Origin of the sequence: Massilia rhizosphaerae (assembly GCF_016093545.1) — a bacterium.
Classification (GTDB): Bacteria; Pseudomonadota; Gammaproteobacteria; order Burkholderiales; family Burkholderiaceae_D; genus Telluria; species Telluria rhizosphaerae.
The window spans coordinates 115344-173014 of sequence record NZ_JADKYX010000018.1 but is presented as its reverse complement, the minus strand read 5'-3'; the positions used below and the strand labels follow the sequence as shown (position 1 = coordinate 173014).

General features: G+C 61.0%; 42 protein-coding genes and 2 pseudogenes (1 of these 44 only partly in view). 30 read left to right on the top strand and 14 right to left on the bottom strand.

Features of this window, described 5'->3' with window-relative positions; all coding sequences use genetic code 11:
* Positions 1 to 104: 104 nt before the first annotated feature.
* From ISF28_RS23110 to ISF28_RS23100, 3 genes are all read right to left on the bottom strand, one after another.
* Positions 105 to 2513: a cellulase family glycosylhydrolase gene (locus tag ISF28_RS23110; protein ID WP_198119523.1), complete on the bottom strand. Its 2409-nt coding sequence runs from the start codon at positions 2511 to 2513 to the stop codon at positions 105 to 107.
* 518 nt (positions 2514 to 3031) lie between these two features.
* Entirely contained in the window at positions 3032 to 5161 is a 2130-nt protein-coding gene (locus tag ISF28_RS23105; protein ID WP_198119522.1) for a discoidin domain-containing protein, read from the bottom strand.
* Positions 5162 to 5442: 281 nt separating this feature from the next.
* Positions 5443 to 5760, bottom strand: coding sequence for a hypothetical protein (locus tag ISF28_RS23100; RefSeq protein WP_198119521.1), 318 nt, complete (start codon positions 5758 to 5760; stop codon positions 5443 to 5445).
* A gap of 571 nt (positions 5761 to 6331) precedes the next feature.
* Between ISF28_RS23100 and ISF28_RS23095 the strand changes: the two genes are divergently transcribed.
* From ISF28_RS23095 to ISF28_RS23075, 5 genes are all read left to right on the top strand, one after another.
* A complete protein-coding gene (locus ISF28_RS23095) occupies positions 6332 to 6745 on the top strand; it encodes an H-NS histone family protein (RefSeq protein ID WP_229519311.1) in 414 nt (137 codons plus the stop codon).
* A 434-nt stretch (positions 6746 to 7179) separates the two neighbouring features.
* Entirely contained in the window at positions 7180 to 8721 is a 1542-nt protein-coding gene (locus ISF28_RS23090) for a tryptophan halogenase family protein (protein ID WP_198119520.1), read from the top strand.
* A gap of 13 nt (positions 8722 to 8734) precedes the next feature.
* Positions 8735 to 9763, top strand: coding sequence for a LacI family DNA-binding transcriptional regulator (locus ISF28_RS23085; RefSeq protein ID WP_198119519.1), 1029 nt, complete (start codon positions 8735 to 8737; stop codon positions 9761 to 9763).
* 579 nt (positions 9764 to 10342) lie between these two features.
* Positions 10343 to 13219, top strand: coding sequence for a TonB-dependent receptor (locus ISF28_RS23080; protein ID WP_229519310.1), 2877 nt, complete (start codon positions 10343 to 10345; stop codon positions 13217 to 13219).
* Between the two features lie 75 nt (positions 13220 to 13294).
* Positions 13295 to 14842: a tryptophan halogenase family protein gene (locus ISF28_RS23075; protein WP_198119518.1), complete on the top strand. Its 1548-nt coding sequence runs from the start codon at positions 13295 to 13297 to the stop codon at positions 14840 to 14842.
* Here the strand turns inward: ISF28_RS23075 and ISF28_RS30685 are convergent.
* Positions 14821 to 15126, bottom strand: a complete 306-nt coding sequence (locus ISF28_RS30685; RefSeq protein ID WP_229519309.1) for a hypothetical protein — start codon at positions 15124 to 15126, stop codon at positions 14821 to 14823. The genes ISF28_RS23075 and ISF28_RS30685 overlap by 22 nt on opposite strands.
* Here ISF28_RS30685 and ISF28_RS23070 point away from each other — a divergent pair.
* The 7 genes from ISF28_RS23070 (at position 15125) to ISF28_RS23040 (ending at position 25195) form a co-directional block, all read left to right on the top strand.
* A complete protein-coding gene (locus tag ISF28_RS23070; protein WP_229519308.1) occupies positions 15125 to 17485 on the top strand; it encodes a glycoside hydrolase family 3 protein in 2361 nt (786 codons plus the stop codon). The genes ISF28_RS30685 and ISF28_RS23070 overlap by 2 nt on opposite strands.
* Positions 17482 to 18456 (top strand): glucokinase, encoded by a 975-nt coding sequence (locus ISF28_RS23065; protein WP_198119516.1) that lies wholly within the window; start codon positions 17482 to 17484, stop codon positions 18454 to 18456. The genes ISF28_RS23070 and ISF28_RS23065 overlap by 4 nt, the downstream gene beginning before the upstream one ends.
* Before the next feature lie 15 nt (positions 18457 to 18471).
* Positions 18472 to 19776, top strand: coding sequence for a sugar MFS transporter (locus ISF28_RS23060; protein WP_198119515.1), 1305 nt, complete (start codon positions 18472 to 18474; stop codon positions 19774 to 19776).
* Positions 19777 to 19803: 27 nt separating this feature from the next.
* Positions 19804 to 22056, top strand: coding sequence for a beta-glucosidase BglX (bglX, locus tag ISF28_RS23055; RefSeq protein ID WP_229519307.1), 2253 nt, complete (start codon positions 19804 to 19806; stop codon positions 22054 to 22056).
* A gap of 141 nt (positions 22057 to 22197) precedes the next feature.
* Entirely contained in the window at positions 22198 to 23490 is a 1293-nt protein-coding gene (locus ISF28_RS23050) for a sugar ABC transporter substrate-binding protein (protein WP_198119514.1), read from the top strand.
* Positions 23487 to 24365, top strand: a complete 879-nt coding sequence (locus tag ISF28_RS23045; RefSeq protein ID WP_198119513.1) for a carbohydrate ABC transporter permease — start codon at positions 23487 to 23489, stop codon at positions 24363 to 24365. The genes ISF28_RS23050 and ISF28_RS23045 overlap by 4 nt, the downstream gene beginning before the upstream one ends.
* Positions 24362 to 25195: a carbohydrate ABC transporter permease gene (locus ISF28_RS23040; protein WP_198119512.1), complete on the top strand. Its 834-nt coding sequence runs from the start codon at positions 24362 to 24364 to the stop codon at positions 25193 to 25195. The genes ISF28_RS23045 and ISF28_RS23040 overlap by 4 nt, the downstream gene beginning before the upstream one ends.
* An 878-nt stretch (positions 25196 to 26073) precedes the next feature.
* Here the strand turns inward: ISF28_RS23040 and ISF28_RS23035 are convergent.
* From ISF28_RS23035 to ISF28_RS23010, 6 genes are read right to left on the bottom strand one after another with little or no spacing between them, the layout of a single operon-like run.
* A complete protein-coding gene (locus ISF28_RS23035; RefSeq protein WP_198119511.1) occupies positions 26074 to 26706 on the bottom strand; it encodes a hypothetical protein in 633 nt (210 codons plus the stop codon).
* 4 nt (positions 26707 to 26710) lie between these two features.
* Positions 26711 to 26971 (bottom strand): PAAR domain-containing protein, encoded by a 261-nt coding sequence (locus tag ISF28_RS23030; RefSeq protein ID WP_198119510.1) that lies wholly within the window; start codon positions 26969 to 26971, stop codon positions 26711 to 26713.
* Positions 26968 to 27453 carry a hypothetical protein gene (locus ISF28_RS23025; protein ID WP_198119509.1) on the bottom strand — a complete coding sequence of 162 codons (486 nt, stop codon included), beginning with the start codon at positions 27451 to 27453 and terminating at the stop codon, positions 26968 to 26970. The genes ISF28_RS23030 and ISF28_RS23025 overlap by 4 nt, the downstream gene beginning before the upstream one ends.
* A 1-nt stretch (position 27454) precedes the next feature.
* The gene (locus tag ISF28_RS23020; RefSeq protein ID WP_198119508.1) at positions 27455 to 29038 is read right to left on the bottom strand and encodes a LysM peptidoglycan-binding domain-containing protein; all 1584 of its coding nucleotides are present in this window, start codon (positions 29036 to 29038) and stop codon (positions 27455 to 27457) included.
* Positions 29038 to 29586 (bottom strand): hypothetical protein, encoded by a 549-nt coding sequence (locus tag ISF28_RS23015; RefSeq protein ID WP_198119507.1) that lies wholly within the window; start codon positions 29584 to 29586, stop codon positions 29038 to 29040. Before ISF28_RS23015 ends, ISF28_RS23020 begins: the two co-directional genes overlap by 1 nt.
* A gap of 28 nt (positions 29587 to 29614) precedes the next feature.
* Positions 29615 to 32800, bottom strand: coding sequence for a type VI secretion system Vgr family protein (locus tag ISF28_RS23010; RefSeq protein WP_198119506.1), 3186 nt, complete (start codon positions 32798 to 32800; stop codon positions 29615 to 29617).
* Between the two features lie 824 nt (positions 32801 to 33624).
* Between ISF28_RS23010 and ISF28_RS23005 the strand changes: the two genes are divergently transcribed.
* The 3 genes from ISF28_RS23005 to ISF28_RS23000 are packed head-to-tail and all read left to right on the top strand — an operon-like array spanning position 33625 to position 35440.
* Positions 33625 to 34575, top strand: a complete 951-nt coding sequence (locus ISF28_RS23005; protein ID WP_198119505.1) for a tyrosine-type recombinase/integrase — start codon at positions 33625 to 33627, stop codon at positions 34573 to 34575.
* A gap of 60 nt (positions 34576 to 34635) precedes the next feature.
* On the top strand, positions 34636 to 34911 hold the full coding sequence (locus ISF28_RS30680; RefSeq protein ID WP_229519306.1) for a hypothetical protein: 276 nt from the start codon (positions 34636 to 34638) through the stop codon (positions 34909 to 34911).
* 4 nt (positions 34912 to 34915) lie between these two features.
* Entirely contained in the window at positions 34916 to 35440 is a 525-nt protein-coding gene (locus ISF28_RS23000) for a helix-turn-helix transcriptional regulator (RefSeq protein WP_198119504.1), read from the top strand.
* Between the two features lie 148 nt (positions 35441 to 35588).
* Here ISF28_RS23000 and ISF28_RS22995 read toward each other — a convergent pair whose 3' ends face one another.
* Positions 35589 to 36476, bottom strand: coding sequence for a LysR family transcriptional regulator (locus ISF28_RS22995; protein WP_307727464.1), 888 nt, complete (start codon positions 36474 to 36476; stop codon positions 35589 to 35591).
* A 228-nt stretch (positions 36477 to 36704) separates the two neighbouring features.
* On the opposite strand from ISF28_RS22995, the gene ISF28_RS22990 reads away from it, so the two are divergent.
* The 6 genes from ISF28_RS22990 to ISF28_RS22965 all read left to right on the top strand — a co-directional run bounded on the left by ISF28_RS22990 (position 36705) and on the right by ISF28_RS22965 (position 43267).
* A complete protein-coding gene (locus ISF28_RS22990) occupies positions 36705 to 38117 on the top strand; it encodes a KamA family radical SAM protein (RefSeq protein ID WP_229519305.1) in 1413 nt (470 codons plus the stop codon).
* 1 nt (position 38118) lies between these two features.
* A complete protein-coding gene (locus ISF28_RS22985) occupies positions 38119 to 39462 on the top strand; it encodes an aspartate aminotransferase family protein (protein WP_198119502.1) in 1344 nt (447 codons plus the stop codon).
* Positions 39463 to 39496: 34 nt separating this feature from the next.
* The gene (locus tag ISF28_RS22980; protein WP_198119501.1) at positions 39497 to 40042 is read left to right on the top strand and encodes a carboxymuconolactone decarboxylase family protein; all 546 of its coding nucleotides are present in this window, start codon (positions 39497 to 39499) and stop codon (positions 40040 to 40042) included.
* A gap of 27 nt (positions 40043 to 40069) precedes the next feature.
* A complete protein-coding gene (gene fdxA, locus ISF28_RS22975; RefSeq protein WP_198119500.1) occupies positions 40070 to 40408 on the top strand; it encodes a ferredoxin FdxA in 339 nt (112 codons plus the stop codon).
* Positions 40409 to 40627: 219 nt separating this feature from the next.
* Positions 40628 to 41842 carry an efflux RND transporter periplasmic adaptor subunit gene (locus tag ISF28_RS22970; RefSeq protein WP_229519304.1) on the top strand — a complete coding sequence of 405 codons (1215 nt, stop codon included), beginning with the start codon at positions 40628 to 40630 and terminating at the stop codon, positions 41840 to 41842.
* A 9-nt stretch (positions 41843 to 41851) separates the two neighbouring features.
* Positions 41852 to 43267 carry an efflux transporter outer membrane subunit gene (locus ISF28_RS22965; protein WP_229519303.1) on the top strand — a complete coding sequence of 472 codons (1416 nt, stop codon included), beginning with the start codon at positions 41852 to 41854 and terminating at the stop codon, positions 43265 to 43267.
* 115 nt (positions 43268 to 43382) lie between these two features.
* On the opposite strand, the gene ISF28_RS22960 is transcribed toward ISF28_RS22965, so the two are convergent.
* A complete protein-coding gene (locus ISF28_RS22960) occupies positions 43383 to 44648 on the bottom strand; it encodes a DUF2272 domain-containing protein (protein WP_267876974.1) in 1266 nt (421 codons plus the stop codon).
* A gap of 238 nt (positions 44649 to 44886) precedes the next feature.
* Here ISF28_RS22960 and ISF28_RS22955 point away from each other — a divergent pair, with 238 nt between their 5' ends.
* The 6 genes and pseudogenes from ISF28_RS22955 to ISF28_RS31275 all read left to right on the top strand — a co-directional run.
* Positions 44887 to 45504: a hypothetical protein gene (locus tag ISF28_RS22955; RefSeq protein ID WP_198119496.1), complete on the top strand. Its 618-nt coding sequence runs from the start codon at positions 44887 to 44889 to the stop codon at positions 45502 to 45504.
* Between the two features lie 139 nt (positions 45505 to 45643).
* On the top strand, positions 45644 to 47122 hold the full coding sequence (locus ISF28_RS31085) for an amidohydrolase family protein (RefSeq protein ID WP_198119495.1): 1479 nt from the start codon (positions 45644 to 45646) through the stop codon (positions 47120 to 47122).
* A gap of 175 nt (positions 47123 to 47297) precedes the next feature.
* Positions 47298 to 47516 (top strand): annotated as a pseudogene (locus tag ISF28_RS31280) (peptidoglycan-binding domain-containing protein); the annotation flags it as partial.
* A gap of 56 nt (positions 47517 to 47572) precedes the next feature.
* Positions 47573 to 48355 carry a hypothetical protein gene (locus ISF28_RS22940; RefSeq protein ID WP_229519302.1) on the top strand — a complete coding sequence of 261 codons (783 nt, stop codon included), beginning with the start codon at positions 47573 to 47575 and terminating at the stop codon, positions 48353 to 48355.
* 327 nt (positions 48356 to 48682) lie between these two features.
* A complete protein-coding gene (locus tag ISF28_RS22935) occupies positions 48683 to 49057 on the top strand; it encodes a CNNM metal transporter family protein (RefSeq protein ID WP_198119492.1) in 375 nt (124 codons plus the stop codon).
* A pseudogene (locus tag ISF28_RS31275) lies at positions 49054 to 49110 on the top strand (hypothetical protein); the annotation flags it as partial. The gene ISF28_RS22935 and the pseudogene ISF28_RS31275, both read left to right, overlap by 4 nt.
* A gap of 29 nt (positions 49111 to 49139) precedes the next feature.
* Here the strand turns inward: ISF28_RS31275 and ISF28_RS22930 are convergent.
* Positions 49140 to 50156 (bottom strand): sulfurtransferase, encoded by a 1017-nt coding sequence (locus ISF28_RS22930; protein ID WP_198119491.1) that lies wholly within the window; start codon positions 50154 to 50156, stop codon positions 49140 to 49142.
* 370 nt (positions 50157 to 50526) lie between these two features.
* Here ISF28_RS22930 and ISF28_RS22925 point away from each other — a divergent pair, with 370 nt between their 5' ends.
* Together ISF28_RS22925 and ISF28_RS22920 are read left to right on the top strand one after the other, a co-directional pair.
* A complete protein-coding gene (locus ISF28_RS22925) occupies positions 50527 to 51591 on the top strand; it encodes a glycoside hydrolase family 62 protein (protein ID WP_198119490.1) in 1065 nt (354 codons plus the stop codon).
* A gap of 295 nt (positions 51592 to 51886) precedes the next feature.
* The gene (locus ISF28_RS22920) at positions 51887 to 54076 is read left to right on the top strand and encodes an OsmC domain/YcaO domain-containing protein (RefSeq protein WP_198119489.1); all 2190 of its coding nucleotides are present in this window, start codon (positions 51887 to 51889) and stop codon (positions 54074 to 54076) included.
* Between the two features lie 398 nt (positions 54077 to 54474).
* Here ISF28_RS22920 and ISF28_RS22915 read toward each other — a convergent pair whose 3' ends face one another.
* Entirely contained in the window at positions 54475 to 55911 is a 1437-nt protein-coding gene (locus tag ISF28_RS22915; protein WP_198119488.1) for a sugar porter family MFS transporter, read from the bottom strand.
* Positions 55912 to 56416: 505 nt separating this feature from the next.
* Between ISF28_RS22915 and ISF28_RS22910 the strand changes: the two genes are divergently transcribed.
* Positions 56417 to 57671 carry the 5' portion of a glycosyltransferase gene (locus tag ISF28_RS22910; RefSeq protein ID WP_198119487.1) on the top strand. The gene runs 98 nt beyond the window's last position, so 1255 of the gene's 1353 nt are visible here — the first part of the coding sequence; the start codon lies at positions 56417 to 56419; the stop codon falls past the right edge of the window.

Here is a 57671-nt window from a genome sequence, read left to right as displayed (position 1 = left end):
CCCTTGACGCCCATAAGGCCTCTTGAGCCTTGCTTCGTCGCGAGATCGGTCGCCCCTATTGTCAGAGGCGCCGGGTCGACTGGCCGGACGACGGGGCGAATTGGCTATCGCGCGTTCACTTTGAACCAGTTCAGGTTCCAGTCCTTGCCGATGGACTTGAAGCGGATGGTGTGATTGCCGGCCGTCATGACGAAGGGCGCGCTGGTTCGGGTGACCCAGGTCTGCCAGCCGCCGGTATTGGGCACGGCCATCACGTCAAGGGCCTTCGCGCCGTCCAGCCAGACTTCGAAGCCGGTGCTGCCGTTGGCGCTCGCCAGGCGGTAGTCGATGGTGAAGTTGCCGGCGGTGGCGACGTTGACCTTGAACTCGATGTAGTCGTCGGGATCGAAATAGCCGACGTCCTGTCCGCCACCGGCGTCGGAGCAGGCTTCGAGCTGCACGCCGCTCATGGCGGTGAGGGTTTCGGCCTCGATGAGACCGGGCACCGGCACGTACTTGAACGTAGTGGCGGCCGAGTCGCTGTAGTAGCTCTCGTTTACTGCGGTGACGGCGGAGACCACGTAGAAGTAGGTGGTGCCCGGCACGGCCGTGGTGTCGTTGTAGCTGGCGGTGGCGACCTTGTCGGCAAGCAGCGTGTAGTTGCCCGCGGCGCCGCTGGCACGGTAGACCTTGTAGCCCGTGACCTTGGCGTCGGTGCTGGCCGTCCAGGTCAGCGCATTGCCGCTGGCGCCCTCGACGAGCTTGAGGCCGGTCGGCACCGCCGGCAACTGGAAGACTTCGGGCGCGGTGGTACTCACCAGCCACTGGGCGAGGCCCGAGTGGACTTCGTAGGCCTGGGTGGCATAGCCCTTGAATAGATTCTCGATGGCGACCTCGGAGGCGGTGGTGAAGTCGACCATGCCGGTCGTGTCGACGATGTCTTGACCGGCCACGGGAGCCTTGTCGGCGAGATACATCTCGGCCCAGGTGTTGGCGCTGCCGTTGTCCTTGAACACGCCACTGAGCGTGTAGGTCTTGCCGCCCTGGAGGGTGATGGCCTGGTAGACGCCGCCGTTGATTGCGCCGATGACGCCGTTCGGGCGCGTCATACGCAGCACGCTGCCGTCGCTGCCGGTGGGGGTCTTGCCGGCGCTGGCGTAGTTGAAGTCGAGGTTCAGGTTGCCGCTGATGGCGAGGGTCGTCCAGCCGGTGTCGGAGCCGAAGTTGCCGTTGGTGATGAGCTCGGCGTTGGTGGCTGTGTCGACGATGCTGATCTTGTCGAAAGTGACGTCGGGGTTGCTGTCGCTGTTGGCGCCGCTTTTAATGACGAAGTAGTAGGTCTTTGGGCCGGTGCCGCCAACCTTGAAGGTGGCCGCCTTGACGGCGCAGGCGTTGGCGAAGCTGGAGTCCCAGCCGGCGCAGTCCCACGTGCTTGCCTTCGCGACCAGGCGGGCCCCAGTGTCGAGGTTGTCGTTCTCCGCGTTGGTGACCATGCCCCACGTGCCCTTGCCCGAGCCGCCCCGCGCGCTGACGAGCTTGTAGGCCCACGAGGTGGCCGCCCAGCCGTAGCTGGCATAGGTGTCGTAGCTGGCACGGGCGATCTGGCCGCCCAGGTCCAGGCCGGCGCCCTGCCAGGGCTGGAATTCGCCCACGAACAGAGGAATCTTGAGGTCGCTCACCTGCTTGTTGTAGGCGCACACGCCGGTGGTGCCGGTTTGGCCGCAGCGCAGCCAGTCGCGGTGGATCATGTAGGGCGTGTCGCCGGGGCGGTCGCCAAACAATCCCGGATAGGGGTGGATCTCGAAGGCGACGTTGGTGAAGCCCTTGGCGGTCGGGTTGCCGTAGGCATCGATGCTGCCGTCGGAATAGCTGGGGAACAGCACGATGTGCTTGGTGTCCACCCCGCGGACGGTCTGGTAAAGCTCTTGCACGCGGGTGACCATGTCGGCCGCGGTGGAGCCCCAGGGCTCGTTGAGCAGGTCGTAGGCGGCCACGGCGGGCTCGTCCTTGTACCTGCTGGCAATTTGCTGCCACAGCCAGCGGGTGCGGTCCTGGGCAACCGTATCCGTCCAATACTTGTTCTGACCGGCGCAGCCGGTGGGGTTATATAACGTCTGGCCGCCCACGGCGCCGTGCAGGTCGAGGACGACGTACATGCCGCGCTTCTTGGCCTGGGCAATGGCCCAGTCCAGGTAAGTCCAGGCATCGGCACGCAGGGTCTTGGGGTTCTTCTCGTCTTCGATGACGCTCCACAGGATGGGCAGGCGCACGAGGTTGAGGCCGAAGGCCTTCATCTGATCCCAGTCGCGCTCGGTGATCCAGCTGTCGCGGTAGAGCTTGATGAGGCGCTCCTTCTCCTGGTATCCGAAGCGCTCGGTCAGCTTGGCCTCCAGCGTGCACTGGTCGGTCACGCCGTTGCCGCCCTGGCCCATCATCCAAAACTCCTGCACCAGCCAGTTGCCGAGGTTCGTGCCCTTTAGCAACATCTGCTTGCCGTTGGCATCCACCCACTGGGTGCCGTCGGTTTTCAGCATTGTCTGGGCGTCAGAGGTGGGCGTCGGGGTGGGCGTCGGGGTGGGGGAGCCGGGCGGTGCCGCAGCGGCAACGCTCGAGCCACCACCACCACCGCCACAGCCACTCAGCAAGGCCACTAGAGCGGTTAGCGCAAGTACGCGATGAATGATTGTCGCGGGGCGACTGTTGATTCGCATTGTGATTGTCCTTATCAATTCAGTTAAAAGGTCGCCACCGATTGCGGCGATATTTCATAAGAAAAAATGCGGCCGCGGACGGAACCCGCGAACGCTAGGGGTCTCGTTGGTCTGATTCGACATCAGAAGAACGAGCGAACTGTTGCAGCTTTGGCGGAAGGCCGCGGTAAGCCGGTCGGGCGCGGCTGTTCGATAAAGATCCCGGTCCAGGATGCGGGCTCTTCGCCGACACCGGTCGTGCCAGTCACGTCGGATTCGATCAGGCGGACTCGATGGCTCGCCGGTGCAAGTTTGGACGGTGTGGCCGCTGATAGCTGGCGCCACTGGTCGGGTGCATTCGGTTAATCTGAGTACGCGTTAAATTCCGCGATAGACCACCAGTCGCCTGTGCTTCCGGTTTGCATCACTTTGATGTATTGGGAATTTTGAGTTGGGAAGGTTACAATCTCAGGAGAACTAATTGCAGATCCGGAGGCGACGTTCGTCCAGGATTTCCCGTTTTGGGAAACATAAATGGTATAGCTCTTGGCATAGTCTCCCGTGCTTGGTCCCGAATCCATACTGATTTCGTTGACCGTCTGTACAGAGCCCATATTAACAATGAACGATTGTCCGTTTTTTTGTGCGGCTCCAGAACTCCAGCGAGTGTTGATATTCCCGTCAAGGGTATTTGCGGGCACATCGGTCGAACTTGATGAAGAAGCGGTAGCGACCCAACTCGTTCTCGGTAACGCGTGCTCGGTTGCGAATGGAGCGGAATTGCTTGTTTGGCCATTTACGTTCACTGTTACATTGACTGTGCCAGTAATGCCACTTGGCACTGATACGGTGATGAGTCCATTGGACCAATCGGTGACCGCTGCCGCAACGGAGCCAAAGTAGACTTTCGACGTACCTTGGCTCGCTCCAAAGCCGGATCCGGCCAGTTGTACCGTATCACCGGGTACGGCTTGCGGGAGGTCGACGGCGCCGAGAACAAGTCCTGAGGAGGGGGTGCCAGGCCAAGTAAACGTCACTCCTGCATTTGCAGGCAATGTGTAACTGAACGACTCAGCGCCCCACATGACTTTGAAGGTAAGGCTCGCGCCGCTCGAATTGTACGCAATTAGCACCTTGGAGCCGTCCGGATTTTGCAGTGCTACATTTTCGATGCTGCCGTTGCCGAAAGAGTTGGATCCAATGCGGTATGCGCCTTGCTTCACAAACTTGCTGGCCTGGCCGAGAATGTAGTAATCCAAATTGTAGGTGACGGCGCCGGTATTTTGATTCACTGTCACAACCCCACGACAGGTTGTGCAGCCTCCATTGGTCGGTCCATTATTCGTGTCGAGCGCCAGGTTCCAGAAGTTGACGCCGCGGGCCCAGTTTCTCAGACCGTTAATGATCAGAGTATCGAGTTCACCGTGCATAATCTCCGTGTTGTTCGCTTGCCACGTTCCACCAGAACATTCGGTGATGAACTGATCCTTGTTCGGATATTGGTTATGCAAGTCGGTTTGTGCGGAAACCACTCCGCCATAGCAATGCCATGCTGTTCCCGAAATATAAGGCGAAGCGGTCGAGTCTGCGTATAATGCCTGCGGATAGTTGGGCTGATCCCAGTTGTGGTCATACCCGAGAATCTGCGTATTGACGTTATTCGCCGCTAATGTCGGCCCAAGATAATTGCCGATGAAATATGCCTCGCTCGCTGTTGTAGTAGGGGCGCTGGACGTGGCCGGCAAAATCATCCCGGGATATCCGGATGGCGAAAAAAGAGGTTCATTCTGTACTGCCAGATATTGAATGGGGATGCCGTAGTTCTGGTAGGATTGAATAAACTTCGTGAAATAGTTGGAATACGCTCGATAATAGGATGGGATAAGGGATCCGCCAATCATGCTGCCGCTGGTCTTCATCCAGGCGGGCGGGCTCCAAGGTGTGGCGACAATCTTGATGTTAGGGTTGATACCTAACATTTGCTGCAATTCGGGAATGATGTACGAGGTGTCGTGTGCGATGGAAAAGTTGGCCAGATTCGGGTCTGTTTGACCCGCCGGCATGTCATCGTAAGAATAATTTCCGGATGCTGACAAGTCAGTTGCCCCCATCGGCAATCTCATGAAGCTTAAGCCGATTCCTTGCGTCGTGCTGAACAGATTATTGAACAGGGCGGTTTTTGCCGATGAGGATAAGTACCGATTAATGACATAAGCTGAAGAATCGGAAAGGGCGGCTCCGAATCCTACAATTTGTTGGTATTTTCGGCTTTCGTCTACTGAGATAGTCAAAGGGTTGTACGAATTGCCTGAATCCGGAGAAAAATCGATGTTGGCTTGTTGTGCCAGATACGTGTTGCTCGATGGATTGGTCAACCAAACGTTGACCGTTTCATTTGCAGCGAAGGAAGATGATGATCCCCAAAACATGGCTGCACCCATCATCCAAATAGCTGTAGGGAAACTTGGCGCTTTCTTGTGATTTAATTTCATGAATCGTCTCCAATATTTTTTGATAAGGTCCATTTTTCCGAACGGCACGTCATCGTAAGTAAAGATGGAAACGATGAATCCGACGGTTGCTATGCACCAATGCCGCAATCAGCGACACTAATGTTAGTGTTTTTTCTCAATGCAACATGTGCAGCTCAGAATGCGTGAGGCTAAATACAATATTCGTCTGGCGGTAAATCAAAATTTCAATGATTGGAATGCATTCCAATTTTGTTCGTCAAAAGCATATTTACATCGTGATTCGGTTGTGAATATGAAAATTACAGATCTGGCGCTAGCCTCGACGCGCAGAACATCTGTTGGAGGGGAGCAGCGCGCTGCTCCTTGGACATTTGCTTGCGCGGTGCCCGCGCAGAAGCATCAGTCAGCGCGGCGCCAAAGCCGAACATTTCTTGGAAGTGCAGGTCGGGCTCGATCCGTATCAGCGACTTCGCGCCGATCGAGACATCCGAGGTGGCCCAATCGACGTCGGACGCCCATTCGAGCAACTCAACCCGGTCGTCTGTGGTGATCCATACGCTGATTGGGGCGCATGTCATGGCCACTGTGCGGTGGAACATGGCAGTCACGATATTCATTTAAGCGGCCTTTCCGGCCGATGCGCCAGACATAACGGCGCAATGCCGGCCGATGAAATGGGCGTGGGACGCCGTGACCTCCGCGCATATGTGGATGACCGCCGCGACATCGGCGACGAATCGCCGTATCTCTTCCCGCTCGTACTGACGGGCGGATGGTGGCCCAAGGCCAGCAGGCTTTGACCGTGCATGACTTGCAGCCAGCATACTTCGGCGACCAATTTTCCCCCTCGCGAACGATCCTGCCGCGGCTGAGGAATAACTCGATCTTGGCTAGTGGCGACGCGGGACTGAGCGGCAGCGACAAGGACCGCCTGTGCGAAGGCGATCGCGATGGGCCAGGTTGTCGCGGACATGCTGTCTCCTTGCGTGCAACTTCATCGATCGTATTGTTCTAAATTGGAATCGTTCCCAATATTGTGATCGATTGTAACTACGGGATTTTGTCAAGTCAACTGGAAAACGTTTCCGCTGTTTCGTGCAGCAATTCGTTCGACGACCCGGAGCGGGTCGCGCCCGTGATGTTGTGGATGAGCCGGCAGTCCCCGCACGGATGATGCCTCGGACCAAGATGGCGGTGTCCGGCGCGAGAGCAGAGAGTAAAATTCACATTGCACGCAAGCTTGTGATTCATATTGAAAGGGAATTGAAAATGGCAAAGTTCGATCTGTCGGCCTACGGCCTGAACGAACTCAGGAGACTGGGGTCCGATGTCGAAAATGAAATCACCGTGCGTCACCAGCAGGAGCTGGGAAAGGCGCGCGACCAAATCCTTTCGATGGCGCAGGACTTGGGTCTGTCGGTGGAAGAGCTGCTCGGCACTACCCGGAAGAAAGCAAAGGGTGGTAAGCCAGGCGCGGTTCAGCCGCGTTATCGTAATCCCGCTGACAGCCAGCAAACCTGGACTGGCCGCGGTCGGCAGCCGAAGTGGGTCGGTGAGGCGCTGGCGAACGGCCGCAACCTCGACGACTTCAGGATTCTTTGACGCATGCCCCCGTACCCGGTCGTGCCGTCTCGTCGCCCCGTGTCATATTGCATCCGGGTCGGGATGTGTCCTCCGACCCTTAACGGTACGGCTCTGGCTGCGCCTCTGATGGTCGGAATGTGGCCGCGGCCGCTCCGAGAGTGAAAAATTGACACAAAAAAGGCGCTGCTCACATTTTGCATAAAAAATTGAGAACGATTCCAATTTTCCGCTTACAATGTGCGTTTTGAATGATGCGCGCACTGGGTGCGGCTGAAACGGAGCCTCGACGCGGGCCATGTGGTTCGTTCCATCCTCTTGATGGTCACCGTCGGTTCTTCATGTCGTCATGCCCTTGCGATTGAAACATGGGAGAGCTTCCGGATGGAGACGGCCGTGCTTCACCAGTCAATCGCGTCAGAAAGCAATCGTTGTAGCGGATCGAAAGGATGCACATGAACGCTAATCGCGTGCGCGATGTCGTGATTGTCGGCGGCGGTACGGCCGGTTGGATGACGGCGGCCGCCTTGTCGCGCCTGCTGCCAGAGGGATATCGTCTGCGCCTGATCGAATCCGACGAAATATCGACGATCGGCGTCGGTGAGGCCACCATCCCGAATATTCGCAATTACAATGATGCGCTCGGCATCGATGAGGATGATTTCGTCCGCAACACGCAAGGCACGTTCAAGCTCGGAATCGAATTCGTCGACTGGAAAAATATCGGGGAGTCATATGTTCATGGCTTCGGCAAGATCGGGCGAGATCTCGGTCTACTCAAATTTTATCAATATTGGCTGAAGTTGCATCAGGCTGGCGAGGCGCCCGATCTCGGCGAATTCTCGATCAATACGCTGGCGCCGCGCCATGCCAAGTTCATGCGCGACGTCCAGAGCGTTCCAGACTCGCCGGTGGCGGACATCGGCTACGCTTTCCATTTCGACGCCGGCTTGTATGCCCGATATCTGCGCCGCTTTAGCGAAGCACGCGGCGTTGTCCGTATCGAAGGAAAGATCGTCGATACGCGCCTGCGTGCCGAGGACGGCTTCATTGAAGCTGTCGTCATGGAGAATGGCGAGCAAATCGCCGGGGATTTGTTCGTGGATTGTTCCGGTATGGCGGGACTGTTGATCGAAAAGGCTTTGCACACGGGCTTCGAGGACTGGAGCCAATGGTTGCCGTGCAATCACGCGATTGCCGTGCCCTGCGAGTCGGTCGATCCATTGTTGCCATACACGCGGTCAACCGCGCGTGCGGCTGGTTGGCAATGGCGCATTCCCTTGCAACATCGGATCGGAAACGGCCACGTCTTTTCGAGCGATTTCATGGATCCCGGGACGGCCGAAGAGATTCTGATGCGCAATCTCGACGGCAAGCCGCTCGCCGCGCCGCGCCATATTCGCTTTACCACAGGAAAGCGGAAAAAGGGATGGAATAAGAATTGCGTAGCAATCGGATTGTCGGGCGGTTTTCTCGAGCCGCTCGAGTCTACCAGTATTCACCTGATCCAGACGGCAATCGCTCGCCTGGTCGAATTCTTCCCGGATAAAACGTTCGATAGTTCCGATATCGATGCTTTCAACGCTCAGGTCGATTTTGAATACGAGAACATCCGCGACTTCCTTATCCTGCATTACAAGTTGAATGAGCGGACGGATTCAGCGTTCTGGGCTTATTGCCGCGACATGGCGATTCCGGTAACATTGCGGGACAAGATTGACCTGTTTCAAAGTCACGGCCGAATCGTGCGCGCGAGCGAGGAATTGTTTACCGACGTCAGCTGGGTGCAGGTGATGCATGGCCAAGGGCTCCGGCCGCGCAGCTATCATCCGCTGGTCGATCAGCGCTCGAACGATGAGGTCCGCAAATTCGTCACCGACATTCAGGCAGTCATCCGGAAATGCGTGGATGTCATGCCCACGCATGCGGAATTCATTCGCAACCACTGTGCCGCTCCGGCGGCGAATCCGGCCTGGTATTCCGGATTAGTTAGTTAATTTCGAGGGAATCGTGGCCACGATCAAGGATGTTGCCCGACTCGCGAACGTTGGTGCGGCAACAGCGTCGCGTGTCGTTAGCGGGAAAGGTTCGGTGTCGCCGGCGACGCTCGAACGCGTCAAGAAGGCGATCGAACAATTGGATTATCGTCCGTCGCATGCGGCACGATCACTGCTGTCCGGATCGTCGAAGATGATCGGTGTCTACATTCCGGCGTTGAAGGGGACGTTTTTCGCGCCCATCCTTTCAGCGATCGACATGGTGTTGCGGGAGGTCGGCCTGAACACGGTCGTTGCGTTCGGCTCAGGGGCTGGCGATGGGCGACGCCAGGCAATTGACGGCATCGAATTCCTGTTGGCGCGCGGCTGCGACGGCATCATCGTGATGACCGGTGCGCTCTCCGACGAGGATATCCTGGCGTTCGTCAAGAAAGAGTCGCGCATGGTCGTCATGAATCAACATTTGAACGGCATCCCCGATCAGTGTTTTGCAATTGACCACCGGCACGGGGGCGTACTCGCGGCGCGTGCGTTCCTGGAGCATGGCCATCGTCGGATCGCCATTATCAAAGGCCCGTCGACTTCTCCCGACAACGTCGAGCGCGTCGACGGATTTCTTTCGGAGTTGGCGGCGAATGGCATCGACGTGTCGGGCATATGGATGACTGAGCGCGACTTCGCGATCGAGGGCGGCCTGGATGGGGCGAGGGAGCTGCTGGCGTCCGGATACAAGTTTACCGCGCTTTTTTGTGCCAACGATGAAATGGCGGCCGGCGCGATATCGCATTTCCATGTATCGGGTATCGCGGTGCCGCGCGACGTCTCGGTCGTCGGTTACGACGACACGCCGCTCGCGGAGTTCTTGGCGCCGCCGCTGACGACCGTACATATTCCCTGGCGCGAAGTCGTCATTAGCGCGGTCAACGCGTTGCTCAACCATTGTTATCAGTTGAGGCGGCCGGTCGAACGGCGATTCCCGATCAGCATGACGTATCGCGATTCGCTGGCAAAAGCGCCGGATCTTGGGCCGGCAGAGGCTTAACCGCCGAACTGGCGTGGGTGAATTCTCTAGAAAACGACAGGCAGCATCGCTGGTATTGACATTGAGCAGAATGTGTATCTATACTGCTTACTAAGATTGGAATCGATTCCAATCACATTCGGATCGACCGCTTCGCACAGGCGATCCCAGGTGATATTTCGATTCTTTCGATTTTCGTGACGGTTGGGATGCATCCGGAAACTGAGATGAAAGGGCAGTCTCAGGTTGCATGACGTGAGACCGTCCTATGCATTCGATCAAAAGTGGAATGCATTCCATTTGCCGTCGCCCCCGATGGCAAGGCGGAGAGGGCAACGACGGGACCGATCGCTCCAGCCAGTTGCTTTTCGAATATTTGGCACGCTGCTTTGATAATCGTTATCTCGATGGATCGAAAGCAGTTAATCTCAAAAGAAATTGGAATCGATTCCAATTTCGTGTTGTAAAACGTGAACACGGTGCCGGAATGCAGATGTCCGGTGCCGCAAGCGATTTGCCGACCGGACGAACGGTCGGCCTGAACGCCGCGATTCTGGTCATCTGCCGCAACATTAATATCAATACCGAAGGAGACAGGGTATGCCTACCACTGAGGGCCGTTTGTCCAAACGCGCCGAGATGTATCAAACAAACAAGAAATCCGCTGGGCCCGCTTGCTTTCGCTTGCGGCCGATTGCAGCGGTGTGCGCAGGTCTGCTCGGCGGAACCCTGACCCTGGCCCAAGCCCCAGCGCTGGCGCAACAGGCGGACAATACGAGCTCAGGTCAATCGCAGGGCGCACCGGAGGTGCAGTCCGTGGTCGTGACGGGCATTCGTGCCGGTATCGAAGGCTCGATCAATAAAAAGAAGAACTCTGACTCGATCATTGAAGCGATCACGTCGGAAGACATCGGCAAACTTCCGGATGTCAGTATCGCTGAAGCCATGGCACGTATGCCGGGCCTGGCGGCGCAACAAGTCAACGGCCGTGCACAAGTCATCGCCATTCGCGGCCTCGCTCCGGATTTCGCGGGTACCGTTCTGAACGGTCGCGAGCAGGCATCGGTCGGCACCAATCGCGGCGTGGAATTCGACCAGTATCCCGCCGAGTTGGTGTCGGCAGTCGTCGTCTACAAGACGCCGGACGCGGCCTTGCTTGGACAGGGTTTGTCGGGTACGGTGGATCTGGACACGGTGCGGCCGCTGGCGTTCCGTCAGCGCAATGTCGTTGTGAACGTCCGTGGTGAACATAATTCCCTCGGTGATCAAAATCATGGTTACGGAGGAACGTCGGCGAATGGCAAGCGCTATAGCCTTTCGTATATCGACCAGTTCGCGGACCGGACCATCGGTCTCGCCATCGGTTATGCACACCTGGACGCGCCGGGGCAGCAGCACGAGTACCAGACATGGGGCTGGCAGACGGATAGTAACTGTATCGCGCACCAGACCGATTGGGGCTGCCGTCCCGTTTCCGGTACGAGCCCGGGCGACGCTTATTACCTGTCCGGCTTCCAGACCGAGGCCCTTTCGCGCAACGACAAACGCGATGGTCTCATGGCCTCTCTCGAGTACCGGCCGAACAGCGATCTGCACAGCACCCTGGATCTGTATTACTCGAAGTTCAAGCAAGTCGAGGTCATGCGCGGCTTAATGGGAAGTATCGGCGACGGTTGGGGCGCGCCAAGCAGTACGTTCAGCAATGTCGGCACCACGGACGTCGGTGGCCAGTCGGTCGTCACGTCGGTGACCTCCGGCTTCGTCCCCAACGTGGTCATTCGCAACGACTTCAACCGGCGCGACGATGCGTTGAAATCGGCCGGGTGGAATATCGACAAGAGGGTCGGCGATTGGCATGCGATTGCCGATCTGAGCTACTCGAGCGCCCGCCGCGCCGAATCCATCTACGAAACCTACTCCGGTCCGGCCACTTCGCCGACCTTGTCCCTCGTTACGCCGACAGACCCCGGCTTCCCGACGTTTTCATTCTCGTCTTCCCTGTCGGACCCCGGAATCATCAAGCTGACCGATGCCGCAGGCTGGGGCGGCAAGACGCCCCAACTGGGCAGAAAGCAATTCAATACGCAGAATGACACCATCCGTGCGGTCAGGCTGCATGGAACACGAGAGGTCGATTGGGGCGTCTTCAACAATATCGATGTCGGCGTCAATGTCACGCGCCGCGACAAGACGCGCGATTTCAGCGTGTATTTTGCGCGGATGGCGGACGGCTCGCTGAGCCAGCAAGTGTCGCCGTCTTTGCTGACTACGCCAACTTCGCTCGGCTTCGTCGGCGTTCCGTCGGTCCTGAGCTATGACGTCAACGCCGTCACCGACCAATACTATACCCTGGAGCGCAACCTGAGCCTTGGTCCGGGCGGGGACTATGGCAAGATCTTCGGCGTGCATGAGAAGATTTCTACCGCGTACGTCAAGCTGGACATCGACACTACGGTCGGCAAGATACCGGTGCAAGGCAACGTCGGCGTCCAGGCCGTGCACAGCAAGCAGGATTCCACTGCGTACGCGTTCGATGCCCAGGGACACCCCATCGGCACCATCGATCCAGGCGCGTCGTATAACGACTACTTGCCGAGCCTGAACTTGGCGGCGGACATCGGCGGCAATCGCAAGCTTCGCCTTGGCCTGGCGAAGACCATGGCGCGACCACGCATCGACGACATGAATGCGTCGGCTTCGGTTGGCGTGGACCCGACCTCCCACCAATGGTCCGGTGGGGGCGGCAACCCGAAACTGCAGCCCTGGCGCGCGAAATCGTTTGACCTGTCGCTGGAACAATATATCGGCAAGCGCAGCTATCTAGCCGGCGCATTCTTCTACAAGAAGCTCGACAGCTACATCTACCAATCCACCATTCCGTACGACTTCAGCGGCTTCATCAATCCGACGCCGGCAGTGGTGCCGGCCTCCAATATCGGTCCGTACTCGACGCAGACGAATGGCAAGGGTGGACGTGTGCGCGGCGTCGAATTGAGCGCGACGCTCGATGGCGGGCTGTTGCATCCTGCGTTGTCGGGTTTCGGCGTGATCGCAACGACTTCTTATACCGACAGTTCCATCAAGGTGAGCGGTCCCAATTCGACCGAGGCTTGGCAGACGTTGCCAGGGTTGTCGAAAGTGGTAGCGGGCCTGACCTTGTACTACGAGAACAACGGCTATTCGTTCCGGATCAGCGATCGCTATCGTTCGGACTATCGCGGAGAGTACGCTTACCTGTTCGGATCCACTTCTCTGTACCGGACGCTGGCTCAGAACAAGATCGACCTGCAGGCGAGTTATGAGCTTCAGGGCGGACCAGCCAAGGGCTTGCAGTTCCTGTTCCAGGTGGGGAATGTCACCAATGCGCCTGATCGCAGTATCCAGGACGGCACCGGCTTTAATGGAATTGCGCAGCCGAAGGACTACAACACCTACGGCCGGCAAATCCTCTTGGGCATGAACTACAAGTTCCACTGATAACGCGTACCGCGACCCGTCTGTCCGCAGGCCGTACGGCTTGCGGACAGGGGGCTCTGCTTTGGGGATCGAACAATGTCACTAAAACAACTGCGGCGCGTCGTCATTGTCGGCGGCGGTTCGGCGGGGTGGATGGTTGCGGCCGCGCTGTCCAGACTCTTGCTGCGCGACGATGGGCGCCAACACTGGACGATCGAATTGATCGAATCCGAGGAGATCGGTACCGTCGGTGTCGGCGAGGGAACGATTCCGGCGATCAGGGCATTCAATTCGGCGCTGGGCATCAGCGAAGACGAGTTTGTTCGGGAAACGAAGGGAACGTTCAAGCTCGGTATCGAATTCGTCGGCTGGAATGCACCGGGCAGCCGATATTTTCACGGGTTCAGCGACATCGGACGGCCGATCGATGGGGTGTCATTCCATCAGTACTGGCTGCGCTTGCGCAAGGCCGGACTCGCTCATGATTTCGCGGAATACTCGATCAATTCGGTAGCGGCCCTTCAGGGCCGTTTCATGCGGCCACTGCAGGATATGGCGCACTCGCCCCTCGGCGAGATAGGTCATGCATTTCATTTCGATGCGAACCTGTATGGCCGCTATTTGCGGCGACGCGCCGAGCAGCAGGGCGTCGTGCGGACCGAAGGCCGTATCGGCGAGGTCTTGCGCGATCCGCTCAATGAAAACATCGCGGGACTGCGCCTGACCGATGGCCGGCTGATCGAGGGCGATTTGTTCATCGATTGTTCCGGCATGCGCGCGCTACTGATCGAGCAAACCTGCGCGGCTGGCTTCGAGGATTGGTCGCATTGGTTGCCGTGCGATCGCGCGCTCGCCGTGCCGTCGGAATCGGCCATGCCGCTGTTGCCGTACACGCGCTCGACTGCGCGTTCCGCGGGCTGGCAATGGCGGATACCACTGCAGCACCGCATCGGCAATGGCCACGTGTATTCGAGCGCCTTCATGCAGGACGGCGAAGCGGCCGATGTGCTGCTGCGTACTCTCGACGGCAAGCCGCTGGCCGAGCCGCGATTGATCCGGTTTGCCGCCGGCCGCAGGAAGCGCACCTGGGTCGGCAACTGCGTCGCCATCGGCATGTCGAGCGGCTTCGTCGAGCCGCTGGAATCGACCAGCATTCACCTGGTCCAGTCGGCCATTACGCGGTTGATGGACCTGTTTCCTCATGCGGGCCTCGACGCCGCCGACATCGCCGCGTACAACCGCCAGACGCAGTTCGAACTCGAGCGGATTCGCGACTTCATCATTCTGCATTACAAGCTCACGACGCGCGCCGATTCGCCATTCTGGAACTATTGCCGGCAGATGCCGATTCCCGACACGTTGGCCGAAAAGTTGGAGCTGTTTGCCGCCAATGCGCGGATCTATCGGGCCGACACGGAACTGTTCCGCGAAGCGAGCTGGGTCCAGGTCATGCTTGGACAAGGTCTGGTCCCGAATGGCTATCACCCTGTCTGCGATATCCATCCCCTGCAGCGGCTGCAGGCGTTTGCCGACGATGTCCGCGACGTCGTGCGCCGTTGCGTGGCCACCATGCCGATGCATGAGGATTTCGTCGCCGGCTCTTGCCGGGCACGGGACGAAGATCACTTCACCGTGCCGGCATAGGCAGCGGCCGCCCGGTCTTTCGCCAACCGCCTGGGCGTCGTCCCGTCATTGCGGGCGCCTCCTTGGTCGCCATCCGCGGATGACGCGGCGTGGAACCCATTTACATTCACCATGAAAATACGACATTCAATTCTTGCTTCAATGCTGGCGCTCATCTCCTCCTCCGCAAGCACCGCGTTTGCGGATTCGTCAACCGCCCAACTCGCCGATTGGCCGCGCGTCACGAGTGCAATCGCTACCGACCCGGCACTCGAAGCCCGGGTGGCAGCCATCGTGTCGGGCATGACGCTCGAACAGAAAATCGGCCAGATGACGCAGGCCGAAATCAAGACGGCATCGCCCGACGATGTACGCCGCTACTATCTCGGCTCCGTGCTGAATGGCGGCGGCAGTTGGCCGGGCGGGAACAAGCATGCGACCGCGGCACAGTGGCTGGCCTTGGCCGATCGCTATTACGAGGCTTCGGTGTCCACCGACATGAAAGTCAAGGTGCCCGTCATCTGGGGCATCGATGCGATTCACGGTAACAGCAACGTCTTTGGCGCGACACAGTTCCCGCACAATATCGGCCTCGGGGCGGCCCATGACAGCCGCCTCGTCGGCCGGATCGGCGAGGCGGTCGGCAAGGCGACGCGTGCGACCGGTATCGCCTGGGTCTTTGCGCCGACCCTGGCCGTCGTGCGCGATGTTCGCTGGGGACGAACCTACGAGAGCTTTTCCGAGGACGGCAGGCTGGTGAACGAGTATGCCCGCGCCTACGTGAAAGGATTGCAGGGCACGTTTGCCGCCGACCGTAACGTCATCGCGACCGCAAAACATTTCATCGGCGACGGCGGTACGGACGGCGGCAAGGACCAGGGCGACAACAAATCGACCAGGGCGCAGATGATCAACATCCACGGCCAGGGCTATTACGGCGCATTGGCCGCCGGCGCACAGACCGTCATGGCGTCCTACAACAGCTGGAACGATGTCGCAGCCGGCGTCGACTACGGCAAGATGCACGGCTCGAAGGACATGCTCACCGACGTCCTCAAGACCAAGATCGGCTTCGACGGATTCGTCGTCTCCGACTGGAACGGGATCGGGCAAGTGCCCGGCTGCAGCAACGCCAGTTGCGCCCAGGCGATCAATGCCGGCATCGACATGGTCATGGTGCCGGACGACTGGAAAGCCTTCATCGCCAATACCGCCGACCAGGTCAGGAAAGGCGAGATCCCGATGTCGCGTATCGACGACGCCGTGACGCGCATCGTTCGGGTGAAGTTGCGTGCAGGTTTGTTCGGCAGGAAGCCGTCGGACAACCGTTACGCCGGCAAGCAGGAGTCCTTGCAAGCGCGCGCGTTGGCGCGCGAAGCCGTACGCAAATCGCTCGTCCTGCTGAAGAACGATGGCGCGGCATTGCCCCTTGCACGCGGCCGCCGGGTTCTGGTGGTGGGCAAGAGTGCCGACAGTCTGCCGAACCAGACCGGTGGCTGGACGCTCACGTGGCAGGGAACCGACAACAGGAACAGCGATTTTCCGAACGGCGATACGATCCTTGCCGGCATCGTCGAGGCGGTCGGCAGTTCCAACGTCACCTACAGCGCCGATGCGTCCGGTATCGACCCGTCCCGATTCGACGTCGTGATCGCCGTCATCGGCGAGACGCCTTATGCGGAAGGCGCCGGCGACATCGGCGCGACTGGCACGCTGCGCCACACGAGCCGCTACCCTGGCGATCTCGCGGTCCTGCAGGCGGTTGCTGGCAAGGGTAAACCCGTGGTCACGGTGTTCGTTGCCGGCCGTCCGTTGTACGTCAACGACCTGATGAACCTGTCCGACAGTTTTGTCATGGCATGGCTGCCGGGCACCGAAGGCAAGGGCGTGGCCGATGTCTTGTTCCGCGACGCGAAAGGCAGGATCGCACACGACTTCAACGGCACGTTGTCGTTCACCTGGCCCGGATCGGCATGCCAGGCAAGTATCGATACGGCGCGCAACGGTCATGACACCTTGTTCGCGCGCGGATACGGGCTGAATTACCGCAGCACCAAGACCGTCGGCAAGCTCGACGTCCGCTATCCGGCCGGCGGCTGCGGCACGAGCAATGCCTATCCGATCTTCACCCAGGCCGAACATGCGACCTGGCCGCTGTATGTCGTCAGCGGCGCGCAGCGCGTGGCGCTGGGTTCCGATTTGAACAAGGCCGTCGTGCTGCCGACCATCCGGGTCGATACGGTGCAGGTCAACACGCAGCAGGATGCGAAGCTGGTGACCTGGACGGGTGCCGGGCGCATCGAAGCGAAGCCCTCCACCGCAATGGCGCTTCCCGATTTCGCCACGAAAGATGGCGTGCTCCAGTTCGATACCTCGGTCAAGAAGGCGCCAGCCGGGAAGGTCACGATGGCGCTTGGCTGCGGCGAGAAATGTGGCGGCGAAGTGAACTTGACTGACGTGTTCACGCGCCTCGCAACGCTGCCCAAGGCAACAGTCAAGATTCCGCTCGCCTGCTTCGTCGCGCAAGGCGCCGACCTGACGAAAGTGGACTCGCTGTTCGGCATCTCGACGGATGGGCCGTTTGCGGCCGCGTTCACCAATATCCAGATCGTCGGCGGCGCCGCCAAGGACAAGGACGCGCTGCGTTGCGAGGAGATGCGATGAAAGCCTACGACGATGGCCCGCGTCTCCTGGCGGATGTGGGCGGGACCAACGCGCGCTTCGCTCTCGAGACGGGACCTCGGTCGATCGAGGCCGTCGCAGTGCTTCGTTGCGACGACTTCGAGAATTTGCATGCGGCGATACGTGCCTACCTGACGCAGGTTGCCGATGTCGTCGGCCGGTACGGACCCGTGCGCCACGCCGCCATCGCGATCGCTAACCCGGTCGACGGCGACGTGGTCAATATGGTGAACAGGCACTGGAGTTTCTCGGTCGAGGCCGTGCGTGCGGAAGCGGCATTGGAAACGCTGCTCGTCGAGAACGACTTCGCGGCGCTGGCGATGGCACTGCCGCATCTCGACTCCGGTCAGTACCGGCAGGTGGGCAGCGGGGTCGGCCAGCGCGGACGTCCGCTCGGGCTGATCGGTCCCGGCACGGGGCTCGGCGTGGCCGGGCTGATCCCGATCGGCCCGGGTTGGGTGCCGTTGCCGAGTGAAGCGGGGCACGCGACCTTCGCGCCCGCGGATGACGTCGAGGTCGATCTTCTGCGCGCGTTGTGGAACGAGCGCGGGCATGTCTCCTGCGAGCGCCTGCTTTCCGGTTCGGGGCTCGAGGCGATCCATCGCGTGCTGTCGGGAAGCGACCTTCCCGCACACGAAATTACCCGCGCGGCGCTCGACGGCGACAGCGCCGTGTGTATCGAGGCGGTGATGCGTTTTTGCGCCATCCTCGGCACCGTTGCCGGCAACGTCGCGCTCGCGTTCGGCGCAACCGGAGGCGTGTACATCGGCGGCGGTATTGTCCCGCGCTTCGGCGCGTTGTTCGATCGATCGCCATTTCGTGCACGGTTCGAGGACAAGGGGCGCATGAATTCCTTCGTGGCGCCGATTCCGACCTATCTGATCACCGAGAAGTATCCAGCCTTTCCCGGTATCTCGGCCATGCTCGCCGAGCGTTTGGTCAGCCAGCAATAATCACAGGAGCTCGATATGGGTTTTGCGTCAAATACATCCACCACCGCAACGGTCCCGAACGATGTTGCCGGGACGTCGCACAAGCGCACGGGACCGCTGGTCATCGTCACCATCCTGTTTTTCATGTGGGGGCTCCTGACCTCGCTGAACGACGTCCTGATCCCGCATCTGCGGGCAGTCTATACGCTCAGCTACGTGCAGGCGATGCTCGTGCAGTTCTGCTTCTTCGGCGCGTACTTCATCGTGTCGCTGCCGGCCGGCATGTTGATCCGGAAAATCGGCTATCAAAGCGGCGCCGTCGCGGGTCTCGTGATCGCCGCGGCCGGATGCGCCTTGTTCTATCCTGCCGCCACGCGTGGCTATGCGCTGTTTTTGTTCGCATTCTTCGTGCTTGCGGCCGGCATCACGACCTTGCAGGTCGCCGCGAATCCGTACGTGACGGCGTTGGGCGATCCACGCACGGCTTCGAGCAGGTTGACGCTGACCCAGGCATTCAATTCGCTGGGAACGACCGTCGCGCCGACGCTCGGCGGCATGTTGATCCTGTCCGGCGCGGGCGCTCTGGCTGCCGATCGGATCCATCTGCTGCCCGCGGCGCAGCAGGCGCTGTATCGGGCCAAGGAGGCCGCCACGGTCCAGGGGCCGTACCTGGCGCTCGCCGGCACGCTCCTCCTGCTGGCGATCCTGTTCGCGGCTGCACGCCTGCCCCGGATCGTCCACCACGACGACGCGGAGGCGGCCGGCTTGCGCGCGCTCCTGTCCCATCGCAATCTCGTCCTTGGCGCAATCGGGATCTTTCTCTATGTGGGCGGCGAAGTCAGCATCGGCAGCTTCCTGATTAATTTCCTGGGCGACGACACGGTGGCCGGCCTGACGCCCGCGGCGGCGGCGCACTATGTCAGCTACTACTGGGGTGGCGCCATGGTCGGACGTTTCATCGGATTCGCCGTCATGCGCCGCGTCAGTCCTGGGAAGGCGCTGGCGTTCAACGCCGCGTGCGCGATCGCGTTCATCCTGACGGCAATCTTCAGCCATGGACATGTCGCGATGTGGGCGATCCTCGCCGTCGGCTTGTTCAACTCGATCATGTTCCCGACCATCTTCAGCATGGCCCTGCATCGGCTTGGAAACCTGACCGGTCATGCCTCCGGCGTACTGTGCATGGCGATCGTCGGCGGCGCGCTCGTGCCGTTCGCACAAGGCGTCGCGGCCGATAGCGTCGGCTTGCATTGGTCGTTCCTGGTTCCGGCTGCCTGCTACACGTTCATCCTCTATTTCGGTCTCGCACATGCCGGCATGTACCGGGCGGGGCGGGACTGAAGGATACAAAATCAATACGGAGTATTCATGATTAAAACTATGCGGGCGAGAACTATCGTGCTTTCGCTATTGCTTGCGGTTGGCGTGAACGTGGCGCATGGGGCCGAGTCGGCGGACGTTGGCCGGCGCGTGGAACGACTGCTCAAACAAATGACGCTCGAGGAGAAAGTCGGCCAGCTGACTCAATACTCGGCGGAGTCGAAAGCCACAGGGCCCGTCGCCATCAAGTCCAACGTGCGCGACGGGATACGCAGCGGCCGCGTCGGTTCGGTGTTCAGCGTCATCGGCACGAACAGCACGCGCCAGTACCAGGCACTCGCTTTGCAATCGCGCCTGAAGATACCGCTGCTGTTCGGCATGGACGTGATCCACGGCTACAAGACCACCTTCCCGATCCCTCTCGCCGAGGTCGCCAGCTGGGATCTGGACGCGATCCAGCGCAGCGCCCGCGTCGCCGCCACCGAAGCGGCGGCGGGCGGCATCCACTGGACCTTCGCGCCGATGGTCGACATCGCGCGCGATCCGCGCTGGGGGCGCGTCATGGAAGGAGCCGGCGAAGACACCTATCTCGCGTCGCGGGTCGCCGCCGCGCGTGTGAAAGGATTCCAGGGCAGGCAGCTGGGCGACGTCGACGCCGTCATGGCGTGCGTCAAGCATTTTGCGGCTTACGGTGCGGCGGTCGGCGGGCGTGACTATAACAGCGTCGACATGAGCGAGCGCATGTTGTGGGAAACCTATCTGCCGCCATTCAAGGCGGCGCTCGATGCCGGAGCGTCGACGTTCATGACGTCGTTCAATGACCTGAATGGCGTTCCCGCTACGGGCAACAGCCATCTGCTGCGCGATATCCTGAAGGGTAAGTGGCGATTCACCGGCTTTGTCGTCTCGGACTGGAGGTCCGTCGATGAAATGGTCGACCACGGCTACGCGGCCGACAACAAGGACGCGGCGCGGATCGCTCTGACTGCGGGCGTCGACATGGACATGCAGAGCGGTGCCTACCAGGACAATCTGGTGCAACTGGTGCGCGAGAAAAAGGTCAAGCTGGCCGACGTCGACGACGCAGTGCGTCGCGTCCTGCGCAAGAAGTTCGAACTCGGCCTGTTCGAGGATCCCTATAAATTCAGTGACCCCCAGCGCGAACGTCAGGCGTTGAATAATCCGGAACACCGGAAAGCGGCCCGCGACATCGCGGCAGAAAGCATCGTGCTGCTGAAAAACGACGGCGCCGTGCTGCCTTTGTCCAAGTCGGTCAGGAAGCTGGCCCTCATCGGCCCCATGATCAAGCAGGGCGTGGAAAACCACGGCTTCTGGTCCGTCACGGTGCCTGGCGTCGACTACGCGCATCAGGCAGTGTCGACATGGGACGGCATCGCCGCGAAGGTGGGCAAGGACACGACGCTTCTTTACGCCAAAGGCAGCGACATCGAAGGCGAAGACCGTTCGGGATTCGCGGAGGCGGTCCGGGTCGCGGGCGAGGCCGACGCGGTGGTCATCGGCGTCGGCGAACGCTGGGATGCGAGCGGCGAATCGCGGAGCCGTGCCAATCCGACCCTGCCGGGCGTGCAGGAGGATTTGGTCAAGGCCATCGTCGCGACCGGCAAACCGGTGGTGGTCATGATCAACGCCGGCCGCCCGCTCGTGTTCGACTGGGTGGCCGACCACGCCCCTGCCATCCTGTACACGTGGTGGCTGGGCAGCGAAGCGGGCAACGCGGTGGCCGATGTATTGTTCGGTGACGTGAACCCGAGCGCGAAGCTGCCGATGACCTTCCCGCGCAGCGTGGGCCAGATCCCGATCTACTACAACCATTTCAATACCGGCCGGCCGGCGCCGACGCCCACGACGACGGAATGGGTGTCCGGCTACATCGACCTGGTCAATTTGCCGCGTTTTCCCTTCGGTTTCGGCTTGAGCTATACGACGTTTCGTTACGACGATTTGAAACTGGACCGCGAGACGCTGCGCGGCAACGATAAACTGAAAGTCAGAATGAAGCTTACCAATACGGGCAAGGTCGCCGGCGAGGAGGTCGTTCAGCTATACCTTCGCGATCGCGTTGCTTCCGTCGTGCGGCCGGTGAAGGAACTCAAGGGATTTCAAAAGGTAGCGCTGGCGCCGGGCGAAACGAGGACACTGGAATTCACGATCGACAAGGAAAGCCTCTCCTTCTTCAATTCGGCGTTGCGCTGGGACGCCGAGCCGGGTGAATTCGATCTGATGGTCGGCGCATCGTCGGATGATATCCGTCTGCGATCCCGTTTCCAGTATGGTCGCTAGCAGGATGCCTGGGCGGCTGTTGTTTCCGTAAGGCGATTAGAATTACTCAAGCAATCCTGCTTGACGTAAAATTTCGCGGTATGCCTGCGCTGCGCTGCCCGGACGTTTGCGGCAGCGCGGCGGTTGGCCCAATCCAGTGAAATGAGGTTTGCCATCGCCTTGCCGAAGCGCCTGCTCGTGTTGTCGCTTGTGCTTGCGGCCTGCCTGATGGCGTGCCGGGGGCGCCCCGTATCCGATGTGACGGTGATTCGGTTCTGGACCATGGGCCGCGAGGGCGAGGTCATACAGGACTTCGTCGACGAATTCGAGCGTACTCATAAGGGCATACGGATCGACATCCAGCAACTGCCGTGGGCCTCGGCACACGAAAAGCTGCTGACTGCCTTCGCCGGCGATTCCAGCCCCGATATTTGTCAGCTGGGCAATACCTGGATACCGGAATTCGTCGCCCTCGGCGCATTGGAATCGCTCGACGGTCGGGTCGCCGCATCGAGCGCCATTTCAAAGGGAGATTATTTCCCCGGCATATGGGAATCGAATCGCGTAGACGAGCGTTTGTACGGTATCCCGTGGTATGTCGATACGCGGCTGATCTTCTACCGCAAGGACATCCTGGCTTCGGCGGGGTATGCCGCGCCGCCAAGGGACTGGAACGAGTGGAAGCGAGCCATGGCCGCCATCAAGACCAAGGTCGGCCAGGATAAATTTGCCGTGCTGTTGCCTACGGACGAATTCGAGCCATTGCTTGCACTCGCGCTTCAACAGGATGAACCGCTGTTGCGTGCCAATGGACGTTGGGGTAACTTCCGTAGCGCCAGTTTTCGGCGCGCACTGCAGTTCTACAACGAGGCCTTCCAGCACAATTGGGCGCCACGACTGGCCACTGGCCAGGTTTCCAATGTGTGGAATGAGTTCGGCCGCGGCTATTATTCCTTTTATATTTCCGGTCCATGGAACATCGGCGAATTCAAGCGCCGCCTGCCCCCCGGTCTGCAAGACCGCTGGATGACGGCCGCCTTGCCCGGACCGAACGGCCCCGGGGCGTCTATCGCCGGCGGCGCCAGTTTGGCGATCTTCCGCAGTTCGAGGCACAAGGATATTGCTTGGCAACTCGTCGAATTCCTCTCTCGCGTCGATATACAGCGGCGCCTGTTCCATGCCATCGGCGACCTGCCGCCGCGCCGCAGTGCCTGGGATGATCCGGCGCTCGCTGACGACATCTACGCGCGGGCGTTCCGCGACCAGTTGGAGCGTGTGAAGTCGCCGCCAAAGGTGGCGGAATGGGCGCGTATCGCCATCGAAATGCGCCTCGTGGCCGAGGTCATGGTGCATGGAGGCCTGACCGTGGATGAAGCGGCACGGGAACTCGACGCGCGTGTCGACCGGATCCTGGAAAAGCGGCGCTGGATGCTCGATCACGGACGTGTGCCATGAGAATGGAACGTGCGGCATGGTGCTTCGTTGCGCCGGCCTTGATCGCCATCGCGGTGTTCTTCTTGCTGCCGGCACTGACGGCGTTCGCCATCAGTTTGACGGATTTCGATCTCTATGCGCTCTCCAGCCTCAAGAACCTGCGCTTTATCGGACTGCGCAACTACATCGACCTGCTGCAGACGCCGCTGTTCTGGAAAGCACTCGGCAACACGTTGTATTTCGTGGTCGTCGGCGTGCCTTTGTCGATCGCGACATCGCTTGCCGCAGCCGTGCTGCTGCATTCGAAGGCCGCGCGCTTCACATCGTTCTTTCGCACGGCGTTGTTCGCGCCTGTCGTCACATCGCTCGTTGCGGTCGTGGTGATTTGGCGTTACTTATTCCATGCGCGCTACGGGTATATCAATTATGTTCTCGGCGGACTCGGTGTGCCAAGGTTCGACTGGCTCGGCGATCCGCATTGGGCAATGTTCGCCATTATCGTCTTCAGTGTCTGGAAGAATTTCGGCTACAACATGATCATTTTCATCGCCGGCCTGCAAAGCATTTCCGAGGATCTGTACGCCGCCGCGAAACTCGACGGCGCCGGCAATTGGGCGCGGTTCCGCTACATCACGCTGCCGATGCTCGGCCCGACCATTGTGATGGTGAGTATTCTGACCATGGTCGGCTACTTTCAAGTGTTTGCCGAGCCTTACGTCATGACGGGAGGCGGCCCCATGCAAAGCACGGTGAGCGTGCTGTATTTCATGTACGAGCAGGGCTTCAAGTGGTGGAACATCGGATCCGCGTCGGCGATCGCGTTCATGCTGTTCCTGCTGATGTTTTCGATCACGCTGCTGCAGCTCAAATTCACGCGGTTTGGAGACGAACAATGAAACCAGCCTTCGCCAGGGGTGTCAAAGGCGGGCTGGTAAACGCGCTACTGCTCTGTGCCGCGGCATTGACCCTCTTTCCGCTGGCCTGGATGCTGTCGGTATCCTTCATGGCGCCCGGCGAGGCCAGCACCTTCCCGCCGCCGCTCTTGCCCGCACATCCGACATTGGCGAATTATCGCGAGCTGTTCGATCACCACGACATCGGACTTTACCTGCTCAATAGCATGCTGCTGGCGACTGCGGCGACGCTGATTTCGCTCACTTTCAACGTCGCTGCGGGATATGCATTCGCCAAATTGCGATTCTCCGGGCGCAATCGCATCTTCAAGCTGATGCTCGGAATACTCGTGATTCCGGGGCAGGTCACCATGTTGCCGCTTTTTCTCATGTTGAAGAGCGTCGGCCTGGTCAACACGTATGTCGGCGTGTTGGTTCCTTCGATGGTCAGCATCTTCGGCATTTTTCTCGTGCGCCAGTACGCGCTTGGAATTCCCAACGTCCTGCTGGACGCGGCGCGCATCGATGGTGCCAGCGAATTCCGCATTTTTCGCTCGATCGTCCTTCCCTTGCTGGCGCCGATTCTCGTCACGCTCGCGATCTTCAGCTTTCTCGCCAGCTGGAACGACTTCATGTGGCCATTGATCGTATTGGCCGGGAACGAACATTACACGCTTCCGGTGGCATTGGCATCCCTCGCGCGCGAGCATGGCCATGATAACGAAATGATGATGGCCGGCTCGGTCCTGACCGTCGTTCCGGTGCTGCTCCTGTTTATCGGACTTCAACGTTATTACATCCAAGGGATGTTGGTCGGAAGCGTGAAGGGATAATCGGTGGGGGCGATTGGTATCGGTTCGACAAGGACGACGACCGCTGTGCCTACCGCTTGGTAGCGCCAGTGATGGAGAAGTGCAGGCTCGCGGGCCGTCAGCAGATCCCACTCACGGTACCATGTGGCTAATGGCCCAGAGCGGGACGGCGAGCACTATCGGGGTTACCGATCGCGTAGTGCTTGTTATTGCCAGTCGCGGATCAATGAATTTTGTGTGGTATTCCGGATGGTACTGAGCCGAAAGTGCCGTAAAAATACTAATCAATTCACAGGCTTAGCTCAGCCATTGATCATCGAGTGGGAGTGACGGAAATGGTGTAAGTAGTTGATTTTTATATGAATATTTATCGGCTGTTGATTGTTCGATTCGAATAATCAACGGTTTTTTGTTTTCGTTTTGCAATAGGAATTCATCTTTGGCGCTAACGGCGCCGGGAAGACAACCATCGGAAGAGGGGGCAAACAAGTCCCCGTACGCATGCGAACTGTTCGATCACATGTCGGCGATCTCGGATAATGCAATAGTGGGGTTGGTCATTGTGCTTTCCTTTGGTTGAGTTGAGTCTTCGCAAACCCGAATTTACCTCAAGAATCACAATGGCGGCCCCTTCAAGCTACCTTCTCACACGCCGGTTCCGGCGAACTCTTCACACACCACGCTCTGGGGCACCATCCTTGCGCAATATCGAGAAAGACTCGAAGATGCCGCAACGTACTTGGAAGCAGGCTGCCAACCAATTCGCAATCATGTTCGGCGAACGCTTCGCAAACGCAATTACCTAACTACGAATTCTGGCCCCGCACACAGAATTTCTGACAGGTCCGCTACCGCAGGAGCTCACGATTTCCGGCACTCACAAGCTTTTCGGGCCGCCGCTATTGTTTGCCTACGGAATAGAAGTGCTCGAGTTCGCTGCGCCCGATTACATGCTCCGCGTTCCGAGACGTAGACACCAAATCCGCTACCAGTTTGCTCCGCTTGCTGCGATCCCGGCTCGATCCGACCAGTTTGCCTTGCCAGTCATACACCTCGTTCCACTCGCATTGCTCGCAATTGCCGCCATTGAACATCTCAGCGACGATATAGCGCTCGCCGGACGTCGACCGCGTGCACGAAAGTGCGCCGATTTTTTCTTCGACCACTGCCCGCGTGTCGCCGTCGTGCTTCGATGGGCGAAACTCTCGTTTGCCGATTTCCTCGCCATTCGCGTTGTCCAGGACGGTCAGCGACTGACGGGAGCACACCATCAATTCAGGGCTGTAAAGATTACTGCACGTCGCGTCCAGCACGATCTTCCGGTTGTCACAGTCGAGTTCCGCATGTTTGACATATTCGGTGGTAGTCGGCGCCGGTGCCGGTGCCGGTGCCACTGCGGCAGGTTTCGTCGGAGCGGATGCGGCCAATGATGCGGATGCAGCTGCGCTCTGCTCGGCATGCTTATCGGAACAAGCTGCCAGCATGCAAGCGCACAGGATCGCCGCGAGGCGGCAGGAGATTGTGTGATTCATGGCGTTATTGGATGAGGTAATGGTCTTGCGTCGCCTTCAGCGTGGCGCCGCACGTGGTTTTGTCGCCATCGCGCGCGGTCGGCTTGCCGTCGACGATATATGTGGGGCTGCCGCTGTCGATCGTCGTGTCGCCGTGGATCGGGCAACTGACCTTGTCGCCCACGCGTGCGACGGGCTTGCCGTCGACGATCATATTCTCGCAGCCCTCGAGCACCTTGCCGCCGTGTGAGGTCGTATCGTCGACCCGTATCAGCGGACGGCTCATGGACGTCCGACCAGTTTGATGCAACTCTGGGCCGCGTGCTTTGGTTCTCCGTCAGGCAATCGTGCGATGGCCGCCTCGAACTGCTTGCGCAGGGGAGCGGATTTCTTCATGCCCATAAAGACTGACAGCGGGTCGCCCAGTTCAGGGTCGTAGTACAACGAGCACGATGAGCGTATGTCGATCAGCGCTGCGCAACCCGATACATCGGCAAGTGCCGCCATCTTTGTATCGTCCAGGCGTGTCGCGGCCAATTTATTGACGACTTTGGGATCGTCGACGTGCTTGCCGTCCGGTCCGAGGGCCGCGTCGAAAGCTTTGTTGAGTGCACCAAGTATGTCGACCACCGCCTGGTGCCCGACCTTGGGTCCGGCCACGCTCTTTACCGGGCAGACAAAGGCCGAGGTCGCGTGGGGGAACTCCTGGGAGCACGCGGCGGTGCAAACAGCGAGGCCGAGCGCGGGGAGTACTGATGATAATTTCATGTTATTCCTTGAACCAGATGCCGGAGACTTTGTAGCTGACCGGAATGGATCTACCGACAGGGGACACCATTGTCACCTCGTCGGTGCGGTAGGTGGGATGCTCGGTAAAGTGATCGCTGACGTAGCCCGTCTCGGTCTTGATTTCGATGTGTCCGTAGATTGTCTTGCCGTTGTGCTCCTGCTTTTCCACCGGGTGATAGATGATGATGGATCCGACGGGCGCTGTGTTGAGGTTGGTGCCCGGTGTCGTCTCCAGCAGATTCCGGAACCCTTCCGCGGCAAGAGAAGGGCCGAAATCTTTGGCCGCAATGACGCCCGGATACGTGTGGATCATCTTGGTCGCCAACAACGCGCGCTTGACGTACTTCAGGCATAAATGTTGCGACTTTGGGTGCGCATGCTTCATCGCGTAGGCGATGGCCGCCGCCACGCCCCCCGAGGGCGGCGCCATGACGTTTGCCACAGGGTGCTGGCTGTCCGGATCGCGCCGCTCCTTTACGACAGCTCTTCCGGGCGGTGCGACCGGAGGGGTTGCCGGTTTGTGCGTCGGCGCCGACGCGCGGGACACGCCCGCATTCTTTGGCGGCAGCTTCAGGATCTGGCCGGGAAAGATGACGTAAGGTTTTTCGATTCCGTTCAGTTTGCAGAGTTCCTGGTAGGTCGTCCCATGGTCGCGCGCTATGCGCGACACCGTTTCGCCCGATCCCACCTTGTGCGTGTCGGGAGCGTGTGCCGCCACGGCTGCCTTGGGTTCGTGCAGATGCGTCTTCAACGGCACCCGATCCTTCGGGGCGACGAGCGTCCAGGCGGATTCAAGTTTGTCGATCGCCAGGTCCGCCAGGTACTTGAACGTGCCGTCGACCTTCTTGATGTAGACGGCGATCGGACCGAAATCCGGGTTGGCCATGAACGTCGGCAGCATGCCGTGCTCATTGGTTTTGAGGACGGCCGATTGGTTGTTCTGCGCAAGCTTGATTTCGGCGCCGGCGATGGCCTGTCCGTTCGGGTCCAGGATCGTGAGCACATGGCCGGCGATCAGTGCCTTCTCGTAGATCGCGGCCAGCGGCGCGAATTTGTCGGTGGCCAATTGCGTGCCGCCATATTCACCAAAGGGACCGTCGTGGTGGTACTTGTAGACGAAGTAGTCCGGTTTCTTCTTCTTGAGCGCGATCGCTTCGTTCTCCTTGAAATACCCGATCAATGCCTTGATGCTGGAGTCGATTTCGAAGCGGTTCTGTGAATTCAGGCCGAAAGCTTCTCCCGTATTCTTGACGAACTGACCCAAGCCTGCGGCGGATGTCGTGCCGGCTGCCGCGTCCGGGTTGAAGCCCGATTCAATCTTCGCCATGGCGAGCAGCATCGCCATGCGTCGCACTGTGAAGCCGTCGGCTTTGGCGGCGACGATGATGGCGTCGATGACCTTGCGCTGGACCTCATGCGAGGCATCGCCCCAGATGCGCGAATTGCCTGCCAGACGGCCTGGCCGAGTGTCGATAGGCACCTCATAGGCGGACCAGTCGACGATCTGTTCCTTGCGGTAGCCCTTGCCCTTTTTGGAGTAAAAGACGTTGTAGTCGATCGCCATTATCTATCGGTTCGCTCTTGGTAGAAACCCGTCAGGGGCTCCTGTTTGAGCACCCGCCTGATCTGTTTGTCCCGAAGCGCTTCCAAGGCCGCGGTGAGTGCGGGGCTCTTGCGGCTGCGGTCGCGCGTACTTCCCAGCAGGGCGCCGTCCATCGAATACACGTCGGTCCATTCGCATTGTGGACAATTGCCGCCGTTAAACATCGACGCGACGATGAATTGTTGCTTGTCCTTGGTTTCGATGCAGCTGAGGGCGCCGACCTTTTCTTCGATCGCTGGGTAGTCGTCGCCCTCTTCTATTGGCATGGGCGTGAATACCCGCGTGCCCAGCGTCTTGCCGCCTTCTCCGGAAAAACGCAACGACTGCCGGGTGCAGGCAAGTGTGCGGCCGGCATAGACAAAACAGTCAGCCTGCAATTCGACGCGACGGTCTGCACATTGCAGCGCCGCGTGTTTCGACTGCAGCGGTGCGGCGGCCAGGGCCGGAAGTGATAGAGCGGCAGCGAGCGCGGCCATCAGCAGGTGTTTATTGTTCAGTATCTGGAACATGCTTTTATGTCCTTGTATTGTTGAGCGATTACGCGCCGTCGCTACGGGCTTCGCCACGCATCTCCGACGGCAATTCATCCAGCTCGACCGCGAACGGCTCGGACTGCGACAGCGCCGTCCACGTGTCGGTATCGGTGACTACGACCTCGGCGGCTTCGGATGTTTCCACGTTAGGCGCCGTGACGACTCCTGCGCTTGCGCGCTGCGCCTTGGCGCGCTCGAACAGCCCATGAATGTCGTGCGGGAGCGTGGTACCTGGCGTCCAGCGGCCGCCGAGCGCGGCGAGGAGCCTGGCGCAGGCGTCGTTCACTGCGCCATGCAAGGTGTCGACCGCGCCCGCCTTCGCGATAACTTGCTGGTTCAGGGCACCGCGATCACTCACGAGCTCGAGGACAGCGGCGGCCGGCAGTTTCAGGCGCGTTTCGAGCACCGACATTGCAGTCGATTCCGCGTCGATGCGTCCGTCCGGACGGAACAGGCTGTGAGCCATGTCGATCGGCATCGGCAAGCGATTGGCCAGCAGGCCGACACCCACCGGCACGTCCGCACCGTCGGCAGAGGCCATCGCCGGGCTGTCGACGGCGTGATGATCGTCCTGCGCCACCTGCCACTTGCCGCCGTGCATGTCAATCTCGGCATGGAGTTCTTCCATGTCTTCGGTGAACACACGCTCAGACTTGCCTTCGGCGTCGAGCTTGCCGGTCTTGAGGACGGCACCATCCTTGCCGACAATCCTGTATGCGTAGTGGGCTGCCTTGCCACCCAGTTTGTGCAGACTCTCGGCGAGCACCAGTTGCTGGCTGAATTTACCGATGTTCATCTGGCCCCAGAACGGCGTGCTGTCCGGTGCCGGCACACTGCCGCTGTTGATGACTTTCGCTGCACCCAGCTCGATATTGCCTTTGATTTCGTGGGTTTCCTTCGCACCCTTGATCAGGATGTCGCCGCCTTCCGTCAGGACGATGCTGCCTCCTTTCGTCTTCAGCGTGATATCACCCGTCTTGGCCTCAATTGTGATGCCTTTTTGCGAGACCACTTCCGTCCTGCCGTCCTGGACGTGTACGTGGTAATCGCCATGGCTCACGACAGTCGAATGGCCGCCCCGTTCGACGTGCTGGCGCATGCCTTGCGCCGCGCTGAGCGACAGGATCTTGCCTGCCGTGAGGTCGAGGTGGCCGACAGCGTAGTTACCGAGGTCTTCGCCGGCCGCGTGGACGATGCTGCGTGGCGTGCTGGTCGCGACGCCTTCTGGGCCGGTAATGAATACGACGGGCCTTGCCATGGACCAGCTGTGCTCGTTCAGCGATGCGTGGGAGTCGAGTCCTCGATGGCCATGCTTGTTTTCGCCGCGCGCGTCGCTTGCCATCTCGGCCGCCTTGCTGCGGCTCGCGGCGCTGTCCAGCACGGCGCGCAATGTGTCGGCGCCTTCGGTATTGTCCTGCTGGGTTGCCCCCTCGTCATAGGCGGCCTGTGGCCATGCGGTTACGAGCAGCCCCCTGGCCGCGCGCAGCGCACCCCAGCCGTCTGTACGCAGTTCATAGCCTTCGCCCCGGAAATCTCGTCGGCCCTCCGTACCCGTCACGCGGGTCATATAGCCCAGGCTCAGTTGGCTGTGCTGGTGATCCGACGACAGCACAGCCTGGATTTGGCCGTTCGTGTCGTCCAACAGCAGATGATTGTTGCGGTTGCCAGCGCCGAGCCCGCCTTTAAGCTCACTGCTGCGGATGCCGGCCAGGGCGCTTTGTGATGGCAGTTGCCATGGCGCCATGTTCGTACCGTTATAGACGCGGCCTGTAATGATGGGCAGGTCCGGATTGCCGTCGAGCCATTGCACAATGACTTCGTCGCCGATGCGGGGGAGCGCGATCGCGCCGTAGTTGCCGCCGGCCCAGCTTGATGCAACGCGCGCGAAAGCCGAGCTGCGCTCATCGTGGCTGCCTTCGCGGTCCCAGTGGAACTGGACACGGACTCTGCCGTGCTCGTCCGTATGGATCTCTTTTCCCGGCGGACCGACGACGATGGCCGTCTGTGGCCCGGGCATCTTCGTGTCGACGCTGTTGAACCCGCGACCGGGTCGCCACGGCACACTCTTGCGCGTGCATATCATTGTGTTGCGATAATCGGGGGCGGAGTCCGTCCCCTGCAGACAATTGTTCGCGGCACTGTGCTCGACACTAAGGATCAAGAACTCGGCCTTGCGCGGGTCATGGCCGGGCGCGAATGGATCATACTGGAAGTGATCAACCAGCGTGAACGCGCGCCCAGGCAGAGTAAAGCGGTTGTTACCTTCGGCTTCCTGGAGTTTGCAGTGGGATTCGAGTTCCTCCATTCGCAACTGGCCTTTGGCATTGCCGTCGGCCCAGTGCCGGAAACCATAGGCGCCAGCATATTCAAAGGTTTCGATGTGCAGTACATCGCCCTGGTCGGCGATCGTTGGCACTTCTACGACGGTCGGCAGCGGGTGTTTGAAATCGAAACTGCTCAGCACTGTCCGGCCCGCCACGATCCGGCGCGTGGGACTCCACACGCCGATGCCTTCTTCTTCGATTGAACCGCCGTGCTTCTGGAACCGGATCTCGGCGACGGGACTGTCGATGGGCTGCGCCCGCGTCGAGTCGTCGGCGAGGATCAGTTTATGGCCTGTGGCCGTGTGCTCATACCAGTAATACCAGCCCGCGGCTTCCCAGCGCCGATGCAGATAGTTATGGTCGGTCTCGCCGAATTGGCACGCCATCGTCACCGGTGTGTCGTCGCCAACGAGACGGATATCCCAGTCGGCGTGGGCGCCATACTCGGCGAGTACGATTTGCGTCTGCTCGCGCAGTGTCTTGCCGTGGTACAGGTAAGCATTCTTGCGCAGCTTGAGGTAGGCCAGCCATGGCCTGAGGACCATACTGTAGAACGCATACCCGCCGTCGGTCCTGACAAACTTGAAATCGAACACGTACCCGTTGAAATGGCGCACGCTGCCGTCACCCCGCACAAGCTCGATGGTGACCATGCGGCCAAGCACATCCTTTAGGGCGATGCCAGCGTCGTCGGACAATGCTTCGATGGTGTAAGCAAAATCGCGTGACAGGCTTTCGACGGCGTGCAGTCGGTTCGCAAGTAGAGAGGCTGCTGGACCGTCTTCGTGGGGAAAAGACAGCCGCAGGATGCGATTATGCTGCGGGTTGTGCAAGAGATTTGCTAAGTCAGGGAAGCGCAATCCCATCGGATTTCCAATCTTTAAATATTGCCATAGTTAAATATTGCTATATTTTACAATATTTGTAAAACGCACACTGTGGAGTGCGCGAGGTATGGCGACCGTGTGCGGTTACATCTCGCGCTGGACAGCGACGATATCAGATGAGATGTGTCACAAAATTCACGCATTGTTGCGCGGCGAGCTCGTCAGCAAGGAAGTGGACTCAGCGCGTCGCGGACCGTCCAAATGCGATCGGCGTGCCCGGCCGCGTTCTATTTCTTGCAGAATGGAAGTGATGGTGTGGGACGGGCGCAGGCAAGCGGAGTTCAGTGCGGTTGTTTCGTTCGCGATACCATGAATATAGGGCTCGCGGCAGGGATAGCGGCCAAGGAAGGGGTGAAATCGAGATGATGGCCATTGTTGCCGAGTCATGGATCGGTGACCTTGGCATGGTGTCGTGAATGGTACTGCGCCAGGAGTGTCATTAAAATATTAAGCAATTCATAGACTTGGCTCAGCTATTCATCATCGAGTGGGAGTGAAATCAGGTCCTTCGGGGTCTATCGCCAGCTATCGAAAAAACAATTGTAACGTGTTGATTTATAAGTAAACACGTCACGACATCTATCGGTGGCTATCGCCGGCAAGCGGAACAAGTTGGCGGTAAAGGTGACGGTAGATCCCTAGGGCCGGATTAAGACCCTGCCGTTAACTTAACTATTCGGACCAAACGGTCTTTGACGGTAAAACACTCATAAGGAAAGCTTGTTTCATGCGGCTTTCCGGGCATCAGCAGGTCTCCTGACCCCTGACGGTAAAAGTCGTCACGAACAGGAGGAAAAACCTCGATGTTTACCGATACTGCACTACGCAATCTCAAGCCGAAATCCAAGCCCTACAAGGCTTTTGACCGCGACGGCATGTACGTAACGGTATCGACCACCGGTACCGTTACCTTCCGCTACGATTACCGTCTCAATGGCCGGCGCGAGACGCAGACCATTGGACGGTATGGGCCGTCCGGCATTTCGGCGGCGATGGCCCGTGAAAAGTTGATCGACGCTAAGAAGGCCGTCGCCCAGGGCAAGTCTCCAGCGCACGAGAAGCAGCGCGAAAAGCGCCGCCTGACCGCCGCCAAGACCTTTGGCGAGGTAGCCGACAAGTGGCTGGCGGACGCCCGGATGGCCGACAGTACCAAGGCGATGCGCAAGAGCATCGTAGACCGGGACATCGTTCCGGCCTTCCAGAATCGGCAGCTCAACGAAATCACCGCTGACGACCTACGCGCCCTTTGCAACAAGGTGAAGGCGCGTGGAGTGCCCGCTACTGCCGTACATATCCGCGACATCGTGAAGCAGGTCTATGCTTTCGCCGTCCTGCATGGGGAGAAAGTGGACAACCCAGCCGAAAGCGTGGGCGCAGGCTCGATGGCCACCTTTGTTCCCAAGGATCGCGCCTTGTCGCCGCTGGAGATCCGGCTGATGGCACGGCAGATGGAATCGGTGGCCACCTATCCAACCATCAGGCTGGCGCTGCGCATGATCCTGCTGACGCTGGTGCGCAAGAGCGAGTTGATCCAATCCACGTGGGATGAGGTCGATTTTGAGAACAAATGCCTGGCTCACGAGGACGGCCGTTCCTCACGTTCGATCTACAACAAAGCCGAGTACGCCGAGCAACGGCGCCACATGCTGCAGGAATGGGCCAACATGGTCGATGCCTGGATCGACGGACAGACCCACGTCCCAAAGTTGATGCCAGAGAATGTGGTCGTGCCGATGTTGAGCGCGATAGCCTGAAATTGCGGTCAGGTTGTCACTTGACAACCCGGTCAATCATCACCATACTGGAGACTATTGATGGCCCGTCCCTCACATCCAAAGAAAGAGGTTGAGGAAGCAATCAGGCACGCCGAGAGGCAGGGCTGGCGCGTGGAAGTTGGCGGCAGCCATGTCTGGGGGCGGATTTATTGTCCGTACAACGACGCGGAGTGTCGCTGCGGCGAGTTTTGCATCACCAGCGTGTGGAGCACGCCGAAGAACCCTGGCAACCACGCGCGCGCCTTGCGACGCGTCGTGGATAACTGCACAACGCACCGTAAGCGGCATGAGGCTGACACCGATGCCGAGGAGTAGCACGATGGAATACACCTTCACACTGAAATACCAGCTCGCCGACGATGACCGTGACCCGAATGGGCTGGTCGAGCGCTTGGGCGAGGCTGGCTGCGATGATGCCCTGGTCGGCATCGGGCAGCCGGGGCGGCTCGCGTTGGAATTCACCCGTGAGGCGGATAGTGCTGATGCGGCCGTGCGCAGCGCGCTGGCTGATGTGCGGAGCGCCGTACCGTCGGCCAGACTGATCGAGGTTGCGCCGGATCTCGTCGGCCTGACCGACGTGGCGGAGATGGTTGGCGTGTCACGACAGAACATGCGCAAACTGATGCTGGCCCATCCGAGCAGCTTTCCTGCTCCAGTGCATGAGGGGAGCGCGTCGATCTGGCACTTGGCGGATGTGCTGACCTGGCTGCAGGCCAAGGGCAGCTATTCGCTGGCCAGGAACGTTCTGGATGTGGCGCAGGTGGCTATGCAGGTCAACGTGGTCAAGGAAGGCCAGCGCCTGTCACGCTCGGCGTCCAAGGAGTTGCAACCCTTGGTTGGATGACGTGGGTCGCTGCCCTCAATCCTGGCATCCGCTGGCCGATCGCCTGGCCGAGCTGCTGCGCCAGCTACGGATGGGTACATGATCCCACGAGTCTGGACAGTTAACCAGAAGCTGTATATCTGTTATGCACGGCGCGGTGTCGGCGCAGTTAACCCTGCGTCGACTCGCGGTACGCGCGCGCTATGCTGAGCAGCCATTGCTTGAACGGCTGTAGCGAAGGCGCGTTCTGCTTCGATTCGGGATAGACCAGGTAGTAGCCCTTGTCGTTGAGCAGTGACATCTCGTTGGGGACGATCAATTCTTTGCTTGCCAGCTCGGCCAGGACGAAGAAGCGGGGCACCAGCGCCACCCCGAGTCCGGCACGCGCGGCTTCCACCAGCATGGAAAACAGTTCGTAGCGTTGGCCGCTCATGCAGTCGACATCATGCACCCGCGCCTGGGCCAGCCACTGGCGCCACGCATCGGGGCGGGCCGATTGATGAAGCAGCGGCAGCCGTGCCAGCGCAGACGGCGCCAGGGGCGCCGTCCCGCTCAGCAGTTGCGGACTACAAACCGGCACCATTTCTTCGCCAAACAAATGCTGGGTGACGGCGCCTGGCCATACGGGATTGCCGAAGTGGATGGCCGCGCTGAACGGCGTATCCGTGAAGAGGAACGGTTCGGAGCGGGTCGTGAGGTTGAGCGTGATTTGCCCGTGCTGCGCGTAAAACTGCGGCAAGCGCGGGATCAGCCAGCGTGTCGCGAACGTCGGAATCACCGCGAGCTCGAGGATGCCCTCGGCGCCACGCCGGGTCGCGACCGCGAGGGTGTCGCGTTCGATCCTGTCCAGGTTCTCGCGCACCTGTTTCGCATATGTCTCGCCGACCTCGGTCAGGCTGACACGCCGCCTGACTCGGTTGAACAGGGGCAGTCCGACGTAGTCTTCCAGTGCTGCGATCTGCCGCCCGATCGCGCTGGGCGTCAGCGCCAGTTCGTCCGCACTGCGAGTGAAGCTCTGGTGCCGCGCCGCGGACTCGAACGCGATCAGGGCTTCCATGCTCGGGAGTTTTCTTCTCAACGTTGTTTCCTCAAACGCACAATGTCGCGCATTTTTATCGTTTGTACCACAGGGTCTTTGGATGAATACTGAGTACTGCTGCTAGACAATCTTACGTATTTCGCATTCTTGCATCACGAACCTGCTTTGATGTTTGCGTTGAATCAAAGCGTCGCGCTGCCAGCACGCAGCGCCATCAAAATTTATCAATGGGACATGGAGGAAGACATGCTAGTTGAAGCTGCCGCACCCCGATTCAAGCCCTACACCCGACTCACCATCCAACAGGCGCCGCAATGGGCGGCGATGCCCAGGCATTTGCAGGAAGCCGTGCTGGTGGTGTCGCGGGTCATGCCGTTCCGCACGAACCAGTATGTGATGGATGAACTGATCGATTGGGACAATGTTCCAGACGATCCGATCTATCGCCTGACGTTCCCGCACGAAGACATGCTGGCGCCCGAGGACTATGCGCTGCTGCGCGATCTGGTGCTGGTCAAGCAGGACGAAGTCGCCATCGAACGCGAGGTGCGGCGCCTGCGGCTCGGCATGAATCCGCACCCGGCGGGCCAGATGACGCACAACGTGCCGTCCATCGACGGCATGCCGCTGCGCGGCCTCCAGCACAAGTACAGGGAAACGGTGCTGTTCTTCCCCAGCGCCGGCCAGACCTGCCACGCGTATTGCACGTTCTGCTTCCGCTGGCCGCAGTTCGTCGGCATGGACGACCTCAAGTTCGATGCCAAGGAATCGAACGAACTGGTCAGCTACCTGAAGCTGCACCCCGAAGTGACGGACGTCCTCATCACCGGCGGCGACCCGTTGATCATGAGTAGCCGCGCGCTCGCCGGCTACATCGAACCGCTGCTGGCGCCCGAGCTGGCGCACATCCAGAACATCCGTATCGGGACCAAGTCGGTCTCGTACTGGCCGCATCGCTTCGTCACGGACAAGGATGCCGATGAACTGCTCCAGCTGTTCCGCAAAGTGGTCGACGCCGGCAAGAACCTTTCCGTCATGGGGCATTACAACCACCCGGCCGAACTGCGTCCGGCGATCGCGCAACGCGCCGTCAAGCGGATCGTCGGATCGGGCGCCACCCTGCGCATGCAGGCGCCGCTGATCCGCCACATCAACGAGGACCCGGCCGGATGGGCGGAATTGTGGACCACCGGCGTGCGGCTGGGCGCCATCCCGTACTACATGTTCGTGGAGCGCGATACGGGACCGAGCCACTACTTCCGACTGCCGCTGGCCAAGGCGTACGAGACCTTCCAGGCGGCCTACCAGCGCGTGTCGGGACTGGCGCGCACGGTGCGCGGGCCCTCGATGAGTGCCTTCCCGGGCAAGGTGGCGATCGACGGCATCGTCACCATCGGTGGCGAAAAAGTCTTCGCCCTGCAATTCCTGCAGGCGCGCAATCCGGACTGGGCGCGGCGGCCGTTCTACGCGAAGTTCGATCCCGAAGCCACCTGGCTGGACGACCTGGTGCCGGCCTTCGGCGAGGAGCGGTTCTTCTTCCAGGCCGAGGAAGACCAGCCGCAGCGCGTGATCCCGATCGCCGCGCCGCGGGCGCATGCCCACGCCGCCAGCTCCGTCGATGGCGCAGGGTATGTGGAAACCATGAGCACGGGAACCTGACATGACGCGCTTACTGCATCGGCAAATTCATCACACGTATCCGCGCGCCGTCGGCGGCGAGGGCATCCATCTGATCGACGCGGCGGGCAAACGCTACATCGACGCCAGCGGCGGGGCGGCCGTGTCCTGCCTCGGCCACCAGCATCCGGCGGTGCTGGCCGCGATGCACGCGCAGCTCGACCAACTGGCCTACGCGCATACGAGTTTCTTCACGACGGACGTCGCCGAGGCGCTGGGCGAGGAATTGCTGGCCCAGGCGCCGTCCGGGATGTCGCATGTGTACCTGGTGTCGGGCGGGTCCGAGGCCGTCGAGGCGGCGCTGAAGATGGCGCGGCAGTACTTCGTGGAGCGCGGCGAGCACCGGCGCCGCTACTTCATCTCGCGGCGCCAGAGCTACCACGGCAATACGCTCGGGGCGCTCGGAGTCGGGGGCAACGCCTGGAGGCGCGCCCAGTTCGCGCCCATCCTCGTCGACAATCACTACATCGATCCTTGCTACGAATACCGCTACCGCGACGCTCACGAGACCGCCGAGGCATATGGCCTGCGCGCCGCCGCCGAACTGGAGGCGAAGATCCGCGAACTGGGCGCCGACAACGTCATCGCATTCGTGGCCGAACCCGTCGTTGGCGCCACCCTCGGCGCTGTCCCGCCGGCGCCCGGCTACCTGGCGCGGGTCCGCGACATCTGCACGGAGCACGGCATCTTGCTGATCCTCGACGAAGTCATGTGCGGAATGGGACGCACCGGCACACTGCATGCCTGCGCGCAGGACGGCGTGGCGCCCGACCTGATGACGGTGGCGAAGGGCCTGGGCGGGGGGTATGCGCCGATCGGCGCGACGTTCGTGGCCAAGCATGTCTACGACGCGTTCGCCGAGGGTTCCGGGATGTTCCAGCACGGTCACACGTATGTCGGCCATCCGCTGGCCTGCGCCGCCGCGCTGGCCGTGCAGCGCACGGTCCGGGAGGAGCGCCTGCTCGACAATGTGCAGGCTCGCGGGACGCAGCTGGAGCAGGCCTTGCGCGCGCGTCTCGGCGATCATCCGCATGTCGGAGATATCCGCGGTCGAGGCCTGTTCTGGGGTGTCGAACTGGTGGCGGATCGCGCCTCGAAGCTGCCTTTCGATCCGGGACGGCGCCTCCACGCGGACATCAAGTCGGCGGCCATGGAGCGCGGCCTGATGGTGTATCCGATGGGCGGAACGATCGACGGCCGGGCCGGGGACCACGTACTCCTGGCGCCCCCGTTCATCTGCGACGCCGCCGCCATCGACGCCATCGTCCTGCGGTTGGGAGAGTCGATCGACGCGGCCATCGCCGGGCGGCGCGCGGGCGATCGTTGACCACGACGTCACGTTAATGCAAAGGAACGAAACCATGTCCCGTATTCCCTATACCGCGCCCGGCCCGGAGGCGCCACAGGATCTCGTCGACGCCATCCTCGTCCGCCGCGGCGGCCGTCTGCTGAACCTCGACCGCATGCTGCTGCAAAGCCCGGCTTTCGCCAGAGGCTGGAACGCCTTCCTGGGCGAGGTCAGGACCTCCCTCGATTTGTCGCCCCGGCTGCGCGAACTGGCCATCTGCCTGGTGGCGGTGCTGAACGGCGCCGACTACGAGTTCCACCACCACGCCCCCGAGTTCATGAAGGCCGGCGGCACCGCCCAGCAACTGGCCGCGTTGCGGCGGCTCGAATTCGGTGCCCTGGACCCGGCCCTGTTCGATGCGAGCGAACGAGCCGTCGTCCGGCTGACGTTCGAGATGACGCGCGACGTGCGCACCGCGGACGCCACGTTCGCGGCGGCGGTCGCCGCGCTGGGCAACCACCAGCACGTGGTCGAACTTGTCGGCGTGATCGCCACCTACAACATGGTGTCGCGCTTCCTGCTTGCGCTGCATATCGAGCCTGAAGCCGTGGCGTCCTGATCATCCTTACCTTGAAGAGGCAAAGCAATGACGTACGTGGTCACCGAAAGCTGCATCAATTGTAAGCACGCCGATTGCGTCGAAGTCTGCCCCGCGGAAGCCTTCCACGAAGGCGCGAACTTCCTCGTCATTCATCCCGAAAAATGTATCGACTGCGAGATGTGCGTGAGCGCCTGTCCGGTCGACGCGATTTTTTTCGAAGCGAACGTGCCGCTGGAACAGAAGGAGTTCGTCGCCCTCAACGCCCATTACGCGACTCTCTGGCCCGTCATCCTGCACAAGAAGCCGGCCATGCCGGATGCCGAATACTGGCACGGTCGGTCGGATCGGCGCCAACTGCTCGATCCGGTGCCGGCTTCGGCCTAGTTTCCGGGGCGGCGTGCTTGCCGTGACGGTGACGCGCGCGCTCAGGGGCGATGCACTTAAGAGCCCGCCTCATCCTGGCGGGCTTTTTTACGGGTTAACGCAGGCAACTATTCCATCCAAGTTTTGCAAGGCCGTCAGCCGGCTCCCGGAATGTGTGTATACTCGGAATTTTTCTGATGTGGTCCCATGCCTGCTGATCAACAAGACAGAACATCGACCTTGGCCAGCCGCGCCCAGCGCGTGTCTTCCCGCGACGTGGCAGCGGCTCTGCTTTCCCTGGCTGCTGTGCTCGGAGCCAGTCCCGTGTTGGCGCAAGCAAGCAAACCGTCACCGCCCGCGGCCTCAGCCGCGCCCGTCAAGCTCGACACCGTCACTGCGCGCCGCGGCGACATCCGGCAAACGGTCGACGCGGCCGGCAAGCTTCAACTCCACAAATGGGCCGACGCGTACGCCCAGATTGGCGGACAGGTGAAAGAGGTGTCGGTCGCCATCGGTGACACGGTCCAGGCCGACCAGGCCCTGCTCGAAATCACGCCGATCCAACAACCCGCCAAAGTCGAAAGCAATCGTGCCCAGATGGCCCGACTGCAGGCGGATCTGGCCGACCAGCGCGCGCAACTGGAATTCGCCCAGCTTCAGTTCAAGCGCCAGACCCAGTTGAAAGCGCAAAACGCGACCCGCGAGGAGGCCTTCGAATCGGCGCGGATGAACGCGTCATCGGCAACCGCGCGCGTCGATGCGATCACGGCGCAGATCCACGAACTCGAAGCAACCTTGAAACTCGATGAGGAAGCGCGTCAGAAAACGCTGGTGAGGTCGCCGATTTCCGGCACCGTGGTGTCGATGGCGGCTCGCACGGGACAAATGCTCGCTGCCGCGCAACCTGCCGCGCCGCTGCTCCGGATTGCCGACCTGTCGGAAATGACGGTGGCCGCGCGCGTTGCGGAAAACGATGTGACGCGCTTGCGGCCCGGCATGGCAGCGAGTTTCACGACCCCTGGCTATCCAGGAAAACACTGGTCGGGAAAGCTGCGCCAAGTCATTCCCATCCCGGCCGACGGCACGGGCGAGCAGGGCAAGCAGGCCTTTTATACTGTCCTGTTCGAGGTCAAGAATCCGGATCACGAACTGATGAGCGGCATGAGTGCGCAGGTGCAGTTCGTCGTCGCGCAGGCGCGCGATACATTGCTGCTGCCGGCGAACGGCCTCGGTGCGCAGGACGAGGACGGCCAGTACAACGTCAATGTGCTCGACGCCGGCCAACACGTCGGCGCCCGCAAGGTGAAGGTCGGATTGCGCAATTTGCAGCAGGTGCAGATCCTGTCCGGCTTGGCCGCAGGCGACAAGGTGCTGGTCGGCCCCGTGCCGAATGTGCTTCCGGCGCCGGCTGCACCGGATGCCGGCACGAAGTCCCCCATGGCATCGGGCTCCTGAGGCATGCCGATGACACACCGCGCCTTGACGCCGATATTTTTGGCTTGCTCCGTGCTGACGGGATGTGCCAGCCATGCACCAATCGCCGAGCCGCCGCCCAAGGTCGACTTGCCTGCCGGTTGGACCATCGGCGGAACGCCGAACCATCAGGAGTGGCCGGACAAGAATTGGTGGCGGCGGTTCGGTAGTCCCGAACTGACGCATCTTGTCGATGAAGGCCAGTCCAGCAATCTGGAACTCGCGGGCGCATTGGCACGCGTGAAGCAGGCCGAGGCCGAGGCGCGCATTGCCGGCGTGTCTTTGCTGCCGACCGTAAATTTTTACGGCGACGCCAGCCGCGCCGTGCCGATCGGAAGCGGCAGCGCGAGCACCTCCGCCGGCGGTTCGTTGCAGGTGTCCTACGAAGTCGATTTCTGGGGCAAGAACAAGGCGAGCGTGGCATCCGCGGAAGCGTCGCTCGAGGCGAATCGTTTCGACCGTCAAACCGTGGCATTGACGGTCACCAGCGGCATCGTTTCGACCTATCTGCAGGTGTTGTCGCTGCATGACCGGCTTGCCGTCGCGCGCGAGCACGTTGCGAACGCCGAACATGTCCTGAAGCTGGTCGAGGTACAACAAAGCGCGGGTGCCGCCTCGACGCTCGATCTCGCGCGCCAGCGGTCCGCCGTGGCGCAGCAAAAATCGGAAATACCGGACTTGATGCAGCAGGAGCGCGAAGCGCAGTCGGCGCTGGCAATCCTGCTCGGTAAAACGCCGCAGACATTCTCCGTCGGCCGGTACGGACTGGACACGATTACCTTGCCCGAGGTGTCCCCGGGCTTGCCGTCCGAGCTCCTGTCGCGCCGGCCCGACGTCCGCCGCGCCGAGGCCAACCTGGCTGCCGCCGATGCCAACGTCGCCGTCGCCCGGGCGAACCTGTTCCCCAGCATTAACCTCACCGGGGCGATGGGCGCGCAAAGCAGCGCCTTGCTGTCGCTGCTCAATGCACCGAATCTGCTCGCCAATGTCAGTGCCTCGCTGATGGCGCCGATTTTCGATGGCGGCCGGCTGAAGCGGGAACGCGACCTCGCCATCGCCCGAAAACAGGAACTGGTCCAGGTGTATCGCGCGACCGTGATCGCCGCCCTGTCGGAAGTGGATACGGCGCTGGGCCAGATCCGCAGCCTGGATGAGCAGCGGCGCTTGAAGACAGCCGAACTGGAGCAGGCGCGCCAGGCGTACGACCTGGCGGAAATCCGATACAAGTCGGGCGCCGAGGATTTGATGACGGTTCTCGATACGCAGCGCGCGTTATCGGACGTGCAGAACGATATGGGGACATTGAAACTGAAGCGCCTGCAGGCGACGGTGTCTTTGTACAAGGCACTCGGCGGTGGTTGGAAGGACGATCAACGCCCGGGCAATCCGCCTGCCGCAAAAACTTGATCAGTGGTGGCAGGGGCGCCTGGCCAGGACTGACGTCCCGGTCGATCGCCAGCTCGGCGATCACGCTCCTGAGTCACTGGTTCCCCGGTTCCTTGTCGGCAAGGTTCGCCACGCCTTACTTCAAGTTTCGCACTACGCAGATGAACGGGTTTTCGTTACGTTGCAGGATTTTTCCATCAGCTCCGAGCGGAACCCGCTTGCGACCGACCGTATCGCCTTCATTGCCGCCCACGGTAAGGGCAAAGGCGCCGGAATCGTCCCGGCCCAATGCAACGACCAGGGCAGAATGGCTTTCATAGGCTTCGTGTGTCGCGGCGAAGGCGAAGTCGAGCTTCTGTTTGCCGCGATTATTGTGAATCAGGTCGCCCACCCGAGGTGCGCAGGATTCAATGGGATAACCACGGAACAGTCCCCGCTCGGCCCGGGCATTCGCGATCGCCCAGTAGACAAAGCGCGAGTGAGCGTTTGATGCCTTGAAGTCCGCAGGCGCCGCGCCTCCCATGCGCATAAGCCAGGAAATGAACACCGCTGACCACGCGGTTTCAACCCCCGGAAATATGTAGCCGAGATCTTGCCAATATGTGCGGATCTGCTCCTTGAGCGGGGAATCGCTCTCGACATATTGATGATATTTTAGATACTGCTGGTTTGCGAGATCCACGATCCGGTTCACGAATTCACTCGGCGTTTCGGACGGTGTCGCGTTGTCCTCCGCAAATTTCAGCATGCTGTCGATATTAGCCTGCAGCGTCGAGAAGCCACCATAATCGCCGTCGGCGAACGTGTCTTCGTAAGTCCCGTGCCCGCCGGACGAGAGGGTACAAAGCGGAGTGGCGGCGATTTCCTGCCTGAGATTCGGGGAAGGATAGTCGTGGCCGGCCCAGCCGTGCGATTCGGCCAGCATCGCATAGCGGGCGATTCCCAGCGTTTCCTTGATATGGGCGCAGACCTGACCCGATCCGTATACGCCGATTCGATAACGCGGCGTTCCGCCGGCGGCTGCCGCCAGACCCTCGCGCACGTCTTTGAAATATTGTGCGATCACGCCGTGCGTCTCGTCGGCTGTCGCGTCGTAGTCCACCGCAAAATAAATTGCGCTGTCTTCCGGTTGTCCGAGTTCCACCGCATACCGATGCGCATGCAGACCATCTCGCTCGCCACGTTTGTCCTTGAAATAGTCGGGATTGGTCGGCCCGTCTTCATAGATAGCGACGAGGTTGATCCCCTGGTCCATCAGTGCCTTGGCTTCCGCTGGCGTCAATCTTTTCTGGGGCATGCCGGTGGTCGTGCTGTAGTAGCGGCACACGAACGCGATATTCCCGAGCCGTAGACAGTCTGCGAGTCCAGCGACCGATACGTTTGTTGATATTCCTCGAGACATCACTGCTTCCTTAGTGTAGTGACTGAGCGTTGCATAGAGATAACAGAGTCACCTATAAATTATTACTAACATATTTGCTAATTGACAGTCTGTCATTTGACGACCGATTATTGGTCGACAGTATTGTTCGGAATGAAAATTATTGACCGGCCTCCCGCCTGTCTGCCGCGTATTCCGCAATTTCGGCGCCAGTCTCCGGCACGGCCGCACTTTGAATGATTCCCTGATGGAGTGACCCATGCAGATCAACGAAGTCCTTTCGCTGGTGACGTTTGGTGCAATCGGTGGCATGTTCGGCCAGGGGCTGCGCGTCGTGGTTGGCTTGAAAAAGGCGCAGGAGCAGGCGGTTGCGAATGGATTGTCTTTTCAGGACGACGTGTTCGACAGCCGACGACTCTGGTCGAGCCTGCTGATCGGGGCGATTGCCGGCGGCATCGGCGTCTTCACTCTGAACACGCTCCCGACTTTCAAGGATGGGACCGAGGCGACCAACATGTTCTTTGCCCTCGTCGGAATCGGCTATGCGGGCACCGACTTCATCGAGGGATTCATCAACCGCTATCTTCCTCTCGAGGACAGCTCGGGTAGAAACGCGAACAAGACACCCGAGCCTCCACCCGCCGACCCGCGGGCTCCTGCTGCTGCTGCTCCCGCTGGAAACCAGGCTCCCGCCGCCGCCTTGCTTCAGGCGGGCGCAATCCCGGCGCCGGGGCAGGTCGCCACGCCTGGTGACTGCCGGTTCCCTGCTCGTGCTTCCAGCGTTCTGGCTGGCGATTTCCTCCGGTGGTGCCGCAACGGGAGACGACATCGCGCCGCCGGCCGGGGCGGCTGCTGCAGCGAACACGCCGTTGCCTGATGCCGTCACACCTGCAGGACCGGACGGCAAGCCGGTAGGCGTGCAGGCGGACGTACAGGAAGCCTGACCAGAGGGCGAGGGCCGCTGCCGCCCGGCGCGGCGCGCGAGCCCGCACGCACGACTATCACGAGGAGACACCGTGACATATCCTTCGCGAATCATCGATTTGCACACCCACCTGTTCAATGCTCGCTACGTGCCCCTTGCGAGCGTCATCGCCAACGCGATGAACAAGGATTCGAGTCCGCTGGCCGATCGCGCGGCGGCCCTGCTCGAGGAAATGACAGGATCGAGCTACAAATCGGACGACTTCGTGCCCATGCCGACGGATCCGGACGAGAAGGATGCGTATTTGCTCGACAAGATCTGGGCGATTGCCCACTTCGAGCTTGCCGGGGCCGGCCAGGCACCGGCCCTCCGCGGCGCACCGGACTCGGGCGAGACATCCGACGGAATCGACGCAGGGCGCATCATGCAGTTGATCGTCGACCTTTCGGAGATCGATTACGCCGCAGAGGGCTGGACTGGCGAGGTGCCGCCGCCGCGGCCGGCCGAAGCCGGCTTCCTGGCGCCATCGGGGGCGGATCTCCTGGCCTGGGCCGGCAACGTTTTGCGCATGGCGCTGCATATCGTGGCGAAGCTCATGGAGCCTGGCGCATGGGGCCATGTGGAAAACTACCTGGAGTTCTTCCTGACGATGCTGAAATCCGAACAGGCGTTGCTGGACAAGATCTTCGAAGGTTATGGCAAGGACTTGCCACAACTGCAGGTCGTCCATTTCATGATGGATATGCAGATGGCCTACGCAGGTCAGGAAAGCCCGCGTTATCCCGTTTACCCGAATCAGCTCGACAAGATGAAGGAGCTGGAAGCGACGAACAAGGGCAAGGTCGCCGGCTTCGCCGCGTTCGATCCGCGGCGGGAGAATTGGCTGGAGCGCGCGCAGTATGCCCTGGATAGCGGCTTCGTCGGTTTCAAGTTCTATCCTGCGATGGGATACGCACCGGCGGATGACCCGCATTTCCAACCGACGATTGACGCCTTTTTCGATTTTTGCATCGACCGCGGAGCTCCCGTGTTTGTGCATTGCACGCCCGTCGGTTTCCAGACGCGTGAAAAACTTGGATGGAATGCGCATCCGGCCAGATGGCGGAAAGTACTCGACGATCCGCGGTGGGAGAACTTGCGTCTGTGTTTCGGTCATGCGGGCGGCGGAGACGCAACCAATGGAATGCATCGCTCGTACGGGTGGATGGCCGCAACGGACGAGCAATGGCAGGACTCCGACAATTTTGCAAGGACGGTGGTCGAACTCTGTGTGCAGAAACCGAACGTTTATTGTGAACTCGGATACATCACCGAGCTTTTCGAAGCGGACGCAAAAGCGACTTTCATGAAAAATTTTGCGTCGGCATGTGCGGTGGCGGGGACGTATCCGTTTCTTGACAAAGTGGCCTACGGTACCGACTGGCATATGCCCGACATGGTCAATCACGTCCGGGGGTATCTCGAGTTTTTTGTCCAGTTGATGGAACCGTATGACACAGGTGTGCGTAACGCATTTTTTTGGGGAAATGCATTACGCTTCGCGCCGAAATTGATCGACCACTTCGGGTGAAGCGGCCTTCCACGGCCGGTTAGCGGTTCCTGGGAAATACGCAGTCTTCCGGGCGCCGCAGTATTTCAGCGGCTTGCACGCGGCTGCGTTTGTTCGATAGCCCAGCGCCGATTGACGTCAGGAAGGAGGTCAGCGATGACGAGTCCCGATACGATATGCGCCTCCGAAGCACCGTGTGCATGGAGGTCCCGTGGCGCTTGAGCCGGTCTATTGCCGAGGTGCGTGCGGCGACGCGGTCTCCGTGTTGCAAGGCGCCCTCCAGAAGCAGAAGGTCCCGAGCGAAAGCGGCGGGGCCCCCGAACCTGCATTGACGAACGTCGATGGCAACTTTGGGATCGCAATGCGGCGCGCGGTGCAGCGGGTGCAGCGCGCCAACGGCCTCTTGATGACCGGGGTGGTCGACGCGCCGCGCCTTCGAGGAAGACGTGGTATTCGTGGAGTGCGCGACGCATGTTCCGCGGCGCCCCGGCACGGATCAAGCCACCGCGCGTCTTCGCGGTCATCCCCTTGCTGTCCAGGATGCCGAATAGCCCGCGTGGCCAGACCGCGGGTGACGTCACGCCATTTCTGGTCGTGCTTGACGAGATCTGGTTCCGCGAGTACGGCATCGGAGAACGCCTGGCCGCGCGGCTTGCGACGGTCAAGCCCGAAATCGGCGACAGCCTGAAACCGACCGCGCTGCGCTACGGTCCGCTGCAGGACCACAACCTCGATGCCGGCATCGCGCTGGCGCTGCCAGCCGCCGATGCGCTGCTCGACTGCTTCGGTCCGTTCGGCTTCACACTCGACCGCGGCGACGACCAGGCGCTGGCCAATGCCACCGGCTTCATCGTCTATCCGCCGCCGGGTACGCCCGCGCATTACAATCTGTTCGTCGAGTTCGAGTGCTGGCTCGATCTGCCTTCCGGCGCACGCGACCAGGCCGGCGCACGGCAATGCCCGCACAGCGAGGCGACCGAGGCGCTGCCGGTGTACACGCTGCCCGACAGTGCCGAGTTGTGGCCCGACGCCGGCCGTCCGGACGCGTTGCCGCTGTCGCTGGCACCGCAGGCTGAAGGGAAGTTCAGTTACGACGCGACCAGGTTGAAGCTCTTGCCGTTTTCCGGCGCGCGGTGGACATGTTCCTGCCGGCGCGCGCGCTGTGGCGGGATCAGGGGAGCGCACGCCCTTTGGGTGCCGCGGACGCGGGACTGCGTGCTTGCTCGCACGGGCTGGTGGCGGAATTGTTGTTGAGCGGTCGCTACGATGCCGGCGCCGGCCAAGTGGATCCATTGGCATCCGCAGGGAGCCTGGCGGATCTACTGGACCGCCTTCTTCCTCGCGCAGGCGACGATGATGCGCCCGCGATGTTCCGGCGCTTTTCCGCGATTGGGAAAGTGGGATTCGGCTAGGCGCCAATATGCCGATATCGGAACCCATGCCAGGCCTTTCAACGGGCGTGACGGGTCGAGCACGCGGACGCGCCGAGGAGGGCGGACAGCAGGATCGCGCGGGCGAGGTCGGCAAGCGTCATGACGGGTGGTTCATCCATTCTGCGGTAAATTCCCGGTGTGCGACGGCGTGATCGACCGCGTGATCGGCTACGTCGACACGTGCGACATCCTCGTGCGCCTGTTGAACAACCAGTCGCGCTTCCAGCTGAACGAATCGAGCATCCGCACGGTCCTGATCATTCCCGACACGCTGACCCTGTCCGAACTGCGCGACCGCTTCCGCGCCACCAAGGAGACGTTCGCGGTCGTGATCAACGAATACGCGCTCGTCGTCGGCGTCGTCACGCCGAGCGACATCATGGTCACCGTGATGGGCAAGTGGGGCGCGCCGCTGGCGGCCGACCAGCAGGCCATGCAGCGCGAGGACGGCTCGTGGCTGATCGACGGCCGCATGCCGGTGGCGGACATGAAGCGCTTGCCGAGACGGCGGCCGGCTTCATGATGGACATGCCGCGCAAGGTGCCCAGGCCCACCGACAGCGTCGAATACGACGGGATGCGGTTCGAGGTGCTGGACGTCGACCACTACCGCGTCGACCAGCTGCCGGTGAAGCGGATCGGCACGCGCGCCGCGCCGAGTGCTGCGCCGGCGGATTCGCCGGCTGGTTCCTGAGAGGCGGTCCTGTGCGCGCCGCGGCGCACGACCGGATTGGCCGGGTCGCGGCTCCATTCGCACCAGCCGCCGTCGTACACGGCGATGCGCTCCCAGCCCATCAGCCAGGCGTAGAAGAACGCCAGCGACGCGCGCCAGCCGGTGCCGCAGTAGAACACGACCTGCCGTTCCGGGCGGATGCCCGCCGCCGCCCACATCGCGCGGATGGCCGCCGCCGGCTTCATGCACCCGGCGGCGTCGTGGAACGCGGCCATGCTGTTCACGTCGCCGTCGACGCCGGCGCGGCCCCACAGCGCGCCCGGGATCTCGCCACTGGCGTCGATGTAGCCGTAGCCCGAGGTGCGGCCGACGAATTCGTCCCACGTGCGGATGCTGACCAGGGTGCCCCGGCCGTCGGCCTGCAGGCGCCGCACCCCGTCCATGTCGAACAGCCAGTCGGGCCGCGCGGGCAGCGCGGCGCCGAAGCCTGCCGCCGCCGGGCCGCGCCGCGGCGGCCCCGCTTCCAGCGCCAGCCCGGCCCGTTGCCAGGCCGCGAAGCCGCCGTCGAGCAGGCGCACGTCGGCGACGCCTGCCACCAGCAGCAGGTGCGCGATGCGCGCCGCGGCCAGCACGTTGCGGCCGTACAGGACGACGGTGACGTCGTGGCGGATGCCGTGCGCGGGCAGCAGCCGCGCCAGTTCGGCGTCCGGCACCTTGTTCCACAGCGGCCCGCGCTCGAACCACGCCGTGTCGAGGTAGCCGGCGCGCGGCACGTGGCCGGCCGCGAAGGCCGCGGCGGCGCCGCAGCCGGCCTCGAACAGGCGCCAGGCGCCGGCGGGCGGCGCGGCGACCGGCGCGCCGGCGACGAGGCCCGCGATCCACGCGGGCGTGACGAGGTGGCGCGCGCGGGCGAGGTCGCGGCGCGGGCCTGGGGACGGGATGCGGTTCAAGGACGACGATGGTAAAAAGGGCCGGGCCCGTATGGTACAGGACCCGGCCCCCGGCCGCTGCGGGCGTCGGCGTCGGCCGTGGTCATCATCGCGCGCAGCTGCTGCTGCGTGATGTTATTCATGATCGGATTCGTCGGAAAAAAGGGGGGCGGACGGCCGTCCTTCCGCGCCGCATGCGTTATCGATCCCGGGTGTCCGGGGCCGGCACCCGCACATGATACCTGGCCGCGTTGTCCGCGCTGCGCGTGGTGTCCGGCGGCAGACATGTTGCGGCCCACCGACGGGTCATCTATACTCTCGAAAGTATCTTATATATTAAATACTTGCGCACGTCGGGAAAGCGGAAGTCCGCAATAACTAGGGAAGATTCATGAAATTCAGAAGAGGCCTTCTCGGGGCGGCCGTCATGGCCATCTTGGCCGTCCTGGCCGGATGCAGCACGACCACGGGCCGTACCGCAGAGCCGGCGGCGACGAAAGCGACCGCGTTTCACTGGACAGCGAGCGCGCCGCTGATCGCGCCTCAACCGGAGCCGGACCAGACCATCTATGCGGTAAAAGATCCTTCGATCGTCCACGTGAACGGCAAATTTCATGTTTTCATGACGACCGCCGGGTCGGCTGGCTGGGGGCTCGCGTACACGAGCTTCGACAAGTGGTCGGACGCGGCATCCGCGAAAATCGTCCCGCTGGCCAAATCCCCGATGGGACCGGGTTATCGCGCCGCGCCGCAAGTCTTTTATTTTGCTCCGCAAAAAACCTGGTATCTCGTTTACCAGGGCGGCGATCCACTTTATTCCACCTCGAAAGATATCGGCGATCCCATGTCCTGGAGCGCCCCCAAACCATTCTTTCCGGTCGTCCCGGACATCGTCAAGCCACCGCAAGGCGGGGGCTGGCTGGATTTCTGGGTGATCTGCGACGATAAGAAGTGCTACCTGTTCAATACCGACGACCACGGTCGTCTGTTGCGCTCCGAAACCGATATCGCCCAGTTCCCGAATGGCTTCCACAATACGGTCGCCGTGCTCACCGGAAAAACGGAAGACCTGTTCGAGGCGAGCAATACCTACAAGATTGCCAACACGAATACCTACATCACGCTGGTGGAGGCCATGTCGCCGCAAGGGCGCTATTTCCGGATCTGGAAGAGCAACGGGCTGGATGGAAAATGGGAGCCGTTCTCGTCCGCGCCAATGAATACGTTTGCCGGCCGCGATAACGTCGACGGGCTGTGGTCGGACGGTATTTCTCACGGCGAAATGATTCGGGAGAATGCCGATCAAACGATGACGATCGATCCTTGCCGGCCGCTCGAATACCTCTTCCAGGGCAATAACCCGGCCGTGCATGTGGACGACTACATCAAACTTCCGTATCGCCTGAGCGTCATCACGGCGAAGGGGGACAACCCGGTGAGCGCACTCTGCCGCTAGGATCCCGCCGTAGTTCGTAAACATGCAATATTTCTACAGGAAGACGCTCGTCGCGTTCGTTCTCCCTTTGATCGCGCGTGTTTCCAGGCAAAACCGAGGTAATGGCCGTTGTTGCTGGGTTGTGGGGCAATGCGCCTGGCATGGTATCCTGAATGGTACTGAGCCAGAAATGCTGCAAAAACCCTAGAAAACTTAGCCATTGGCCATCGAGTGGGAGTGATCCCCCGGGTGGTTGATTGACTGCAAAGCCCTGTCTGCACAGGGCTTTGTATTTTGATTAGTTTGGAAATCTCCGATGGAAATTAAGGTCAACTTTCTCGACAAGCTGCGTCTTGAAGCCAAGTTCGATGACTTCACGGTCGTCGCCGATCAGCCTATCCGCTACAAGGGCGATGGCTCGGCGCCCGGCCCGTTCGATTATTTTCTGGCCTCGTCGGCCTTGTGCGCGGCGTACTTCGTGAAGTTGTATTGCAACACCCGCAATATTCCGACCGAAAATATTCGGCTGTCGCAGAATAATATCGTCGACCCCGAAAACCGTTACCAGCAGATTTTCAAGATCCAGGTCGAACTCCCGCCGGACATCTCGGAAAAGGACCGCCAGGGAATCTTGCGCTCGATCGACCGTTGTACCGTCAAAAAAGTGGTGCAGACCGGGCCCGAGTTCGTCATCGAAGAAGTGGCGAACCTGGATGCCGATGCGCAGGCATTGCTGGCGCTGCAGCCTGCCGCCGACGCGGCGACGTATATCCCCGGCAAGGATCTGCCGCTGGAGCACACCATCGCCAATATGTCGGCGCTGCTGGCGGACCTTGGCATCAAGATCGAAATCGCGTCGTGGCGAAATATCGTACCGAACGTGTGGTCGCTGCATATCCGCGATGCGCATTCGCCGATGTGTTTCACCAACGGCAAGGGCGCGACCAAGGAAAGCGCGTTGGCGTCCGCCCTGGGCGAGTATATCGAACGGGTCAGCAACAACCATTTCTATGCCGGCAGCTACTGGGGCGAGGAGATCGCCAACGCGGCCTTCGTCCATTACCCGAACGAGCGCTGGTTCCAGCCGGGTCCCGACGATGCGCTGCCGGATGGGATCCTCGATGCGTACTGCCGCGACATTTACGACCCGGACGGCGAGTTGCGCGGATCGCACCTCTACGACACCAATTCCGGCAATGTGGCGCGCGGTATCTGTTCGCTGCCCTTCGTGCGGCAGTCGGACGGCGAGGTGGTGTATTTCCCGTCCAACCTGATCGAAAATCTCTACGCCAGCAATGGCATGAGCGCCGGGAATACGCTGGCCGAAGCACAGGTGCAATGCCTGTCCGAGATTTTCGAGCGGGCGGTAAAACGCGAGATCCTGGAAGGCGAGATCGCATTGCCGGATGTGCCGCAGGACGTGCTGGCGAAATACCCGGGCATCGTGGCAGGGATTCAGGAACTGGAAGCGCAGGGCTTTCCGGTGCTGGTCAAGGATGCGTCGCTGGGCGGCGCCTATCCGGTCATGTGCGTGACGTTGATGAACCCGCGCACCGGCGGCGTGTTCGCGTCGTTCGGCGCGCACCCGAGCTTCGAGGTGGCGCTGGAACGGAGTCTGACGGAATTGCTGCAGGGGCGCAGTTTCGAAGGCCTGAACGATTTGCCGCAACCGACCTTCGCCAGCGAAGCCGTGACCGAGCCCTATAACTTCGTCGAGCACTTCATCGATTCCAGCGGCGTGGTGTCGTGGCGCTTTTTCAGTGCCGGGGCGGACCACGATTTCGTCGAGTGGGATTTCACCGCGCGAGGCAAGGACGCCAATGCCGAGGAAGCCGCGACCCTGCTCGGGATTCTCGAAGACATGGGCAAGGAGGTGTACATGGCGGTCTACGACGAGTTGGGCGCCACGGCATGCCGTATTCTGGTGCCCGGCTATTCGGAAATCTACCCGGTCGAGGATCTGGTCTGGGACAATACCAACAAGTCGCTACTGTTCCGCGAAGATATCCTGAACCTGCATCGCCTGGACGAAGCCGCCCTGGCCGCGCTGCTGGATCGTCTGGAGAACAACGAGCTGGACGAGTATTCCGACATCGCCACCCTGATCGGCATCGAGTTCGACGAAAACACGGAGTGGGGCCAGTTGACGGTCCTCGAATTGCGGTTGCTGATCAATCTCGCCTTGCAGCGATTCGAAGAGGCGCACGAACTGGTGGGCGCCTTCCTGCAATACAACGACAATACCGTCGAGCGGCGCTTGTTCTATCAGGCGTTGAACGTGGTGCTGCACGTCGTGCTGGACGACGAGCTGGAACTGGACGATTACGTGACCAATTTGCGCCGGATGTACGGCAATCCGCGGATGGACGCGGTGCTGGGTTCGGTCGACGGCAGCGTGCGCTTCCACGGCTTGACGCCGACGAGCATGAAACTGGAAGGGCTCGACCGGCATCATCGCCTGATGGACAGCTACAAGAAACTGCATCAGGCGCGGGCCAGACGCTGACCGCGCCGTGGACCCGGGCGTCGTCATCGACAGGATGGCGTTGCCGTCGAGCTGAGCCGTTCAGGTTCGAGCGAGCGTGGCGACTTCCAGCGGCAGCCAGAGCGTGAACAGGGCGCCAAGCCGCTGAAGGCCGAGATTTCGCTGACCGGCCAGCCGCGCTCCCGGGGCGTGCAGGGCGTGCCTTTCGAGGCAATGGTGGAAGTGAGCCTCATCGGCGTGCCGCTCCAAGGCAGGGACGGGAAGAGCGCGCCTGCCGAAGGGCCGGCCGAGCTGCGCGTGGCGTATATGTCCCTCTTGATCGCCCATGAGAACCGCTTGAAAAACGAAATGTCGTTGATGATGCGGATCCGATCATCAACGACATTTTAGTTGGCTGCCAGCGGCAGTACCGCGCGCCCTCAGCCTTCCATCTGCTCCAATTCCTTGCCGCGCGTTTCATGCACGTAGCGCAGCACGAAGTAGATCGAGATCACCGCGGCCAGGGTGTACAGGCCGTAAGCGCCCGCCAGGCCGATGCCGGTGAGCAGCATTGGGAAGGTCACCGTAATCAGGAAGTTGGACGTCCATTGGGCCGCGCCGGCGACCGCCAGGCCGGAGCCGCGGATCTGGTTGGGGAACATCTCGCCCAGCATGACCCACATCACCGGACCCCAGGAGATGTTGAAGAAGATTACGTAGATGTTCGCCGCGGCCAGGGCCACCACGCCCATCGTGCCGGACAGGGCCAGTTTGCCGTTGGCGTCGAGCGAGGCGCTGGCGAAGGCGATCGCCACCAGGCCGAGCGTCACCGCCATGCCGGCCGAGCCGATCCACAGCAGGGGCTTGCGGCCGATGCGGTCGATCAGGAACACCGTGACGATGCAGGCGCCGATGCTCAGGCCACCGGACAGGACGTTGATCAGCAAGGCATCGCTCTCGGAAAAGCCCACGGCCTGCCACAGCACCGCGCCGTAATAGAACACCACGTTGATGCCGACCAGCTGCTGGAACGTCGCCAGGCCGATGCCGACCCAGACGATCGGGCGCAGCTTGCCGGTGGTCTTGTTGACCAGGTCCGACAGGCGCGGACGGTGGTGGTCTTCCGCCAGCGACACGTCGATCGCGTCGAATTTCGCGCGGGCCACGGCAGCGCCGTACAGGCGTTGCAGCACGGCCAGTGCCTCGTCCTTGCGCTTCTTTGCGACGAGGAAGCGCGGGCTTTCCGGGATCGTCAGCAGCAGCAGCAGGAACAGCACGGACGGAATCGCCATCATCCAGAACATCCAGCGCCATGCTTCTTGTCCCTGCCACAGCACGCCGGTCGAAGCGCCGGCCGCGTGTGCCAGGCCATAATTGCTCAGGAAGGCGCAGAACAGGCCGCTGATGATGGCGATCTGCTGGACCGTCGCCAGCCGGCCCCGGTAGCGGGCCGAGGCCACCTCGGCGATGTAGGCCGGCGACATCACGCTGGCCGCGCCGACCGCGAAGCCGCCCAGCATGCGGGCGGCGACGAAGACGGCCGAGACCGTTGCAAAGCCCGCGCCCAGCGCCGACATCAGGAACATCACGGACGAGATGAGCAGGACCGTACGGCGTCCCCAGAGGTCGCCCAGCCGGCCGGCGGTGAAGGCGCCGAGCGCGCAGCCCAGCAGCATCGAAGCGACTTCGAATCCGAGCTCGGCGGAGGTCGAATGGAAGGCCTGCTTCAGGCCGTCGACGGTGCCGTTGATGACGCCACTGTCAAAGCCGAACAGGAAGCCGCCAATGGTGGCCACGCAGCTGATCAGAATGATGAGGCGGGTGTTTTCCGCCTCCTGGATGGACATTGTGCTCTCGACGGCACTGGTGCTGTTCATAAAAGTCTCCTTGGTTTGTTATTGCATCTGCGCCACGCCCCGACAGCGGTGTGGTCGATTTCCTGCCATGGCTTCTGGCCGGGCGGCACGCCCTCCTGCTGGTGGCGCGCCAGTTTTCCTCGTACACCAGCATGTTACCTCTGCCAGTGTGCGGATCGGTGCTCCCGGGAGCGCGGCAGGCAAGCAGTGGCGGCGACGGGTGCATCGCGATATAGAGCGGCTATAACATCCTGTATCATCAAACAAATAGCGCTAACATCTTTGCTGAGTCTGGCTGATTTCCGTCCGCGTGTCAATGCATTGCGAGGGCGGGTACGACGTTCGCTCGTGACGACCTTCAGGAGTGGGGATGTCATTGACAACGATCTCGAAAAATCACGTTGTTTTGCCTTGTCGTTTCCGTTCAATACCAGGCCTGGTGCGAGGTCCAGAATGCGCAGCACGAAGCCGACATCGCTTTCTTAGGCCAAGCAATTCATCTGATATCACCAGCAGGGATTAAATCATGCGCATACTCATTACGACGGCGGGCAGTCACGGGGATGTCTTGCCGTTCGTCGCTCTCGCGAGCGAATTCATCAAACGTGGGCACGAGGTTGTGTTATACGGAAACCCATTTTTTGCCAGGCTCGTTTCGCAGGCCGGCGCTGCCTTTCGGCCCGTGGGCACGATTCAAGAGTACAACGCTTTTTTCTCGGCTCAGTCGGAGAGCGACCCGGTGAAGGCGATGGCCGCGGTGGCGCGCGAATTTGCACGGCTCACCGAGTCCTATTACGCAGCGATGCAGGCTGACATCCTGCCGGGCCAGACGCTGGCGATTGGCGGCTCACTCATGTTTGCGCATCGGCTGATTGCTGAAACGCATGGCCTTCCTTGTGCGACGGTTCACCTGGCGGCCGCCGCGATACGATCCAATATCCGTCCGGCACGCCTTACCCCCAATTTCGATTGGCTCAGGCTAAAAGCCCCGCTGTCGGTCAAGCGGCTTTCATGGCGGGTCATGGACAAGGCGTTCTACAACCCGCATTTCACGGCACCATTCAATGCGTTGCGCAGCCGACTGGGCTTGTCACCGGTGGAAAACGTCTTTCAGTCGTGGATACATCGAGCAGACTGTGTACTGGGGATGTTCCCGGACTGGTTTTCTAGCCCTCAGCCTGATTGGCCATCGGAACTGGTGCTGACCGGATTTCCGCTCTATGACCACGGTATCCATGAACCGCTCGCCGCATGGATCAGCGAGTTCATTTCAGCAGGGAGTCCGCCTGTCGGCTTCTCCGCCGGCACGGCGACCGCCAATGCCCGGGAATTCTTCGCCCATTCGGTTCGGGCATGTGAACGTGCCGGGATGCGCGGTATTCTTCTGTCCCACTTCCGTGAACAAATACCCGCTCAACTTCCGCCAACCGTGCTTCACGTACCGTATGCCCCTTTCCGAGCGCTGCTGCCGAAACTGGCTGCCTTCGTGCATCACGGGGGCATCGGCACGACCAGCCAAGCGCTGCGGGCAGGCGTTCCTCAATTGATCCGTCCGGTGGCGTACGATCAATTCGACAATGCGCTGGCCGCGACCAATCTCGGTGTCGCTCGCGAAATCCTTCCGTCCGACTACAATGCGAAAACAGCAGCGGCGACGTTGGGCGAGTTGATCTCTGACGCCCGTGTGCACGACCGCTGCAGGGACATTGCGTCCCGCTTTGCCGGGGAGCCCGTGTCGATCGCGTGCGACACGATCTTGCGGCGCTGCGCAGTCGCAAGCC

Bases quoted from the DNA above. Each gene is read 5' to 3' on its own strand.
- ISF28_RS22925 (WP_198119490.1), top strand. From the start codon at position 50,527: ATGAAATTCAGAAGAGGCCTTCTCGGGGCGGCCGTCATGGCCATCTTG.
- ISF28_RS22955 (WP_198119496.1), top strand. From the start codon at position 44,887: ATGCAGATCAACGAAGTCCTTTCGCTGGTGACGTTTGGTGCAATCGGT.
- ISF28_RS22920 (WP_198119489.1), top strand. From the start codon at position 51,887: ATGGAAATTAAGGTCAACTTTCTCGACAAGCTGCGTCTTGAAGCCAAG.
- ISF28_RS23025 (WP_198119509.1), bottom strand. From the start codon at position 27,453: ATGAAATTATCATCAGTACTCCCCGCGCTCGGCCTCGCTGTTTGCACC.
- ISF28_RS23020 (WP_198119508.1), bottom strand. From the start codon at position 29,038: ATGGCGATCGACTACAACGTCTTTTACTCCAAAAAGGGCAAGGGCTAC.
- ISF28_RS23070 (WP_229519308.1), top strand. From the start codon at position 15,125: ATGACGCTCGAACAGAAAATCGGCCAGATGACGCAGGCCGAAATCAAG.
- ISF28_RS23030 (WP_198119510.1), bottom strand. From the start codon at position 26,971: ATGAGCCGTCCGCTGATACGGGTCGACGATACGACCTCACACGGCGGC.
- ISF28_RS23060 (WP_198119515.1), top strand. From the start codon at position 18,472: ATGGGTTTTGCGTCAAATACATCCACCACCGCAACGGTCCCGAACGAT.
- ISF28_RS23035 (WP_198119511.1), bottom strand. From the start codon at position 26,706: ATGAATCACACAATCTCCTGCCGCCTCGCGGCGATCCTGTGCGCTTGC.
- ISF28_RS23050 (WP_198119514.1), top strand. From the start codon at position 22,198: ATGAGGTTTGCCATCGCCTTGCCGAAGCGCCTGCTCGTGTTGTCGCTT.
- ISF28_RS23080 (WP_229519310.1), top strand. From the start codon at position 10,343: ATGCCTACCACTGAGGGCCGTTTGTCCAAACGCGCCGAGATGTATCAA.
- bglX (WP_229519307.1), top strand. From the start codon at position 19,804: ATGATTAAAACTATGCGGGCGAGAACTATCGTGCTTTCGCTATTGCTT.
- ISF28_RS23005 (WP_198119505.1), top strand. From the start codon at position 33,625: ATGTTTACCGATACTGCACTACGCAATCTCAAGCCGAAATCCAAGCCC.
- ISF28_RS23040 (WP_198119512.1), top strand. From the start codon at position 24,362: ATGAAACCAGCCTTCGCCAGGGGTGTCAAAGGCGGGCTGGTAAACGCG.
- ISF28_RS22940 (WP_229519302.1), top strand. From the start codon at position 47,573: ATGTTCCGCGGCGCCCCGGCACGGATCAAGCCACCGCGCGTCTTCGCG.
- ISF28_RS23015 (WP_198119507.1), bottom strand. From the start codon at position 29,586: ATGTTCCAGATACTGAACAATAAACACCTGCTGATGGCCGCGCTCGCT.
- ISF28_RS23065 (WP_198119516.1), top strand. From the start codon at position 17,482: ATGAAAGCCTACGACGATGGCCCGCGTCTCCTGGCGGATGTGGGCGGG.
- ISF28_RS22960 (WP_267876974.1), bottom strand. From the start codon at position 44,648: ATGTCTCGAGGAATATCAACAAACGTATCGGTCGCTGGACTCGCAGAC.
- ISF28_RS23000 (WP_198119504.1), top strand. From the start codon at position 34,916: ATGGAATACACCTTCACACTGAAATACCAGCTCGCCGACGATGACCGT.
- ISF28_RS30680 (WP_229519306.1), top strand. From the start codon at position 34,636: ATGGCCCGTCCCTCACATCCAAAGAAAGAGGTTGAGGAAGCAATCAGG.
- ISF28_RS22915 (WP_198119488.1), bottom strand. From the start codon at position 55,911: ATGAACAGCACCAGTGCCGTCGAGAGCACAATGTCCATCCAGGAGGCG.
- ISF28_RS22995 (WP_307727464.1), bottom strand. From the start codon at position 36,476: ATGGAAGCCCTGATCGCGTTCGAGTCCGCGGCGCGGCACCAGAGCTTC.
- ISF28_RS23095 (WP_229519311.1), top strand. From the start codon at position 6,332: ATGGCGGTGTCCGGCGCGAGAGCAGAGAGTAAAATTCACATTGCACGC.
- ISF28_RS23105 (WP_198119522.1), bottom strand. From the start codon at position 5,161: ATGAAATTAAATCACAAGAAAGCGCCAAGTTTCCCTACAGCTATTTGG.
- ISF28_RS22965 (WP_229519303.1), top strand. From the start codon at position 41,852: ATGACACACCGCGCCTTGACGCCGATATTTTTGGCTTGCTCCGTGCTG.
- ISF28_RS23075 (WP_198119518.1), top strand. From the start codon at position 13,295: ATGTCACTAAAACAACTGCGGCGCGTCGTCATTGTCGGCGGCGGTTCG.
- fdxA (WP_198119500.1), top strand. From the start codon at position 40,070: ATGACGTACGTGGTCACCGAAAGCTGCATCAATTGTAAGCACGCCGAT.
- ISF28_RS23010 (WP_198119506.1), bottom strand. From the start codon at position 32,800: ATGGGATTGCGCTTCCCTGACTTAGCAAATCTCTTGCACAACCCGCAG.
- ISF28_RS22980 (WP_198119501.1), top strand. From the start codon at position 39,497: ATGTCCCGTATTCCCTATACCGCGCCCGGCCCGGAGGCGCCACAGGAT.
- ISF28_RS23110 (WP_198119523.1), bottom strand. From the start codon at position 2,513: ATGCTGAAAACCGACGGCACCCAGTGGGTGGATGCCAACGGCAAGCAG.
- ISF28_RS23045 (WP_198119513.1), top strand. From the start codon at position 23,487: ATGAGAATGGAACGTGCGGCATGGTGCTTCGTTGCGCCGGCCTTGATC.
- ISF28_RS23090 (WP_198119520.1), top strand. From the start codon at position 7,180: ATGAACGCTAATCGCGTGCGCGATGTCGTGATTGTCGGCGGCGGTACG.
- ISF28_RS30685 (WP_229519309.1), bottom strand. From the start codon at position 15,126: ATGCCCGACACGATGGCTGCCACCCGGGCTTCGAGTGCCGGGTCGGTA.
- ISF28_RS22985 (WP_198119502.1), top strand. From the start codon at position 38,119: ATGACGCGCTTACTGCATCGGCAAATTCATCACACGTATCCGCGCGCC.
- ISF28_RS23100 (WP_198119521.1), bottom strand. From the start codon at position 5,760: ATGAATATCGTGACTGCCATGTTCCACCGCACAGTGGCCATGACATGC.
- ISF28_RS22990 (WP_229519305.1), top strand. From the start codon at position 36,705: ATGCTAGTTGAAGCTGCCGCACCCCGATTCAAGCCCTACACCCGACTC.